Here is a 57671-nt window from a genome sequence, read left to right on the forward strand (position 1 = left end):
GCAAGGCCAACACATTGCCCTGATGGAAGTCGTCGTGGCAGAGCACGGGGCCGTCGCCTCCATCCAGGAGATCGAAGCTACCTTCAGCCAGATGCTGCAGGCGACGTGCGAGATCGGGCCCGCCGCCCAGATTGCGGAAGCGGCGGAACACGTCTTCGAACGCCGATGTCATATAGTCGGCATTCGCGGATACCGGTCTGTCGATCCCGCCGCCGCGAAGATAGCCATAGGCGGGCATCGGCACTGCGTGAATGCGCCTCAGCAGTTCTCCCATCTGGCGATAGGCCTGTTCGATATCCGGCTCTGCCATCCAGTAGCGCAGCGACCGGCCGGGCAGCAGTGTCAGTAAAGCGTAGCGCAACGGCAGGATGCCTCGTGTCTCGTCGACATGCAGCCACCTGGGAACGGGAGGCATCAGATCCTTGAGCCAGCCTGCGACGAGCTCTTCTTTCGACGGTCCCCATTCGGGCTCGTCCGGATAGATTTTGAGGACCAGCGGTTCACGCTCGAAGCCAACAAGATCGATCCTGTAGACCTCGGTGCTGCCGCCCTCCAGGCGGGCGAAACCGCTGGCGACAAGGGCAGGGTCGAGGCTTTGGACAAGCCGCTGAACAGTTTCCTTCTCAAGCTCCAGGGTCGGTCGTCTCTGTGGCGCCATGTCTTGCGACCCTAAACCCTGCCGGAATTCACTGACCCACGCGAATGGAATTAGAGTGCTTTGACCTTTCCGGCCCGTCAATCGCATTTTCTGGAAATGAGGCAGCGAACGGGGCAAATTGCTGGACGCCGGGGATATGTCCGAGAGATCTCGGCGCCCCGCTTGCCTTCGACGGTCATGCGCGAGTTCGCATGGTGGGGCTGCCAATTGGCTGGCTGAGCCCTCGCATTTGCCCTACGAATATGCGAGCCATTTGGAACGATATCGCCATTGCCTCTGGAAGGCATTGGCGCAGGCGAATACCTCATAGGCATCCCAGCGCGGGCTGGCGATACAAGAGACTGATACCCATATAGGCGTCAGCGAAGCGCAGCTGACGATTTCCGTCCACCTCGCGCATTTGGAAAGGACATCTCTATGACAACAGAACGTGCGGTACTTGCTGGCGGCTGCTTCTGGGGAATGCAGGACCTTGTTCGCCGGTTGCCTGGCGTCGTTTCAACGCGTGTCGGTTACTCGGGCGGCGAAGTGCCCAACGCCACCTACCGCAATCACGGCAATCACGCCGAAGCGATCGAGATCATCTTCGATCCGCAGAAGACGAGCTATCGCGATATCCTGGAGTTCTTCTTCCAGATTCATGATCCGTCGACCCGTAATCGGCAGGGCAATGATATCGGTGCGAGCTATCGATCGGCAATCTTTTATACGGATGAAAACCAGCGGCGGACGGCTGAAGATACGATCGCCGATGTGGATGCTTCCGGCCTCTGGCCAGGCAAGGTCGTGACGGAAGTCGTTCCCGTCAGCGATTTCTGGGAAGCCGAACCGGAGCATCAGGATTATCTCGAGCGCATTCCGAATGGCTATACATGCCATTTTGCCCGCCCCGGCTGGAAATTGCCGGCGCGGCAGGCAAACGTCGCTTAAGCTCGCTCTTCAGTTCGTCAAATTGACCCGATCTAATGAGCGGTGGCCTCTCGGCCGCCGCTTTTCTTTTTAAACCGTTCGATCCGAGCTAGGCAGCCGCACCACAGGCCCGCCGGAGATCGTGCATTTATCCGCCGAAAACCTGCCCGGCAATCGTTCGCCGCTCGCCTATGCGCAGACGCAATCGCTGGCGCCGCAGCGGCTTCGCGATTGAGACCACGCAAGCGTCTGGACTGAGGGGCTTTTCTGCTCTTCGAAGCCTGATGGAAGATAGGACATTACCCGCTCGTCTCGGTCCGATACCGCATGCCGAGTTGAAAGCCGCTGCAACCCGCCTCTAGCTGGAGGGGGCGCGTGTCCAGTGCGGACGGGTCGACGTCGTCGATTGCCGCCGGCAAAGTGACTAGACATCCCAACGTCAGGAGTTTAGTAGGTGCCCCGCTAACCGGTCGCAGCCCACCCGGTTCAACAAAACAAGGGATCCCAAAGATGAAAACACTCGTCGTCTGCTCAGGCGGACTCGACTCCATTTCGCTTGCCTACAAGATGGGGGCGAACCGCAAACTTATTGGCCTCATCTCCTTCGACTACGGTCAACGGCACGTCAAAGAGCTGGAATTCGCAGCTCTCTGCGCGCGAAGGCTCGACGTGCCACACGACATCATAGACATATCGAACGTGGGCAAGCACCTGACGGGCTCGGCCCTCACGGACGATGTCAAGGTTCCTGACGGCCACTACGCCGAGGAGACGATGAAGGCGACGGTCGTGCCGAACCGCAACGCCATCATGCTGTCGATCGCGTTCGGGCTCGCTGCTGCCCGTCGCGCAGACGCCGTAGCAATTGCAGTCCATGGCGGGGATCACTTCATCTACCCCGACTGCCGGCCCGGGTTCATTTCGGCATTCGAGGCGATGCAACACCATGCCCTTGAGGGATATGCCGACGTCAGGCTGATCGCTCCCTATGTGAACGCGACGAAGGCCGATATTGTCGCTGATGGTGCGAAGCACCTGACGCCTTTTGAAGAGACATGGTCTTGTTACAAAGGCGGTGATCTCCATTGCGGCAGATGCGGAACATGTGTCGAACGCCGCGAAGCCTTCCATCTCGCCGGCGTCGAGGATCCGACCGTTTATGACGATCCGGATTTCTGGATCACTGCGACGGGTGGGTTCAAGGCAGAAGAGGCAAAGTGATGTACCGGATCACCAAGCAGTTCCATTTCTCCGCTTCGCATCAGCTGTCCCACCTTCCTGATGACCATCAATGCGCGCGTCTGCACGGCCATAACTACATCGTCGAGGTCGAGCTTGCGGCCTCCGAATTGAACGAGGATGGCTTTGTCCGCGATTATCACGAGCTTTCCCCGCTCAAGCGATACATCGATGAGACCTTCGATCATCGGCACCTCAACGATGCGTTGGGCCATGACCGAGTAACGTCCGAATGGCTCGCCAAGCATTTTTACGACTGGTGCAAGCAGCGCCTGCCGGAAACCTCTGCCGTCAGGGTGAGCGAGACACCGAAGACATGGGCGGAATATCGCCCATGACAGGCAGGGAGCAAAAGATCCGCATCAGCGAAATCTTCGGGCCGACGATCCAGGGGGAAGGGCCGCTCATGGGAGTTCCGACCGTTTTCGTCAGAACGGGCGGCTGCGACTATCGCTGCGAATGGTGCGATACCATGCATGCGGTCGACAGCGCCTTCCGCGACGAGTGGACGCCAATGTCGGTCGACGATATCTGGTCGAACGTGGAATCGCTCTCTCAAGGCTGTCCCCTGACGATTTCCCTGTCTGGTGGAAACCCGGCGATCCAGCCGCTCGGGCCGCTGATTGCTCGAGGAAAGCGCGATAGCTATCAATTCGCCTTGGAAACGCAGGGGTCAATTGCGCAGGATTGGTTTGCAGCGCTGGATCATTTGATCCTCAGTCCCAAACCACCGTCCAGCCGTATGGTGTTCAACCCTGACGAATTGAGGGACTGTGTGACGGCGGCTCGCAGTGGTCCGAGGATCGCAATGAAGATCGTCATCTTCGATGAAGACGACTATGCGTTTGCAAGGTCTGTCGCGAAAAACTTCAAAGAGCTTCCGATCTTCCTGCAACCCGGCAATCACACGCCGCCGGTGGGTGACGAGCCATCGATTGATGTCGAAGGAATTCTCAACCGCATGCGCTGGTTGGTCGACAGGGTCACCTCGGACCGGTGGTTCGATGCGCGCGTTCTTCCGCAGCTCCATGTCCTGCTCTGGGGAAACATGCGGGGTGTGTGATCACCTTTGAGGAAGGTCAAGGCCTGCCACGCAGGAGCAGGAGTGCCGATCTGACGCCGGTCCTCCCGAGGGGATCGTGACGCCCATTGGTACCTGCAGGCGCTCGGAGGCTTCGACCGGCTTCTCCGCGATCGGAAGCTTGAGCAGGCCCTTTTTTATTCTCTCATCCGGCGCCAAAGTCCGGGGCAAAGAGCTTATTTTAGGATTGCCTGCGGCATGGGGTAGCAGTCCGTAAGCTGCCGCTAAATTGACCTTATTGCTCCGCGATTTTGCTCGACCGGGTGCCGAAACTCTCGATGCATCCGGTATGGCGCATACCCCCGTGCGCCATACAAATCGGAGGAGGAAAACATGCACAGATTTGCTTCCCTGGCGGTCGCCGCGGCACTTGGGCTCGGCGCCTTCATTGCCGCATCAAGCGCCGATGCGATGACCATGCAGGACTGCAGTGCCAAATATAAAGCAGCGCAGGCAGCCAATAGTCTCAACGGCATGAAATGGAACGACTTCCGCAAGGCGCAATGCGGAGCCGATGCTGCTGCAGCAACGCCGGTAAAGCCCGGCGCAGCGACGCCCGCAAAGCCGGCTGCAACCGACGAGCCGACAACCGCCAATACGGAAAATGCCGCCGAGCCCGCGCCCACCAAGGTCGCGGTCCCGAAGGGCGTGGTCTTCCCGACCAAGGTTGATGCAAAATATGCGAGCGAGACGCCCGGCAAGGGCCGGATGCATACCTGTCTCGATCAGTACAATGCCGACAAGGCGAACAACAGCCTGAATGGCCTGACCTGGATCAAGAAAGGTGGCGGCTACTACAGCATCTGCAACAGCAAGCTCAAATCCTGAGATCTCGCAACGCATGGAGGGGCGCCGCGGCGATGTGGCGCCTCATCGCCATGCAAGGAGGATGTGATGAGCTTCTTCGACGATATCGGCAGCCTCCTCGGTAACGCCATCAACAGTCATCCGGGCGGCCTCAGCGGCTTGATGCCGGACGCCCTCACCGATTTCGGCGGGCTTGACGGCGTCGTCGCCAAATTGAACGAGGCCGGTCTCGGTCCACGCGTCAACTCCTGGCTCGGCCGTGGCGACAACATGCCGATCACCGCGGACGAGATCCGTTCTGCGCTGTCCAGCGAGTATCTTGGCAATATCGCCCAGCGGCTCGGCGTGCCGGCCGACCAGGTCGCCAATATCCTGGCGCAACACCTGCCCGCTGCCGTCGATCAGGCCAGCCCCAACGGCGCCTTGCAGACACCCTGACCGCCTGCTGCGGCCGGTGCAGGATTGCCTTTTGTTGTCAGCCGCCGATTGCGGCTGGAGTTTTATTGCGTGAGGGCCGCGAGGCCCAGCGAGATTGGCGTTCTCAGAGACCCAGGCCGACCGTCTCGGTGCGATGGACGCCTTTCGGCACGAAGGAAAAACAATCGGCAACGCCGAGGTAGTTCGCCGCCAGGTGGATGACGGAAAGCCACATCTCGGTTCCCTGCAGGCTCGGGACGGCTCCATCGGCGAACGGGAATCCCTGGCCGTCCTGCCATCGCTCCAAAGCTCTGAATATGATCTTGCGGGCGATATCCTCGCCGTCGCGTCGCCGATAGACGGTTTGCCTCGCGATAAGGAGGAGCGGGTGGATCGTGTCGAGCAGATTGCAGGCGGTATATTTCGCGCCGATAAAACCCTTGTGATTGCGGTAGTTCAGGACAACGGTTTCGAAGGACTTCTGCGCGTCCGGAAGTGGAATGCCGAACTGGGCGTAGGTGCCACGCGTCAACCGATAGAAGCCGTTGACGGGCTGCAGCCATCCTTCGGCCGCCGTCGGCTCGCCCCACAGGCCGGTCGTGCGACCGACGTTCCGTGTCAGCCAGTCGAACAAGGCGTGCCGCGGCTGCTCCACGTCGAAATACCTCGCGTTGAAGTACATCGCCGTGCCAATGGCGTCGACCACGCTGCCGGCGCTCCAGGCGGATGTTTTCCACGGCAGGCCTGCGAGCCACCGATCGAGCTCGTCGGCGTCGAGCTGGACGGCCCGGATGGCATGAGGTGGACGAGATCCGAGAACTTCAAGAGCGTAGCCGACGGATAGCACGTTATACAACGCCTTCGGGTCGTCCCTGAGCTTAGTCCCTGCCCGATGCGCATTCGGCTCCGGAAAGAGGCCGGTCTCGCCGTCCTGCAGGTTTTGGAGCCGCTCGACTGTCTGCGATCGATCCAGCCCTGGTGGCAATTCCCCGAAGCCTGCCGCGATCTCGATTGCGTCACACAGATGCCGCGCTGCGGGTCGCTGCACGCCATCCGCTTCCAGCGATTCATAGGCGTCGGCTGTCTTCCATCGCTTGAGGATATCACGCCATTGATCCTGCGCCTTGCTGCCGAGTTTTTGCAGGCAGTCTTCGACACTTCCGACGCCCGACGACCGAGGGGTCCCGCCCCTGAGGCGGATGACGCGTGCGGGCACGCCGCCCGCGATCGCCAGTGGCGGGATTTCTCCAGCCACGACCGCGCCGGCAGCAATCACCGCGCCGCTGCCGATGACGGCCCCATCCAGGACGACGGCATTGGCCCCGATCCAGACGTCGTCGCCGATCGTGATTCCGGCAGTCGTTACCTTCTGGCGATGGATCGGCACGGTGGGATCGTCGAAGCCATGGTTGAAGCCAACGATCGAGGCGTGCGATGCGATCCGAACGCCGTTGCCGCAGGTCACTCTACCCGAAATGCAGGCGTAGGGGTTGATGGTGCAATCGTCTCCCAGAGTGATATCGCCTCTGACAAGCGCGTGGCCGGCGATCCATGACCGCTCGCCCATATTCAGGCGATCGGTAAAGACGGCGGCATGCTCGGCGATGTAGGACGTGTCGGCGAGCTCGGCCCCGCAGGCCCTGCGAAGCTCTGCCTTGCGCGCAAGATGAGCCGGATGGCGCAGGTCGGAAGCGATATGCTCCCAAGGCAGGAACTGGAGCCTGCGAGCTTCTTCCCGGTCTTCCAGCGCCGCGTTCGGATTATTGGCCTGATCCATCTCTCGTCCTTGGGGCGGCTCAGCCGCCGAATATGCGCTTGCCTTCCGACATGAGCTGTTTGGCGGCGTCGGACGGCGTTATCTGCGCGAAGGCCAGGCTGTCGGCGGTCGCCGTCAGAACCTGCTGAGAAAACTCGGCCGCGCCGATCGGTATTGCCGGCGGATACGGCCCAACCCTCTCCTTCAACGAGACGATGTAATCAATCGTCTGCTTTGACACTTTGTCGCCGGTCGCCGCGACGTCGCCCTGGATCTTCGTATTGACAGGAACACCACGCTCGGTTCCGAGAGCATGTCCCGCATTTGCGTCGTTGACGAAGAAGTTGATGAACTTGGCTGCCGTCTCCGGCGACTTCGACCAGGGCGATATCGACCATAGCGTCGAGGGCCGGTAAAACAACCCCGAGCGACCTGCGGCGTCCTGTACCGGAAGAGAGCCGATGGTCATCTCGGATTTTGCGAGCGCGGTATAGCCCGCAAGCTGATTGGAATAGGCAAAGGCCATGACGGCATTGCCACTCGCCACGGGGTTGGTCTCGATATTTCCCTTGTCGAGAGCCTGGATGTCGGCGGTGACACAGCCGCCGGCCTTTACCATCTGATCCCAGTAGTCGAACCATTCAGCGGCGTCGGCCTCTTCGAAGCCGAGGTGGCCATCCTGCGTGAAGAGTGCCTTTCCGCGCTGTCGCAGCCAGACTTCGAATACGAAACTATACCGGGCGCCATTGCTCACCGCGAAGAGATTGCCGGAGCCGGAAGCTTTCTTGAAGTCCGTGCAGATCGTCTTGAACTGCTCCCATGTCGTCGACGCTGTGGGTGCCGGTACGCCGGCCTTTTCCAGCGCCGTCTTGCCGACCATCAGGGCAGCGGCGTTCAGGGACGTGGGAATGCCGGTCAGCTTGCCATCCACGGTGCCGAGATCCAACGCGCCGGGTGAGAAGTCCTGTGACTTGATAACGCTGTGGTGGAACTGAGTCAGGTCAAGAGTGGCGCCACGCCGGGAATAATCGGCGAAGGTCACAGGTTCCAGAGCGAAGACGTCGGGCACGTTGCGGCCGGCCACCATCGTGCTCAGCTTCACCCAATAGTCCGACGTTGCGACCTGACCGGTGAACGTCACGCCGGGGGCTGACGTTTCGAACTGCTTGATGACCTCGCCGGTCCGTTTTGCACGGTCGGGATTTCCCCACCAGAATACTCTCAGAGATTCCTCGGCGGCACGTGCGCCAGGAATGTCGATCAGCGCCGCGGCGATGGCGCTCGCCATAAACTCTCTACGTCTCAGCATCTTCCCCTCCCAGGTCAATGCCGCCCGCTTGATGCGGCGACAGGACAACGATAGACGAAAAAATGATGCTGGAAAGAAAAATTTCGTAATTAGCGAAAATTTCTACGCTGTATGGCAGCGCCGGACCGCCCGTGATAAATCTCGATCGAGGAGAACCCTGATGACACGCAGATCGAGAATCTCTGACATTGCCGAAGCCGCAGGCGTTTCCATCGCCTCGGTGTCAAAGGCTCTCAACAACAGGTCCGGGGTTGGAAACGAAAGCCGCGAACGCATCCTGGAAGCGGCCGCCCGTCTTGACTACAAGCACAAGACAGCCGATGTCGCCGACGCCTTTCCATCCGGTGTCGCGGTCGTGACGACGGCAGCCCTCTACCTGAACTCGCAGTTCTATGAAGGGGTCATTCAAGGGGCGCTGGACGCCGCCAAGGAAGCAGGCGTGCTGGCGAAGGTGCACCTGATGACACCTGATATTGAAACCGGCAGCGTCAATGTCGAAAGGCTGGTTGCCGACGACGGCGCCTGTCTGCTTCTTGTCGGCCTCGACCATCCGGTATTGATCGAACAGGTTGTCAGAAGTCATGCGCCTGCCGTCATCCTGAATGGGATCGATAGGACGATGCGTCTTTCCTGCGTTCTTCCCGATAACAGGTCCGCGGGTTGGCTGGCGACCACCCGGCTTCTGTCGGAAGGCCACACGGAGATCGTGCATGTCAGCCGGCTATTCCGGACCTCGCTCAAGGAACGATTCGACGGCTTCCGTGATGCGATGCAGGAGGCTGGAATCGCGATCGATCCTGATAGGCATCTGTTCGACCTTATGGCGGCCGGAGTCCTGGAGCCCGGCATGGTGAATGCCTTGACCGACGCGATGCAGAAAGGTCGCTACGCGAAGGCGACTGCTTTCGTCTGCAGCAACGATATCATGGCGCTCGGCGTGATCGACGCGCTTCGCGCGCGGGGCAGCAGCATTCCGCGCGACTACTCCGTCATCGGCATGGATGACATCTCCATCGCCCAGCACAGCAATCCGGCTTTGACGACATTGAGGATCGAACGCGAAGAGCTTGGTCGCGTCGGATGGGAGATGCTGAGGGAACGTGCGCTCAACAGCCAGGCGAGGGTGCGGCGTATTGGAATGGCCGTCAGGATCATCGAGCGCGGCACTGTCGGTCCTCCGCGGGATTATCTTCGTTCGCAGAAGTAGGTGTGGGTTATCTCGCGCTCCTATTAAGCCGTCATATCGCGCGCTGTGCCGTGCCAATCGCCAAGCTCGAATATGGCGTTATCGCCGACAGCGGAAGCTGGAAATAAGGCGGCCGAATAAGGAGGCATATCCGCTTTAACACCAGAGAACCATAGGGAGCAAATACCGCCTTGACGGCGAATAATCTTTGAGAAATGCTAAGATGTCAGACCAATTTTGAGGTCGGCTGCCTTAGACAAGAACTTGGGGAACCATGAAGGCAAATGGTAGCGACAGGCCGGTAATCCGGCCGCTTCCGGCGATGGACCGCGCGCGTCAGGTGACCGATGCGCTGGCACATTATGTCGAGGATGCCCGGCTTCAGGCGGGCGACCGCCTGCCGGCGGAGCGCGAGCTGATGGCCGCACTTGCCGTCGGGCGCTCCACCATTCGCGAGGCGATCCGGCATTTTCAGGCGCTCGGCGTCATTGAGACGCGCAAGGGTAGCGGAACCTACCTGCTGAAACCGGTTTCCAGAGATACGATTCATATGCCGCTGTCGTTCGAGACGCCGCATCTGCGCGATGTGTTGCTGCAGACGCTGGAGGTTCGCCGCGGTATCGAATGCGAGGCGGGCATGGTCGCGGCGAGGCGGCGCACGGCGAAGGACCTCATCGTCATCGAGGAAAAGCTCGATGAAATGGAACGGGTGCATATCGCCAAGGGCGCTTCCGGACCGGAGGATCTCGCTTTCCACCTCGCCGTCTACGACGCCACCCACAATCCCCTGTTCCGCCAGCTTCTCGAACAGATGCGCGAGACCTTCGAGCGTTTCTGGACGCATCCTTTCGACAGGCAGGATTTCGCCCGCCGGTCCTTCCCCTTTCACCGAACCCTTTTCAATGCCATCGCCGCCCAGGACACCGAGGCGGCGCGGCGTGAGACATTGAAAATCCTCGACGTGGTCGAGGAAGACATCAAGGAAATGTCCCGATGACTGACGGCCTCGAACCGTTCGACCTTGCTTCGCTGATCACCGCCCATGACGAAGGCAACTTCGCCGAAGCCGTCGTTCCGCCGATTTTCCAGACCTCGCTTTTCACCTTTTCCGACTATGACGACATGATCGCTTCCTATCGCGGCGAAAAGGTGCGGCCGATCTATACGCGCGGTCTCAACCCGACCGTGCGCATGTTCGAGGAGATGCTGGCAAAGCTCGAAGGCGCCGAGGATGCGCTGGGCTTTGCAAGCGGCATGGCGGCGATCTCGTCGACGGTGCTTAGCTTCGTGGAGCCAGGCGACCGCATCGTCGCCGTCAAGCATGTCTATCCCGATGCCTTCCGTCTGTTCGGTACGATCCTGAAGCGCATGAAGGTCGAGGTGACCTATGTCGATGGCCGCGACGAGGAGGCTGTGGCCAAGGCGCTGCCGGGCGCCAAGGTCTTCTATATGGAGAGCCCGACGAGTTGGGTGATGGAAGCCCATGACGTCGGCGCGCTGGCCGCGCTCGCAAGAAAGCATGGGATCGTCACCATGATCGACAACAGCTGGGCGAGCCCGTTCTTCCAGCGGCCGATAACGCTTGGCGTCGATCTCGTCATCCATTCAGCCTCCAAATATCTTGGCGGCCACAGCGATGTGGTTGCCGGTGTTGTTGCCGGCTCGAAGGAGATGATCGCCCGCATCAAGGCCGAATCCTATCCTTATCTCGGCGGCAAGCTGTCGCCCTTCGATGCCTGGCTGCTGATCCGCGGTTTGCGGACTTTGCCGTTGCGCATGCGGGCGCATGAGGCAGCGGCCACGACGATCGCGCAGCGCCTGCAGGCGCTCGACGTTGTCGAGCAGGTCTGTCATCCGGGCCTTACCAATCGCCTGCCCGCCGGCCTCAACGGTACGTCGGGCCTCTTCTCTTTCATATTCCGCGAAGGCATCGATATCAGAGCCTTCGCAGATCACCTCAAGCTTTTCAAACTGGGTGTAAGCTGGGGTGGACATGAAAGCCTGATCGTACCGGGCGAAGTTGTGCTGCAGCAGAAGGCACAGCCGAATTCGGCGCAAGCCTTCGGCATCAGCCCGCGATCTGTGCGCCTCCATATCGGCCTCGAAGGAACCGAGGCGCTGTGGAGGGATATCGAGGAGGCGATTTCCGTCGCCTCTTAACCGAAACCTCACAACAACTACGGAGGGGAACCAAAAATGAAAAAGCTTATCATCTCGACACTCTTCGCCACGATGATGGCGGGCACGGCTTTCGCGGACACGACGCTGAAGCTCGTCGAAGTCATCACCAGCCCCGAGCGCACCGAGACACTGAAGTCGATCGTCGGCAAGTTCGAAGCCGCCAATCCCGGCACCAAGGTCGACATCATCTCGCTACCCTGGAACGAAGCCTTCCAGAAATTCGCGACCATGGTCTCGGCCGGCGATGTGCCAGACGTCATGGAAATGCCCGATACGTGGCTGTCGCTCTATGCCAATAACGGCATGCTGGAAAGCCTGGAGCCCTATCTCGAGAAATGGGAACACACCAAGGAATTGACGCCGCGCGCGCTCGAGCTCGGCCGCGACGTCAAGAATACGGCGTACATGCTGCCCTACGGCTTCTATCTGCGTGCCATGTTCTACAACAAGAAGCTGCTTGCAGAAGCCGGCGTCAAAGAACCGCCGAAGACGATGGAGGATTTCACCAAGGCGTCCGAAGCCGTCTCCAAATTGTCTGGCAAATACGGCTACTGCATGCGCGGCGGTCCGGGCGGCCTGAACGGTTGGATGATCTTTGCGGCCTCCATGGCCGGCGACAACAAGTATTTCAAGGAAGACGGCACCTCGACGATGAACAGCGAAGGCTGGGCAAAGGGCATCGAGTGGATGGTCGATCTTTACAAGAAGGGCTATGCGCCGAAGGATAGCGTCAACTGGGGCTTCAACGAAGTCGTCGCCGGCTTCTATTCCGGTACTTGCGCCTTCCTCGACCAGGATCCGGATGCACTGATCGCCATTGCCGAGCGGATGAAGAAGGAAGATTTCGGCGTTATGCCGCTGCCGAAGGGTCCAGCCGGCAAATCTTACCCGACCATCGGCTACGGCGGCTGGTCGATGTTCACGACGAGCCAGAACAAGGATCTCTCCTGGAAGCTGATCGCCACCCTCGAAGGTCCAGAAGGCAACATCGAGTGGAACAAGAAGATTGGCGCTCTGCCGGCCTATACGGCAGCCGAGAAGGATCCCTTCTACGCCGGTGACCAGTTCAAGGGCTGGTTCGAGGAACTGGCCGACAAGGATACCGTCCCGACGGTCATGCCGACCTACCTGGAAGAATTTGCGTTCTTCAAGGATTCCCTGGCGATCAAGACCTCTCAGCAGGCGCTGCTGGGCGATATCTCCGCCAAGGATCTTGCCGATCAGTGGGCCGATTACCTCACCAAGGCTCAGCAGAAGTTCCTAGCCAAGAAGTAAGGCAAGATACTGAAACGGCGGCGGAAATCTTCCGCCGCCGTTCATCTAACGACAGACGGCGCCCTTAAGCGTCGCGAGGGAAAGCATCGGGTTAATGACCATCACCGCCCATACGCTCGAGTTACGCCACGACCGTCGGCCATGGCTGCGCCGCCTCGCCGACGCCTCGGAGCCTTATCTCTACAGTGCGCCGTCGCTGATCCTGATCATCGCGGTCATGCTGGTGCCGCTGGCGGTCGGCGTTTCTTATGCCTTCCGTGATATCCAGCTTCTCAATCCTTTCTCCGGCGGCTTCGTCGGGATAGAGCATTTCCGGGAGCTTTCCCAAGACAAGGCCTTTTATGGCGCGTTGCGGAACACGCTCTGGTGGACCGGTGCCTCGGTCGTCCTGCAATTCTTTTTCGGGCTGGTCCTTGCCCTGCTGCTGGACAAGCCTTTCTGGGGCAGGGGTGTCATCCAGGCGCTGGTGTTCCTGCCCTGGGCGGTGCCATCCTTTCTGGCCGGCTTGAACTGGGCCTGGCTCTTCAATCCGGTCATCGGGCCGATCCCGCACTGGCTTTTTGCTCTCGGACTGATGAGCGAGCCGGGCAATATCCTCTCTGATCCACAATATGCGATGTGGGGCCCGATCATCGCCAATGTCTGGTGGGGCATTCCATTCTTCGCCATTACGCTGCTGGCTGCGCTACAGGCAATTCCGCGCGATCTTTATGAGGCGGCCTCCATCGACGGTGCAGACTGGTTCCAGCGCTTCCGGTCGATTACCCTGCCGTTCCTGGCCCCGACCATCGCCATCACCGTCATGCTGCGGACCGTCTGGATCTCGAACTTCGCCGATCTGATCGTCGTCATGACCGGCGGCGGACCGGCGGATCGGACGCAGATCGTTGCGAGCTATATTTTCACCCAGGCCTTCAGGCGCCTCGATTTCGGTTATGCTTCGGCGATTGCGCTGGTGCTGCTGGTGCTGCTTCTGGCCTATTCCATGCTGATCATCCTGCTGCGGCAGAGCCTGCTTGCCAAGGATTGAGCCATGAGACGATCTATTCTTCCCATCATCGCGCACCGTCTGGCGATTCTCGTCTATGTCGTTTTCGCGCTCTTCCCGCTCTTCTGGCTCTTGAAGGTCTCGGTCACTCCGAACGACCTGCTCTACACGGAGGGCGTGCGCATGTGGCCGTCGCGGACCACGTGGGAACATTACAGCTTCGTGTTGGAGCACAGCGCCTTCCCGACCTTCTTCAAGAATAGCGTCATCGTCTCGGCTTCGACGGCGGTGGCGGTGACGATCTGCGCCTCTTTGTCAGGCTATGCGTTGTCACGCTTCAGCTTCCGGGCGAAATACTGGATCATCGCGCTGATGCTGCTTACCCAGATGTTTCCGCTGGTCATGCTGGTCGCGCCGATCTTCAAGATTCTGTCGCCGCTGCACCTGACGAACAGCCTGACTGGCCTCGTCATCGTCTACACCGCCTTCAACGTGCCTTTCGCGACCTTCCTGATGCAGTCCTTCTTCGACGGTATCCCGAAGGATCTCGAGGAGGCAGCGATGATCGATGGTGCCACCCAATTCACGGCCTTCCGGCAGATCATCCTGCCGCTGACGCTGCCGGGCATTGCGGCAACCCTCGGCTTCGTCTTCACTGCGGCCTGGAGCGAGCTGCTCTTTGCGCTGATGCTGATCAACGGCAATGATGCGGCGACCTTCCCCGTCGGCCTTCTCACTTTCGTTTCGAAATTCTCCGTGGATTTCGGGCAGATGATGGCGGCAGGCATCATGGCGCTCATTCCGGCCGGCCTCTTCTTCCTGCTCATCCAGCGTTATCTCGTTCAGGGCCTGACGGCCGGTGCGGTCAAGGGTTAGTCAAATGGCATCCATCGATATCAAGAATATCCAGAAGTCCTATGGTCATATGTCCGTGCTGCACGGCGTCGATCTGGAGATCAAGGACGGTGAATTCGTCGTCCTGGTCGGCCCGTCCGGCTGCGGCAAGTCCACGCTTCTGCGCATGATTGCCGGCCTCGAAGAGGTGACCGGCGGCGAAATCCGCATTGCCGGCAACCGCGTCAACGAACTGCATCCGAAAGACCGCGACATTGCCATGGTGTTTCAGTCCTATGCGCTCTATCCGCATATGAATGTCGCCGGCAATATGAGCTACAGCCTGAAGCTCAGGAAGACGGCGAAGGAAAAGATCGCCAGTGCCGTTGCGGGTGCAGCTTCCAAGCTCGGCCTCGATCCGCTGCTGGAGCGCCGCCCGAAGGCGCTGTCCGGCGGCCAGCGTCAGCGCGTCGCCATGGGCCGCGCCATTGTGCGCCAGCCGAAAGCCTTCCTGTTCGATGAGCCGCTGTCGAACCTCGACGCGCGCCTGCGCGAACAGATGCGCGCCGAAATCAAGAAACTGCATGGCGACCTCAAGGCAACCTCGATCTACGTGACCCACGATCAGATCGAGGCGATGACGCTGGCGGACCGGATCGTCGCCATGCATGGCGGGGTCGTGCAGCAGGTCGGCAGCCCCTTGGAGCTCTATGACCGCCCCGCCAATCTCTTCGTCGCGGGCTTCATCGGCTCGCCCGGCATGAACTTCCTCGAGGCGAGCTACGAGGCAGGCGGTGTGAAGCTGAAGGACGGCACGATCGTGCCCCTGGATAAAACGCTGTCCCTTTCGAACGGCGAAAAGGTCACGCTCGGCATTCGGCCGGAGCACGTCGTCATGACAAGTGACGGACCAGGAATTGCCGCCGATGTCGAACTCGTCGAGCCGACGGGCTTCGGCATCATCCTGCATCTTTCGCTGCATGGCCTGCCGTTCAAGATTTTTACGCTCGATCGTGAGGCGATGACTGCGGGGCCAAACGTCAACGTCGCTTTTCCGGCTAAGCACCTGCATGTGTTCAACGGCGAGGGCAATCGCGTCGATTGAGTTGCGGGAAGGCGACTGTCGCTGACAGCGATTACTGCAGGTGAAAAAGGCTTTCGTTGCAGAGCCTTCGGAGGCTATACCGTCAGAAGATGATCACGCTGGAGTGGATATTTTGACAGGCACCGTTCTCGACCGCTTTCTCCGCTATGTCGTTATCGACACCCAATCCGATCCCGCCTCATCGACGCAGCCGACCACCGAGAAACAGAAGGATCTCGGCAGGGTTCTGGTTGAGGAGCTCTTAGAGGTCGGCCTTTCGGATGCGCATCTCGACGAGCACGGCTATGTGTATGCGACCATTCCGGCCAATAGCAATAAGAGCGTCCCGGTCATCTGCTTCTGCTCGCATATGGATACTGCGCCTGACTTCACGGGCAGGAACGTCAAGCCGCAGATGGTGACGAATTATGCGGGCGGGGATATCCTGCTTCCCGGCGATCCAAGCCGGGTGATCCGCGTCTCCGAGCATCCCCAGCTGAAAAACCAGATCGGCAACGACATCATCACCACCGACGGCACGACCTTGCTCGGCGCCGACGACAAGGCGGGGCTGGCGGAAATCATGGCCGCAGCCCAGATCCTCATCGATAATCCCGACATCAAGCACGGAACGATCAAGATCCTCTTTACGCCGGACGAAGAGGTTGGCCGCGGCGTCAACAAGGTCGACCTGAAGAAGCTCGGCGCCGATTATGCCTATACGATGGATGGCGAGACCGCCGGCCATATCGAGGATGAGACCTTCTCGGCCGACAGCGTCGATATTGTCATCGCGGGCGTGGCGATCCATCCGGGTTTCGCCAAGGACCGAATGGAAAACGCCATCAAGATCGCTGGCGCCATCATCGACCGGCTGCCGAAGGATATTGCGCCGGAGACGACCGAGGGAAAGCAGGGCTTCATCCATCCGACCGGCGTCGCCGGCTCGATGGAAAAGTCTGCGATCAGCCTCATCATCCGCGACTTCACCGACGAAGGCCTTACCGAAAAGGAGGCCATGCTCGAAGCAATCGTCAAGGATGTGATGAAATCCTATCCGGGCTCGACCTATCGTTTCGATGTGAAGGAACAGTACCGCAATATGAAGGTCGTGCTCGACCGTCATCCTGAGATCGTCGAGAACGCCGTCGAGGCGGTGCGCCGGGCGGGTATGACGCCGGTGCGCGGAAGCATTCGCGGCGGTACGGACGGTTCGCGCCTTTCCTTCATGGGCCTGCCATGCCCGAACATCTTTGCCGGCGGCCACGCTTTCCACTCGCCGCTCGAATGGATCAGCCGCCAGGATATGGAAAAGGCTGTGAGGACGATCGTCGAGCTTGCGAAGGTCTGGGAAGAGCGCGCCTAGAGCAATTCCTACAAAAGTGCGTAGCGGTTTTGCGTTCGAAACTGTGCGAAAACAAAAGAATGGAGCATATCCGCAATTCGAAGAAAACGGATATGCTCAAGGCGCCTCAGACTTCCGGGATCAGCCGCCGTTTGCCGGAATGCTTGGTCGCAGCATCACGCTGTCGGAAGCGGGGCGGGGTGTCGGGATAGCGACCGGTACGCCGGGCGCCGGCTCGATCGAGGTCACCGGCTCAAGGATCGGCATCGGTTGCGTGCTCGCCGTGGCCGAGGGGTCCGGAGCTGGGATCGGAACCGGAACGGTTGACGGGATCAGCACATCGAACTGCGGCGGCAGCATGCTTTCACCCGGTACGTAGTTCATCGCGACTTCGTAAGAAGGCAGCGGCGGCGGCGTTTCGAGTGTGCCGTCTTCGTCGCGCTTCTCGTAGAAGGCATTGCCGCCAGCGACTGTCACATAGTGCATGTTGTTGTATGGGAATTTCAATCCCGCGGTGTGGAAGAACATCGCGTCCCCGACCGCCGGATGGCGCTCGCCGCTCAGGACCGCGTCGGCCGCGGTCGCAAGTTCGGGTTCGGCCTGCGGCTTCACTTCTCGCGTCATGACACCCGGCGCAAATTGCCGCTTCTGGGCGACGACGCCGCATATGGAGTCGGCATAGGCGCCTGAGGTCAGCCGGTTCATGACAACACTGCCAACGGCCAGATAGCCCGCCTCATCCGAATGCTCGGATTCAAAGTACATCGCGCGCTTCAGGCAATCACGATCCTTGGTGGTGTAGTTGAAACTGACTTTTGCCGGTTGAACGTGTTTCGGCTTGCTCTTGACCGACGTGGACGCCGGTTTCGGTGTTGTCGTGCAGCTCGCGGCTGCCAGTCCTACGAACAAAATCCCGACCAGGGATTTTCCAAAGGAAATATCCGCCCTCAACGCCAGGTGCCTCCTATTGGAATTAGTCCAGCCCTTTTCGATCTAAGCAAAAACGTTTTATCCGGCACGTGACAAAAATACAAACAACCGGAGATCACAAAATTCTCAATGGTTCTCGCCACATGCGATTCCGGCGAGAACCCGGATTGAACGAATATCAGCCTCGGAAGAGCTTCCAGCGTGTCGGCTTGAAGGCGACGCGCGACCGGTCGAGCCTGTCTGCTTCGCTCGGCGGAAGCTCGATTTCGATATGCGGGCGCTCCTTGCCGATGTCGAGTTCGATATGGCGGGTGCCTGCGACGCGCCGGCTGGCGACCGGCTGGCCGGCAATGCAGTTCTCGGCAGATTCACAGAGCCGGACATCGTGCGGGCGGAAGTAAAGTTGCGCAGCGCCATCAGTCTCGTTCTCGGCATTAAGGCCGAGCGAGCGGCCCTCGAAGTGGATATCGCCGCCGGCAACCTCCACCTGCAGGCAGTTCGACTGGCCGACGAAGCCGAAGACGAAGGGCGAATTGGGGCTGTCGTAGACCTGATCCGGCGTGCCGACCTGCTCGATCGCGCCCTGGCTCATGACGACGACGCGGTCGGCAAGCTCCATCGCCTCGTCCTGATCATGGGTGACGAAGACGGTGGTGTGGCCCGTGCGGTCATGGATTTCGCGTAGCCATTTGCGCAGGTCCTTGCGCACCTGCGCATCAAGCGCGCCGAAAGGCTCGTCGAGCAGCAGGACGTTCGGCTCCACCGCCATGGCGCGGGCTAGCGCCACACGCTGACGCTGGCCGCCGGAAAGCTGCGCCGGATAGCGCTTTTCAAGACCTGAGAGCTGCACGAGATCGAGCAGCTCCAGCGCCCGCTTACGGATTTCTGCCTTCGGCGGACGGCGCGACGCATTGCGCACCTTCAGGCCGAAGGAGACGTTGTCGAGTACTGTCATATGGCGGAAAAGCGCATAGTGCTGGAACACGAAGCCGATATTGCGTTGTTGCACAGTCTTCCTCGACGCATCTTCCTCGCCGAAGAAGATCTGGCCTTCGGTTGGGCTTTCAAGGCCGGCGATGAGGCGCAGAAGCGTAGTCTTGCCGGAGCCGGAGGGGCCGAGCAGTGCGATCAATTCACCGGAGCGGATATCGAGCGAGACATCGTGCAGCGCCGGAAAGCGGTCGAATTCCTTGCGTATGTTCTGGACGCGTACTTCCATTCTAATTCCTTCAGTGCCGCCGGCTGGCGGCGATTTCGGCGCTATAGCGCATTTCCAGCAGCGTCTTCAAAACAAGTGTGACAAGGGCAAGCAAGGCCAGAAGCGAAGCGACCGCAAAGGCCCCGGTGAAATTATACTCGTTGTAGAGGATTTCCACCTGCAACGGCATCGTGTTGGTCTGGCCGCGAATATGGCCCGATACAACCGATACGGCGCCGAACTCACCCATGGCGCGGGCATTGCAGAGCAGCACGCCGTAGAGAAGGCCCCATTTGATGTTTGGCAGCGTGACGTGCCAGAAGGCCTGCCACCCGCTGGCGCCGAGCGAAAGCGCTGCCTCCTCATCCTGGGTTCCCTGTTCCTGCATGAGCGGAATGAGCTCGCGCGCGACAAAGGGGAAGGTGACGAACATCGTGGCAAGGATCAGCCCCGGCGCCGCAAACAGGATCTTGATGTCGTTGGCGCTCAGCCACTGGCCGAGCCAGCTGTTGGCGCCGAAGAGCAGCACGAAGACGAGACCCGAGATCACAGGTGAAACCGAGAAAGGCAGGTCGATCAGCGTCGTCAGGAACGCTTTGCCCTTGAACTCGAATTTGGCAATCGCCCAGGCGGCTGCAAGGCCGAAGACGAGGTTCAGCGGCACGCTGATCCCGGCAACGATGAGTGTCAGGCGGATGGCGGAGAAGGTCTCGGCATCCTGAAGTGCGGTGAAAAACGCACCGGCGCCCTTGCGGAATGCCTCGACGAAAACGGCCGCCAGCGGCAGGAACAGGATCAGGAGAAGGAAGACGAGCGAGATGGCGACGAGCGCGATCCGGGCCATCTTGCTTTCTGTGATCGCCGAATGGAGCTTGTGCGGCTGGGCGGATGGTCCACTCCCGCTAGTGTCAGACGCCATAGCCGTACCTCCGCCTGCTCCAGCTCTGGATGAGGTTGATGACGAGCAGCAAGCTGAACGAGAGGATCAGCATGATCGCAGCAATGCCTGTCGCAGCCGCATAGTTGAACTCCTCGAGCTTGATGACGATCAACAGCGGGGCGATTTCCGATTTGAAGGGTAAGTTGCCGGCGATGAAAATGACCGAGCCATACTCGCCAACGGCGCGGGCAAAGGCGAGGGCAAAGCCCGTCAACGCCGCAGGCGCAAGGCCCGGCAGCAGCACGCGCGCGATTGTCTGAAAGCGGTTGGCACCAAGCGTGGCGGCAGCTTCCTCCACTTCTTTGTCGATCTCTTCCATGACCGGCTGGACCGTTCGCACGATGAAGGGCAGGCCGACGAAGATGAGGGCGACGACGATGCCGGCCGGTGTGAAGGCGATCTTGATGCCGAGCGGCGTCAGGAACTGCCCGACCCAGCCGTTCGGAGCGTAGAGGGTGGTCAGTGCGATGCCGGCGACGGCCGTCGGCAGAGCGAAGGGCAGGTCCACCATCGCGTCGATGATGCGCTTGCCGGGGAACCGGTAGCGCACCAGCACCCAGGCGAGGATGACGCCGAAGACGGCATTGATGCAGGCGGCGATGAAGGCGCAGCCGAAGCTGATGCGCAACGCACTCAGCGTTCGCTGGTCGAATGCGATGCCGAAGAACTTCTCCCAGCCGAGTGCGCTCGACCGCCAGGCAAGGCCGGACAGGGGGATCAGGACGATGAGGGTAAGCCAGATCAAGGTAAGGCCGAGCGCCAGTCCGAAACCCGGAATGACGCTCGGCCGCCTGAACCGCCACCGTGTGGGGTTATGTGCGCTCATAAGACCTATTATTGGGCAGGCTTGTAGATCTGGTCAAATACGCCGCCGTCGCCGAAGAATTTCGGCTGTGCATTCTTCCAGCCGCCGAAGTCGTCGATCGTGGCGAGCGTCAGCTTCGGGAAGCGGGCGATGTCGGCCGGGTCGGCTGCTTCCGGCTTGATCGGACGGTAATAGTGCTTTGCCGCGATCTTCTGGCCTTCATCCGAATAAAGGTAGTTCAGATAGGCTTCGGCGACCTTGCGGGTGCCCTTCTTGTCGACATTGCCATCGACGATTGCGACCGGTGGATCGGCACGGATCGAGAAGGCGGGGGTCACGATCTCGAACTGGTCGGGGCCGAGTTCTTCGAGCGAGAGATAGGCTTCGTTTTCCCAGGCGAGCAGGACATCGCCAAGGCCGCGCTGGACGAAGGTGGTTGTGGCACCGCGTGCGCCGGTATCGAGAACCGGAACGTGCTGCAGGAGCTTGGTCACATAGTCCTGTGCCTTGGCTTCGTCGCCGCCGTTCGCCTGCTTGGCCCATGCCCAGGCTGCAAGGAAGTTCCAGCGGGCGCCGCCCGAAGTCTTCGGGTTCGGCGTGATGACCTGCACGTCATCCTTGATCAGGTCGCCCCAATCCTTGATACCCTTCGGGTTACCCTTGCGCACGAGGAAGACGATCGTCGAGGTATAGGGCGTCGAATTATTGGGGAGCTTGGTCTTCCAGTCGGCCGGTATCTTGCCGGTCTTCTTGGCGATCGCGTCGATATCGCCTTCGAGCGCGAGCGTCACGACGTCGGCATCAAGGCCGTCGATGACCGAGCGCGCCTGAGCACCGGAACCGCCATGAGAGGCCTGGATCGTCACAGCTTCGCCGGTGTCAGTCTTCCACTTTGCAGCAAAGGCAGCGTTGAAATCCTTATACAATTCGCGCGTCGGATCATAGGATACGTTCAGAAGCGTCTGGTCGGCGAATGCGGGTGCGACGCTGCCGATCGCAAAGCTGCCTGCCATGACCGCGGCCGCGATGAGCCGGGTGAGCCTTAAAGTCTGCATGGGGAACCCTCCGTGGTGATGCGCTAAACTCTATCAACTAAGTCGTATAATGAAACGAAGATTGTTCCGGTTCCGGGGACCAATCTTAGAAAGCCATCCCATTTTCTGCGGGTGTTTGCGAATGGGACGTGCTGACAGTTGGCCGCGGCCAATTGAGGCGCCACGCCTCAGTCGTGATTTTTCTGCCACAGTTCGACCGCCAAAGTGACATTGGTGTGTCGATTTTTAGTCTTCTTTTGCAGCGCTGACGTTTTCGAGTGCCTACATGGACTTCCGGTCGTTGGGATTCGGCGACCGGATGGCAGGGGTGTCCTTGAAGCACTGCTTGCCTTTTTCAAACCGTAAAAGGTCTTTCTGATGTCTATTAAAACTATCCTTCTTGGCTCTGTTGCCGCCCTTGCAGCGGTTTCCGGAGCACATGCAGCCGACGCTATCGTCGCCGCCGAGCCGGAGCCCGTAGAATATGTTCGCGTTTGCGACGCCTACGGGACTGGCTACTTCTACATCCCAGGCACTGAAACCTGCCTGAAGATCGAAGGCTATATCCGTTTCCAGCTTAACGCCGGCCAAAACGTTGGCGGCAGCGTCGCTAACCCGAACGACTCCGATTGGGATGCCGTTACCCGCGGTCAGGTCACCTTCCAGACCAAGAACGACACCGAATACGGTACGCTCACCGGCGTTATCACGCTGCGTGTCAACGCGGACAACGCCACCAGACAGGACACCACGCTGGACGAAGGCTACATCGACATCGCCGGCTTCCGCGTTGGTAAGCAGTACAGCTGGTGGGATGACGACCTGAGCGGCGAGACGGACACGCTCTCGAGCAACGAGACGACCCACAACTCGATCCGCTATCAGTACGAGACCGACAACTTTGCAGCCGGTATCTCGCTCGACGAACTTGAAGAAGCCTACGACGAGAAGCCGGGCGAAGGTCCGAACAACTTCGGCGTTGCAGCCCAGGTTTCCTTCAAGAGCGGCGCATTCAGCGGTTACCTGCTCGGTGGTTACGATAGCGACAACGAGGAAGGCGCTATCCGCGCAATCCTGTATGCCGACATCGGCCCCGGCACGCTCGGCCTCGCTGGCATCTGGGCCAGCGGTGCTAACTACTACTATGAAGAGTCCGAATGGACGATCGCTGCCGAGTACAAGGTGAAGCTCACCGACAAGTGGGCCGTTACCCCGGCCTTCCAGTATTTCGACAAGATCGATCTCGATGCTGACGGCAAGGGCTTCAGCGGCGGCAGCGCTTACACGACTGGCGTCACCGTCGACTACCAGATCGCTGAAAATCTGCGCAGCAAGGTCAGCGTTCAGTATCACGACGAAGAAGACGGCGACGACGAAACCTTCGGTTTCCTGCGTCTCCAGCGCGACTTCTAATAAAAAGGGGCCGAAGCGGCCCCTTGTTCTCGATTTGCCTTCCCCCCGCTTCGGCGGGGAGAAGGTCGAAAGCGCGAAACGAATTTTTCCTTACACGCGCGAATCCGCGATGAAATCCGAATAGAATTCATCAACGCTTCTGGCCTTGCGCATGGCAGTCAAAACGCCTTCGGATTGAAGTCTGCGGGCGATGGCGGCAAGCACGTTCAGATATTCTCCGCGATTGTTTTCCCCGAAGAGCAGTACGAAGGCGATGTCCGTCGGGATATCGTCGATTGCATCGAAATCCAGCGGGTGGGCGAAGCGGATCAGCATGCCGCGCGGGCTCGTCACGCCGTCGATGGCCGCATGCGGAACGGCAATGCCGTTGCCGATGCCGGTAGAGCCGAGCTTCTCACGGGATTCGAGCGCCTTCAGGACGGTCTGGCCGTCAATGCCGAAGGCCTTGCCGGCCTTTTCGGAAATCGCCTGCAGCGCGCGCCATTTGGTCGCCACCGACAGGCCGATGAAGGTGTGCTCCGGCCGTATAATGTTGGAAAGGTTCATTTCATTCTCGATGCTGTTTTCGGCGGGGTCAGTCAGGCTCGCGGAGCCGATAGCCGACACCGGTCTCGGTGGTGATATAGTGTGGCTGGTCGGGAATCTGCTCGACCTTTTGCCGCAGCTGCCGCACATAGACTCGCAGATACTGCACGTCCGCCGCCGGACCCCATACCTGCTTCAGAAGAAACTGATGCGTCAGCACCTTGCCGGCATGCTGGGCGAGCACGCGCAGGATGTCGTATTCCTTCGGTGACAGCTTGATTTCCTTGCCGTCGACCTTGACGATACGCTTGACGAGATCGATCGACAGGCCGCCGGTCTGGAAGATCGCCTTTTCGCCCTGCTGCTGCAGGCGGTGACGAAGTGCGACGCGGATGCGGGCACCGAGCTCGTTGACGCCGAAGGGCTTCGTCACATAATCGTCGGCACCGGTTTCAAGCGCCTTGACGATGCCGGCTTCGTCTGTGCGACTAGAGAGGATGACGACGGGCATCGTGAGCCCGTCCTCGCGCCATTCCTGCAAAAGGTCATGGCCCGGAATATCGGGAAGACCGAGATCGAGCACGATGAGATCGGGCTGGTCATCCTTCACGGACTGGCGGGCAGCAGTCCCATTCGGCGCCTCGTGAACTTCATAGCCCTGCGCGGTGAGGCCGACGCGTAAGAGCTTGCGGATCGGGGGCTCGTCATCAACGACGAGAATCTTGACGGCTGAACCGGTCATTTGAGTTCATCCAGTTTGGGAATGTCATTCGGTTTGGGAAGGCGGATGGTGAAGACAGCCCCGGACCGGTCCGTCCGGTTGCCGGCGGTAATCGTCCCGCCCATCGCCTCGATGAAGCCCCGGCATATGGAGAGGCCAAGGCCGGTGCCAGCGCGTACCTGATCGCCCTTGCGCACACGGTAAAAGGTGTCGAAGACACGGGTAAGGTCTGCAGGGGGAATGCCCGGACCTTCGTCGGAGACCTGTACGACGACATTATCGGCATCCGCCCAGCCTTCGATGCGAATAACGGAACCCTCGGGTGCGTATTTCGCAGCATTGTCGAGCAGATTGAAGAGGACCTGTTCGAATAGGACGGGATCGACGCGGACCATGGGCAGGTCGGCGGGGATTGTCATTTGCGTCCTGTGATGGTCGAGGATCTTGGCAGCCCGGCGCAGCGCGGTGCCGGCGATGTCGCCGGCATAGTGCAGCGCATAGTTCGGCTCCATGGCGCCGGATTCGATCTTCGTCATGTCCAGCAGGTTGGCGATGAAGCGGTTGAGGCGCTCGGATTCATCGACGACGGTCGAGAGAAGGTCGGTGCGATCGTCGGCCGACATGGAATCGAAATAGTCGCGTAGCGTGCCGGACGCACCGAGGATCGCCGCAAGCGGCGTCTTCAGGTCATGGGAAATCGAGGTCAGCAGGGCTGAACGCAGGCGATCGGCCTCCGCAGCAAGCTTTGCGCGGTCGACATCGGCGACGAGCTGGACGCGCTCGATGGCAAGTGCCGCCTGGTCCGCCAGGGCGTCCAGAAGGCGTTGCTGCTCGGGCGTCAGTAGCGGGCCGTCGCGGCGGTCGCTGTCGAGACCGATAACGCCGACGGCGGTGCGGCCGGTGCGCAGCGGCACATAGAGGCGCTTGGCGCCGGGCAGGGTATCGGCGCCGCGCCCGGCGGCGTGATTGTGCTCCCAAGCCCAGCGGGCGGCGGCAATATCGGCATCATCGAGCGTATCGTCAGGCGGATAACCGGCCTTGACCGCGATGGAACCTTCTTCCGGAAGGAGCAGAACGACGCGCACCTTAAGCATGGAGGCGAGCTGAAAGGCCGTCGCCCAGAGGACGTCGTCCAGCGTACCGGTACCCGCGAGTTTCTTGGAAAAGAGATAGAGGTCTTCCGTCGTTCGGGCCCTCTGCCGGGCGGAAAACGCCTGCCGCTGCACCGTTGCAGTGAGATTGGAGGCGATAACGGCGACGCCGAGGAAGAAGAAGAGCGCCAGCACGCTTTCGGGGTCGCTGATCGTCAGCGTATAGCGTGGCGGCAGGAAAAAGAAATTGAAGGAAAGAGCGCTGACGATACAGGTATAGAGCGCCGGCCTCAGGCCATGGATGACCGCTGACGTCAGCACCGCCATCAGGAAAACGAGCGCGAGGTTGCGCACGTCGAGCACTTGATCGAGCACCACGCCGACAGCCAGCGCAATCGCGACATACGCTGTCGAGAGGATATAGGCCCTGAAATTCAGTGTGGGGACAGCAGGTGCTGCCTTGACGCCGCGCTGTGAGGGTGTGTCTTTCTCGCTTCCGGAAATGACATGAACGCTGATATCACCGGCCCGCCGGATCAGTTCGTCGGTCGTCGAACGATTCCACCACCCTTCGCGCCAAGTCGGCTTCTTCGGGGCGCCGATGACGATGTGGGTGACGTTGTTGGCGGTGGCGTGGCGCACCAGCTCTTCCGCCACTTCGCGACCGGGAATGGTGATTGCTTCACCGCCGAGCTGTTCGGCAAGCCGCAAGGTGGCCGCGATTGTGTCTCGCTGCGTTTCCGACAGATTGATGGAGCGGTTGGTCTCGATATAGACGGCGGCCCAGGGGCCGCGCAGGCGTGAGGCCATGCGCGAGGCATAGCGCACGAGCGAGGCAGAGCGGGGATGCTCGTCGATCGACACCAGCACCCGCTCGCCGGCGGCCCACGGGCCGGAAATCGCATGCGCCTGCATATGGGTCAGCAATTGGTCGTCGACGCGCTGGGCGGTCTTGCGCAGGGCGAGTTCGCGCAGAGCCGTCAAGTTGCCGGGTGTGAAATAGTTGGTCAGCGCCCGCTCGGCAGTCCTGGCCACATAGACCTTGCCGTCATGAAGGCGCTTGATCAGATCGTCGGGTGTCAGGTCGATGATCTCGATATCATCAGCCATGTCGATCACGGAATCCGGCACGGTCTCGCGCACGCGGATGCGGGTGATCTGCGAAACGACGTCGTTCAGGCTCTCCACATGCTGGATGTTCAGCGTCGAATAGACATCGATGCCACGGTCGAGCAGTTCCTTGACATCGAGATAGCGCTTCGGATGGCGGCTGCCCTCGGCATTGGTATGGGCGAGCTCGTCAACGAGCACGAGATCGGGCCTGCGGGCGAGAATGGTATCGAGATCCATCTCTTCGAGCGACTGCCCGCGATAGGGGACCTTCACACGCGGAACGATCTCGAAGCCGGCAAGCAGTGCTTCGGTCTCTTTGCGGCCGTGGGTTTCGACGACGCCGATCACCACATCGAGGCCGTCGGCCATCTTGGCATGGCCGGAAACCAGCATCTCATAGGTCTTGCCGACGCCGGGGGCTGCGCCCAGGAAGATTTTGAGGCGCCCGCGCGACTCCGCCCGGGCCTTTTCGAGAAGCGCATCGGGCGAAGGCCTGCCGGCCGGGTCGCGATTGTCGTCTGGCATGCGGTTCGGTCTTTCTTCACGAGCAAGCCCCGGTCCGCTTGTCGCGTTCCGGGGCTCTCAACCTTTACCGAGTCATAGAAGCATCAAGGCCCTGGTTCAACGCCAGAACATTGACGGTCGGCTCACCGAGCAGGCCGAGTTCGCGGCCCGTAACGGCTGCATCGACGAGTGCCTTGACCTTGGTTTCATCGATACCACGGGCCTTGGCGACGCGCGGTACCTGGAAGTAGGCAGCATCGGGCGAAATATGCGGATCGAGGCCGCTGCCCGAGGCGGTGACGAGGTCGGCGGGAACCTCGGCATTCGGGTTGGTCGCCTTCGCCGCCTCATAGTCGCCTTTCACGCGATCGATCAGCTTCTGGCTGGTCGGGCCGAGGTTGGAGCCCGAGGACGCAGCGGCATTATAGCCGTCACCCGCGGCGGACGGGCGGCCGTGGAAATACTTGTCGCTGGTAAAGGCCTGGCCGACCAGCGTGGAGCCGATGACCTTTCCGTCCTTTTCAATAAGGCTGCCATTTGCCTGGAAGGGGAAGATGGCCTGAGCGGCACCCGTCATGGCAAGCGGGTAGAGAAGGCCGGTGATGGCTGTGGTGGCAACGATCATGACGATTGCCGGACGAAGTTCTTTCAACATTGTTGTAACTCCTTAGGCGAGGCCGAGAGATGAGACGACCATATCGATCGCCTTGATGCCGATGAAGGGGACGATGATGCCGCCGAGACCGTAGATCAGCAGGTTGCGAGAGAGCAGCGCGCCGGCGCCGATCGGGCGGTAGCGCACACCCTTCAGTGACAGCGGGATCAGCGCGATGATGATCAGCGCGTTGAAGATGATCGCCGACAGGATGGCGCTCTGCGGCGTGGCGAGGCCCATGACATTGAGCACGCCAAGCTGCGGGTAGAAGGTCAGGAACATCGCCGGAATGATGGCAAAGTATTTGGCGATGTCGTTGGCGATCGAGAAGGTCGTCAGCGCGCCACGCGTCATCAACAACTGCTTGCCGATTTCGACGATTTCGATGAGCTTCGTCGGGTCGCTGTCGAGATCGACCATGTTGCCGGCTTCGCGGGCAGCGACCGTACCGGTGTTCATGGCGACGCCAACGTCGGCCTGTGCGAGAGCGGGAGCGTCATTCGTGCCGTCGCCGCACATGGCGACCAGCTTGCCCTTGGCCTGCTCTTCGCGGATGAGTTGCAGCTTGTTCTCTGGCGTTGCCTGGGCGAGGAAATCGTCCACACCCGCTTCGGCGGCGATGGCGGCTGCCGTCATCGGGTTGTCGCCGGTGATCATGACGGTGCGGATACCCATGCGGCGAAGCTCGTTGAAGCGCTCGCGGATGCCGCCCTTGACGATGTCCTTGAGCTGGATGACGCCAAGCAGTTTGCCGTCGCGGGCAACGGCAAGCGGCGTGCCGCCGGCTTTGGCGATCTCGTCAGCGATCGACTGCAGTTCACGGACGATTTCGGCGCCGTTCTTCGAGGAGGCATCGCCATTGACGTAGCTGAGAACCGCATCGACTGCGCCCTTGCGGATGGACGCGCCTTCAAGGTCGACGCCGCTCATGCGGGTCTGCGCGGTGAAAGGCACGAAGGTGGCCTTGAGGCTCGCCATATCGCGGCCACGGATCGCATATTTCTCCTTGGCGAGTACGACGATGGAGCGTCCTTCCGGCGTTTCGTCGGCGAGCGAAGCGAGCTGGGCCGCATCGGCGAGATCCTGTTCGGAAATGCCGCGAACCGGGCGGAAGCTGGTGGCCTGGCGGTTGCCAAGGGTGATCGTGCCGGTCTTGTCGAGCAGCAGTGTATCGACGTCACCGGCAGCTTCGACGGCGCGGCCGGACATGGCAAGCACGTTGAAGCGGACGAGGCGGTCCATGCCGGCGATACCGATCGCCGACAGCAGGGCGCCGATCGTGGTCGGGATCAGCGTGACGAAAAGGGCAACGAGCACGATGATCGGGATCGAGCCACCGGCATAGGACGCAAAGCTCGGGATCGTCGCCGTGGCGAGTACGAAGATCAGCGTCATGCCGGCGAGCAGGATGTTGAGCGCGATCTCGTTCGGGGTCTTTTGACGTTCCGCACCTTCGACGAGCGAGATCATGCGGTCGAGGAAGGTCGAGCCGGCCGCCGCCGTGATGCGCACGCGGATCCAGTCGGAAAGAACCTGCGTGCCACCAGTGACGGCCGAGCGATCACCGCCGGATTCACGGATAACAGGGGCGGATTCGCCGGTAATAGCCGCTTCGTTGACCGAGGCGACACCTTCAACGACTTCGCCATCGGAGGGGATGATGTCGCCGGCTTCGACGAGAACGAGATCGCCGACCTTTAGGCTCGTGCCCGGCACCATGCGGTAGCCACTGCCGTTATTGGCTGTCAGCAGCTTGGCCTGGGTTTCAGTGCGCGCCTTGCGCAGAGAGTCGGCCTGCGCTTTGCCGCGGCCTTCGGCGACGGCTTCGGCGAAGTTGGCGAAGAGCACGGTAAACCAGAGCCAGAGGTTGATCTGGAAGGAGAAGGCAAGATTGCCGTTGCCTGAGACGAGGTCGCGCAGGAACAGAACAGTGGTCAGTGCCGAGACCGTTGCCACGACGAACATGACCGGGTTCTTGGCGAGTGTGCGCGGGTTGAGCTTGGTGAAAGCGGCACCCACGGCCGGAATGAGGATGCGAGAATCCATGATGCTCGCGGATTTTGCCTGGCTCATAAGAGACTCCAGCTTTGAAACGAGGATGGCGAACCGGACAGCCGGTCAGCCCTGTAAAATTTTGACTGCGCAGATGATGACGAGCAGGCCTGCCATCATCACCAGGATGATGTCGGAGGCGCGCGGCATCCGCTGGGCTCCACGCCCCGGCAGACCGGGACGTGGATGGAAGGCTTTTCGGAGCCTGTGACGGATAATCATGACACCCACCTCAGAAGGTCTGGCCGGCGATCATGACCAGGTGCTCGACAACAGGACCGAGGGCCAGTGCCGGGAAGAAGGTGAGACCACCGACGATGAGGATCGTGCCGATGAGCAGGCCGACGAAGAGAGGGCCGTCCGTCGGGAAGGTGCCTGCCGAGGCCGGAACCGTCTTCTTCGTGACCAGCGAGCCGGCAATCGCAAGAGCCGGGATGATGACGAGGAAGCGGCCCATGAGCATGCCGAAACCGAGCGTGATGTTGTACCAGGGTGTGTTTCCGGTCAGGCCGCCGAAAGCCGAGCCGTTGTTGGCCGCAGCCGACGTATAGGCATAGAGGATTTCGGAGAAACCGTGCGGGCCGGCCGTGCCGATCGAGGCAACTGCCGAGGGCAGCACGCTTGCGATCGCGGTGAAGACCAGCATGGCGAGCGGCAGGCAGAGGATGGCAAGAACGGCCATCTTCATTTCCTTCGCCTCGATCTTCTTGCCTAGATATTCCGGCGTGCGGCCGACCATGAGGCCCGCCACGAAGACGGCGACGATGATGAAGAGCAGGATACCGTAGAAGCCGGCACCGACACCGCCGACGATGACTTCGCCGAGCTGCATGTTGATGAGCGGGATCAGGCCGCCGAGCGCGGTGAAGCTGCCATGCATGGCATTGACCGCTCCGCAGGAGGCCGCCGTGGTGATGACCGCAAACAGTGAGGACAAGGTGATGCCGAAGCGGACTTCCTTGCCCTCCATGTTGCCGCCCTGCAGGCCGAAGGCATGCATCAGCGGGTTGCCGGCAGCTTCCGCCCAGTAGGTGATGCCGACGCCGACGATGAAGAGGATGCCCATTGTGGCGAGGATTGCCCAGCCCTGGCGCTGGTTGCCGACCATGCGTCCGAAGACGTTGGTGAGCGCCGCACCGATCGCGAAGATCGATACCATCTGGATGAGGTTGGAAATCGCGTCCGGGTTTTCGAACGGATGGGCGGAGTTGGTGTTGAAGAAGCCACCGCCATTGGTGCCGAGCATCTTGATGGCAAGCTGCGAGGCGACGGGCCCGACGGCGATCGTCTGCTTGGCGCCTTCCAGCGTCGTGGCATCGACGTAGGGGCCAAGTGTCTGCGGCACGCCGAGCCAGACATAGGCGAGCGTCAGCACGATGCAGATCGGCAGCAGGATATAGAGCGTCGCGCGGATCATATCGACCCAGAAATTGCCGATCGCCTTGCCCGATGCGCGCGAGAAGGCGCGGATGAAGGCAACGGCAATCGCCATGCCGGTCGCAGCCGACACGAAATTCTGAACCGTGAGGCCCATCATCTGCGTCAGGTAGGACATCGTGCTTTCGCCACCGTAATTCTGCCAGTTGGTGTTGGAGACGAAGCTGGTAGCGGTGTTGAAGGAAAGCTCCGGTCCGACCGCGGTCATGCCGGCCGGGTTATAGGGCAGAACGCCCTGCAGGCGCATAAGCGCGTAAAGCACGATGACGCCGAGCAGATTGAACATCAGCATGGCGAAGGCATAGGAGGTCCAGTGCTGATCTTCGCGCTCGCTGGTGCCGGCAACGGCGTAAAGCCCCCGTTCGATCGGAACGAGGACCGGTGAGAGGAATGTGCGCTCGCCACTGAAGACACGCGTCATGTAACCGCCGAGCGGTTTGACGAGCACAAGGACGATCCCGCAATAAAGCAGGATCTGAAGCCATCCGTTGAGGGTCATGGGAGGAAACTTTCAGTACCCGGCTGCTTCGATCAGAAGCGCCGGCTCTTTCAGAAACGTTCTGGGCGGATGAGGGCGTAGGTGAGGTAGACGGTGAGAAACACGGTCACGGCACCGCTCAAGATATAATCGAGGGTCATTGGTGTCTCCTTCAAAGCCTGTCGCAGGCGCGCGTATAGGCAAAGCATAGTCCGAAGAATACGACTGCAGTGCCGAGTAGAATTATATCCATCATCGATCTTGACTCCGGTTTGTTATTCTTGGAGTCAGACAAGACAAAGGGCGCCATCCTGGCGGGGCGGCACCTTTTATGCTTTCTGGCGTGGAGATGATCTTTGCGATCTCTCGGACATTAATATGCGGCCGAAGTGCATAAAGGTTCGAGATTGGGCAGGAGGCATCAATATAAAAATCTTATAAATGCCTTATGCGCTCGAAGCCGGAACTGGGGCGCCATCGGCAGGTCGATATAAACAAAAAGCCGTGCCTCGAGGGCACGGCGCGATATCGAACAGCGCAATGTTGGAAGGTTCAAGGATCGACCTTGAACTGGTAGTGGCCTTCGGCGCTATGACCGTCCATCGAGAGGACACGCCAGTTGAGCGTGTAGAGGCCGGGTGCCATCGAAGGATCGAGCGGGATCTTGAAGACGGATCCTTCGGGGCCGGAGAGGAATGGCTTGCCCGTGGGCAATGCCGTGCCCTGCGCGTCGAGCAGGATGGCTGTCGAGCGCGTAAGATCGACTGGCCCGGTAAAGGTGAGTTCGAGGTTCGCCGGCACCAGCTGTTCTTCCTGCTGTGGCGGCGGAAGCGATGCTTCCTCGATCGCCGCAGAAGCCTCGTTTGCGGCAAAGAGGAGCAATGCGAATAGGCAGAATGACACAATCGATTTCATGACGGTCTTCCTTGGATTGCCGATCCGCATGGTGCCGGGAGCGTCATGCCCCGTCACGCCATGCCGGCGCATGCCTAATAACGCTGCTGGGGCCGATTTCGATCCCGCATCCTTGCAATAACCCGCACCGGCTGAAGCAGCGGCTGTGGCTGGCGCCCTTGTCGGAGTGCTGCGACAGCTTCATCGACCAGGTTTCGCCAAAATTCGCGGAGCCGTCTTGTTATCTGCGAGTTGGAAGCTGAATTCCTGGCGACATTGTCGTTGTCGTGCTTCATTGCTTTCTCCTTCCACTTTGCCGTGATCCTTGAACAGAAATATAGTCCTCGGCGAGTTCTGGCGAAATCATACAGACGTCTAGGGAGCGCCTATCTTTCGGGTGATAAGCGTGTGAGCATTTCGTCATATATTGAGCAAAAGCCTCCTGGATATGATTGAATTGCTGGGCGTTGCGGTCTTATAGTCGGCCGCAAGGGCATCCCATGAATCGCGGGAGCCATAGGGAAGGAAACCGATCATGACCAAAGTCCGTGCGCTGGTACTGGAGCGCCAGCATGAGCTTGCGCTTCGCGATATCGATCTGCCTCTGGAGACGGGACCCGGGCAGGTGAAGATCAAGATCCATACCGTGGGCGTCTGCGGCTCTGATGTGCACTATTACACGCATGGCAAGATCGGCCCCTTCGTCGTCAACGAGCCTATGGTACTCGGCCATGAGGCGGCAGGCACGGTGGTCGAGGTCGGTGCCGGTGTGACGCATTTGAAGGTCGGCGACCGCGTCTGCATGGAACCCGGCATTCCCGATCCCAATTCCAAGGCGAGCCGGCTCGGCATGTACAACATCGATCCTGCTGTCGCCTTCTGGGCGACGCCGCCGATCCATGGCGTGCTGACGCCTGAGGTCGTGCATCCCGCCAACTATACGTTCAAGCTACCCGACAATGTCAGCTTTGCCGAAGGTGCGATGGTCGAGCCTTTTGCGGTCGGCATGCAGGCCGCGACCAAGGCGAAGATCGCACCCGGCGATACCGCCGTTGTTCTCGGCGCCGGTCCGATCGGCACGATGGTGGCGATTGCCGCCCTTGCCGGTGGTTGCGCCCGCGCGATTGTCGCCGACCTCGCCCAGCCGAAGCTCGATATCGCCGCCCAGTATCAGGGCGTTATCCCGGTCAATATCCGCGAGACGAACCTTGCCGAGGAAGTCAGCCGATTGACCGATGGCTGGGGGGCCGACGTGGTCTTCGAATGCTCCGGTTCGCCGAAGGCGTGGGAGACGATCATGGCCCTGCCGCGTCCGGGCGGCGTCATCGTTGTCGTCGGCCTTCCGGTCAATCCGATCGGCTTCGACGTCTCCACGGCTTCCACCAAGGAAATCCGCATCGAGACGGTGTTCCGCTATGCGCACCAGTACGAGCGCTCGATCGCGCTTCTGGGATCGGGCCGCGTTGATCTCAAGCCGCTGATCTCCGAGACCTTCACCTTCGAAAATTCGATCAAGGCTTTCGACCGCGCGGTCGAGGCGCGCCCTGATGACGTCAAGCTGCAGATCGTCATGGAGTAAGGTGCCCCTAGGGGTGCCTTGTGAACGGTTTCATCCTGTGGAGCAGCACCGCGGCCGCGATGACGGCCGCGGCTGCGAGTGCGATCAGAAGATGGTTGTGTAGCGGAAGGCGACCGAGCATCTGTTCTATCCCATGCCCGAAGGCATAGCCGAGTGCGGTGAAAATCTGGCCCCAGACCAGCGCTGCCAGAAGATTGATGACGAGGAACTTCTGCGTCGATATGCGCGTCGTGCCGATCACGATCGGGCTGATTGTTCGCAATCCCACCAGAAAGCGGAACACGAAGATGAAGCCCGTCGGGTATTTTTCGAGAAGCTGTGTTACCCGCGCCAGCGCCGGCGTTTCCATGAGGCGACGAACGAAGCTCCATTGGGCTGCGTAGCGACCGGCGAAGAACCACATCTGGTCGCCGGCAAAGGACCCTGCCGAAGCCGCCATTGAGGCGGCCCAATAGGTCAGAAGGCCGCGATGCGCGATGACGCCGCCGAGAAAGGCGGCTGTCTCACCCTCAAAGGCGGTGCCGAGAAAGATGGCCGGGAGGCCGTAATTCTCGATCATAAGCTCGATGGACATCTGGCCTGCCTCGTTACTGGTTGCGATGCCGAGCTAGCGCTGTACCGTTGTCGGATCAGACCGCCTTCAGGTCGCCGAGCAGCGTCGGAATCAATTCCGAGACGGTTGGATGGATCGGCATGGACCATTGCAGCACCGGATAGGTCGTGCCGGCGTTCATGGCATCGATGAAGCCGTGAATCGCCTCGTCACCCTCGATGCCGAGGATCGCGGCGCCGAGGATTTCCTTTGTTTCGGCATCGGCGATTACCTTCATGAAGCCCTTGGTTTCGCCGCGCTCGTTGGCACGGCCGACCCGGCTCATCGGGCGGGTCGAGACCAGGATCTTGCGGCCGGAGGCGCGGGCCTGCTTTTCCGTCATGCCGACGCGGCCGAGTGGCGGGTCGATGTAAAGCGCATAGGCCGGAATACGGCTCGAAACCTTTCGGTCCCCGCCGTCGAGCAGGTTGGCGGCAGCTATTTCGAAGTCGTTGTAGGATGTATGGGTGAAAGCGCCGTGGCCGTTGCAATCACCAAGCGCCCAGATGCTGTCCACATTGGTGGCGAGCCGGTCGTCTACGGTGATGAAGCCGTGCTTGTCGGTGGCTACGCCCGCAACATCGAGGCCGAGATCGTCGGTATTCGGCGTGCGGCCGGTGGCGACAAGTACATGGCTTGCCTCGATCGTTTCGGAATCGACCGTGATGGTTGCACCGTTGGCACTCTTTGCGAAGCTGATGGTGTTGACGTCGGTATGGATTTTTATGCCCTCTGATCTGAGGATATCGGCGATCGCATCAGAAATATCCTCATCCTCTCTGGAGGCGAGCTTCGGGCCGCGCTCGATCACGGTCACGTCTGCTCCGAAGCGCCGATACATCTGCGCGAATTCCAGGCCGATATAACTGCCGCCGATGATGGCGAGATGCTTGGGCAGACTGTCGAGATGAATGATGCCGGTGCTGGTCAGGTAGTCGATGTCGGCAAGACCCGGCATGTCGGGGATCGTCGGCCGCGCGCCGACATTCAGAAAGATCTTCGGTGCGGTCAGCGTCTCGCCGTTGACGGCGACTTCCTTGGGAGACGTGAAGCGGGCATGGCCGTAGATGACGGTCATGGTTTTTATGCCGTCGAACCAGCCGCTCAGGCCGTTTCGCGCATTCATGGTAACCGTCTCGGCTCGCCCACGCACCGTCTTCATGTCGATTGCGATCTCGCCCGGTATCTGCACGCCGTACTCGGCCCCGCGCCGCGCCACCTGGGCGGCACGCGCACTTGCCACCAGCGTCTTCGTCGGCATGCAACCGGCATTGACACAGGTGCCGCCGAGGAACTTGCGTTCGATCAGCGCCACCTTCATACCTTTTTCCGCCATGCGGGCGGCCAGGAACGGGCCCGCTTGGCCGGCGCCGATGAAGATCGCGTCGAAGGTCTTCATCAGACTGCTGCTACGATGATGATTGCACCGATGATGGCGACGGCGTCTTCGATCAGGGCCGCCGGGCGATCCTGGCCGAAGGAGGCTGCGAGCCTGCCGCGAACAGCAGCCCCGCCAAGCGTGCCGATGACAGCGCCGATAATGCCGGCGATCAGGCCACCGAAGAGCAGGCTGCTGGCTGCCCCGATCACGGCGCCGGAAAGCGCGCCCATGACGATGCGGGCGCCGAACTGGATCGGCACCTTGCGTGACGGCGTGGTGGGCAACTGGTCGGTAATGAGCTCAACGACAGCCAGTATGGTGAAGATCCAAGGTGTCCACTGGTAGCCCATGAAAGCAAGCGGCGTCTGAGAGAGATCGTACCAGCCGAGTGCGGCACCCCAGGCGACAGCGGCCGGTGCAGTCATGGCGCGAAGACCGGCAACGACACCGATCAGGAGTGCGAGCAGCAGAAACATAGGCAAATCCCCCTTGCACCGCCGGCCATTCTGCCGCGGTGAGGGGAGGTTTGCACATTGTTAACTCCGTTGCAATTCGCCTTGTGTGCGGCCGAATTAGTTGGAGAAGGAGGCAATGCCCGTGATCGCGCGGCCGAGAATGAGCGCATGAATGTCATGCGTTCCCTCATAGGTGTTGACCACCTCCAGATTGACGAGATGGCGGGCAACGCCGAACTCATCCGAAATGCCGTTGCCGCCCAGCATGTCGCGGGCTGCGCGGGCAATATCCAGCGCCTTGCCGCAGGAATTGCGCTTCAGGATGGAGGTCAGCTCGACCGGCGGATGGCCCTCTTCCTTCATGCGGCCGAGCCGCAAACATCCTTGAAGCCCGAGCGAGATTTCCGTCGCCATGTCGGCAAGTTTCTTCTGGATGAGTTGGTTGGCGGCAAGCGGACGGCCGAACTGCTGGCGGTCGAGCGTATATTGCCGAGCCATGGCGTAGCAGGCCTCGGCAGCACCCAGCGCGCCCCACGCGATGCCGAAGCGGGCCGAGTTAAGGCATGTGAAAGGTCCCTTGAGGCCGGTGACGTCGGGCAGCAGGTTTTCTTCCGGCACGAAGACCTCGTCCATCACGACTTCGCCTGTTATCGAGGCGCGAAGCCCAACCTTGCCCTGGATCTTCGGCGCCGAGAGCCCCTTCCAGCCTTTTTCCAGGATGAAGCCGCGGATCAGCCCGTCCTCGGTTTTTGCCCAGACAACGAAGACATCGGCGATCGGTGCATTCGAAATCCAGGTCTTGGAGCCGGTCAGGCTATAGCCGCCATCGACCTTCCTTGCCCGCGTCGCCATGGAGCCCGGATCGGAGCCGTGATTGGGTTCCGTCAGGCCAAAGCAGCCGATCCATTCGCCGGTCGCAAGTTTTGGCAGATACTTCTTCTTCTGCTCCTCGGAGCCGAAAGCGTCGATCGGCACCATGACGAGGGAGGATTGCACGCTCATCATCGAGCGATAGCCGCTGTCGACGCGCTCAACCTCGCGCGCGATCAGACCATAGGCGACATAGCCGAGGCCGGCGCCGCCATATTTCGGATCGATCGTCGGGCCGAGAAGGCCGAGTTCGCCCATCTCGCGGAAGATCTCGGGATCGGTCTTCTCGTGACGAAAGGCTTCGAGAACGCGGGGCGCGAGCTTTTCCTGCGCGTATGCATGGGCGGTGTCCTGCACCATGCGCTCCTCGTCGGTCAGTTGCTCTACAAGCCGGAAGGGATCGGCCCAGTCGAAAACTTCGCGCGTATGCTGCATGTCCAGTCTCCTCACCACGGTTCAGGGCCCATTATTCAGGCATGCCTGATTTAAGGTCGCATAGACCCGCCGACTGGCGGCGTCAACACAAGCGACTATTGCACCAAAGATGCAGAAGTCGTCTTTTCAAATGCGGATCGTTACGCCAGTTTGCCGCCGATGGATTCCGGTCGGATGGATTCGGGCCAGACAGATTTTCGTGTGAGGAGGCAGACATGTCATCGAGTGATCTCTTTGTATCGGCCGAAGGGGCCGAATGGGTTAACCCTGAGCCGGGTGTGACGCGGCGCATCATGGCCTATTTGCCCGAGATGATGATGGTTGAAGTCGCCTTCGAGCCGGGCGCTGTGGGTGCGGCGCATTTCCATCCGCATATCCAGGCAAGTTATGTGGCCGAAGGCAGCTTCGAAGTCACGATCGACGGCCGCACCGAAGTGTTGAAGCAAGGCGGCAGCTTCATCGTTCCGCCCAATCTCGTACACGGCGTCAGGGCGCTGGAGAAGGGCCGACTGATCGACACCTTCACCCCGCACCGCGCCGAATTCCTGAAATAGTCAGGTCTCGGCCTTTGCTTTCCGTGTCGGGGCGGGCACGCCGATATAGGGCGGGATGAAACAGACATCCTCGCTGCGGACGGCTTCGCGCAGGAAGTCGATGACAGCGCGCACGCGCGGCGCCTGCTTGAGATCGCGATGGCAGGTGATCCAGTAGTGGCGCTTGAGGTCGATCTCGTCGGGCAGCACGCGCACCAGTTCAGGATAACGGCAGGCGAAAAAATAGGGCAGGATGCCAAGGCCGAGGCCATTTCTGGTGGCCGTTAGCTGCGCGAAGATGCTCGAACTCTGGAACTGCGGCTTGATGCGCGGATGTACGTCGCCGAGATAATCGAGGCCCGGCGCGAAGATCATTTCCTCGATATAGCTGATGAAGGGATGGTTCAGCAGGTCGTCGCGCGTCCTGATGGGGGCCGCGCGGGCAAGATAGTCGCGCGAGGCGTAGACCTGCAGATGATAGTCGGTCAGCTTTTCCGCAAAATAAGGGCCGCCCTTCGGCTCGTCGAGAACGACGGAAATATCTGCCTCCTTGCGCGAGAGAGACATGATCTGCTGGATGGTGACGAGTTCCAGCGCCAGATGCGGGTGACGGGCTGCAAATTGCGGCAACACCGTCGCAAAGAAGAAATTGGCAAAGCCTTCCGGGGCGCTGAGGCGTACGAGACCGCGTTGGCTTAGCGAACCGTCAGCGAGATCGGCTCGCAACCGTTCCGTTTCCTGTTCCATCTTTTCGGCGGTTTCGACAAAGCGCGCGCCCATGGCGGTCAGCACGTAGCCGCGCGGGTTCCGCTCGAAAAGCTTTACCTTCAACGCAAATTCCAGCCGGTCGATGCGGCGGGAGACGGTGGCATGGCTGGAGCGCAATTGCCGCGCTGCCGTCGAAAGCTGGCCTGTGCGGGCGACGGCTAGAAAAAACTGCAGATCGTCCCAAGTAAATTGCGAGGCATGGCTCATCGGCGTCGTCCAATCCGTCTACGTCTTTGGTCTAATGCCGTCCGACAAAGAGTGCCGCAACTGTCTGCACAGGGGCATTTTGAAGGGTTCTGTACAAAAATGAACAGATACTGTTTGGAATTAGATGTAAACCGCCAGTTGCCTCAAGGAGGGAATTCCGTGATCGTAAGGGCGGAGCGGCCGCTTTGAGGAGGGCGGGTCGCCAAATTTGAACAGATTCGCAATCTGGCCAATCTCTGGGAGGAGAGACAATGCGAAAGAATCTCATTGCGTCCGTTGCATTTTTGCTTGCTAGCAGTACAGCCGTACTCGCCCAGAGCGCGGCTGTTTCCGACGGCAAGGTCAAGATCGGTATTCTAAACGATCAGTCGGGCGTCTATGCCGATTTCGGCGGCAAGTCCTCGGTCGAGGCTGCCAAGATGGCTGTCGAGGATTTCGGCGGCAAAGTGCTCGATATGCCGGTCGAGATCGTCGATGCCGACCACCAGAACAAGCCCGATATCGCCTCTAATATTGCCCGCCAGTGGTATGACACCGAGCAGGTCGACGCCATCATGGAACTGACGACGTCTTCCGTAGCGCTTGCCGTGCAGGCCGTGGCCAAGGAAAAGAAGAAGATCGATATCGTTACCGGTGCGGCAACGACCGACCTCACCGGCAAGGCCTGCTCGCCCTACGGCTTTCACTGGGCCTATGACACCCATGCGCTCGCCGTCGGCACCGGCGGCGCGCTGGTCAAACAGGGCGGCGACAGCTGGTTCTTCCTGACTGCGGACTATGCCTTCGGCTACTCACTGGAACAGCAGACCACGGATTACGTGAAAGCGAGCGGCGGCACGGTTGTCGGTTCGGTACGCCATCCCCTGTCCACGCAGGACTTCTCATCCTTTCTGCTGCAGGCGCAATCATCAGGTGCCAAGGTGATCGGCCTTGCCAATGCCGGCCTCGATACGTCGAACGCCATCAAGCAGGCGGCCGAATTCGGCATCACCCAGGGCGGCCAGCATCTGGCGGCATTGCTCTTCACGCTCGCTGAAGTCCATGGTCTCGGCCTTGAGGCCGCTCAAGGGCTGACACTGACGGAAGGCTATTACTGGAACCGTGACGACGACAGCCGCGCATTCGCCAAGAAGTTCTTCGCCCGCACCGGCAAGATGCCGAACATGATCCACACCGGCACCTATTCGGCCGTTCTGCAATATCTGAAGGCGATCCAGAAGGCTGGCACGGACGAGACGGAAGCCGTCGCCAAACAGCTTCACGAAATGCCAGTCGATGACGTCTTCGGCCGTGGCGGCACGGTTGGCCCGAACGGCCGCATGATCCACGACATGTATCTGCTGCAGGTCAAGAAGCCCGCCGAAAGCAAGGAGCCGTGGGACTACTTCAACGTTCTCGCCACCATTCCCGGCAAGGAAGCCTATATCGACCCCGCCAAGAGCGGTTGCGATCTGGTGAAATAAGATATGGCGGTTTCCGCAATTGAAACACAGGCCAAGCCGCGGGTGGTGCTTTCCGCCCGCGGCCTGCGCCGCGATTTCGGCGGCTTCACGGCCGTCAAGAATGTCGATCTCGATGTGAATGATGCAAGCGTGCATGCACTGATCGGGCCGAATGGTGCCGGCAAGACGACGGTTTTCAACCTGCTCACCAAGTTTCTGCAGCCGACATCGGGCACGATCACGCTGATGGGTACGGATATCACCAGGACGCCGCCAGACCGGGTGGCGCGTATGGGGCTCGTTCGCTCCTTCCAGATATCAGCTGTCTTTCCGCATCTTTCCGTGCTTGATAATGTGCGGGTCGCCCTGCAGCGGCCGAACAATCTTTCCACGCAGTTCTGGCGGCCGCTTTCGGCGCTCGACAGACTCAACGACAGGGCCGAGCAGCTGCTTGCCAGCGTCGGTCTTTCCAAGGAGCGCGATCATATCGCCGCCGATCTCTCCTACGGGCGTAAACGGGTCCTTGAAATCGCAACCACGCTGGCGCTCGATCCGAAAGTGCTGCTGCTCGACGAGCCGATGGCTGGCATGGGGCAGGAGGATGTCGGTGTCGTCTCGGCCATCATTCGCGATGTCGCCCGCGACCGTGCGGTGCTGATGGTCGAACACAATCTCTCGGTCGTCGCCAATATCTGCCGGCATGTCACCGTGCTGCAGCGTGGCGAAATCCTCGCCGAGGGCGACTATGCGACCGTCAGCCAGGACGAGCGTGTGCGCCAGGCCTATATGGGCACGGAGGAGCACCACTGATGGCGCCGCTTCTCGAAGTCCAAGGGCTGAACGCCTGGTATGGCGAAAGCCATATCCTGCACGGCGTCGACATGACGGTCGGCGAGGGTGAGATGATCACCATTCTCGGCCGCAACGGCGTCGGAAAGACGACGACTTTGCGCACTATCACCGGCATCGTGCGTGCGCGAAAGGGCAAGATCAGCTTTGCCGGCACGGATATGATGCAGGTGCCGCTGCACAAGACGGCCCATAAGGGCATCGGTTTCGTGCCGGAAGAGCGCGGCATATTCTCGACCCTAACGGTCTCGGAGAACCTGCTCCTGCCACCGGTCGTGGCGCCGGGTGGCATGAGCCTCGATGAAATCTACGAGCTTTTTCCGAACCTTTATGAGCGGCGCGCGAGTTCCGGCACCAAGCTGTCGGGCGGCGAGCAGCAGATGCTGGCGATTGCCCGTATCCTGCGCACAGGCGTCCGCCTGTTGCTGCTGGACGAGCCGACAGAAGGCCTGGCGCCCGTGATCGTTCAGCGCATCGGCGAGGTACTGAAGGCATTGAAGGAACGCGGCATGACCATCGTTCTCGTCGAGCAGAACTTTCGCTTTGCGAGCCGTATTGCCGATCGCTTCTATCTGATGGATCATGGCCAGATGGTCTCGGAATTCCCGGTCGGTGAACTGCCGCAGCGCATGGATGTGCTGCACAAGGTTCTGGGAGTGTGATGCGATGACGATGATCTTCGGCATTCCCTTGCAGGCGCTGCTCGGCCAGCTGCTGATCGGCCTGATCAACGGGTCCTTCTATGCGCTGCTGAGCCTTGGTCTTGCGATCATTTTCGGTCTTCTGCGCGTCATCAATTTCGCGCATGGCGCCCAATATATGCTCGGCGCCTTCGTCGCCTATCTGCTGCTGAATTATCTCGGTATCGGCTATTGGCCGTCTTTGTTGCTGGCGCCTGTCATCGTTGGCCTTGCCGGCGCGGTTGTCGAACGGCTGTTCCTGCGCCGGCTCTACGATCTCGATCCGCTCTACGGTCTGCTCTTCACGTTCGGCCTGGCGCTCGCGGTCGAAGGCACGTTCCGTTATCTTTACGGTTCATCCGGTCAGCCCTATGCAACGCCACCGGCACTGGCCGGCGGAATGAACCTCGGCTTCATGTTCCTGCCGATCTATCGCGGATGGGTGGTGATCGTCTCGCTCGTCATCTGCATCGGGACGTGGCTTTTGATCGAAAAGACCAAGCTCGGCGCCTATCTGCGCTCGGCGACGGAAAATGCCACGCTGGTTCAGGTCTTCGGCGTCAACGTGCCGGTTTTGCTGACCTTCACCTATGCGCTCGGGGCCAGCCTCGCCGCCTTTGCCGGCGTGCTGGCGGCACCGATCTATCAGGTCTCGCCGCTAATGGGCTCGAATATGATCATCGTCGTCTTCGCCGTGGTCGTGGTCGGCGGCATGGGCTCGATCATGGGCGCCATCATCACCGGCTATGTGCTCGGCATCGCGGAGGGCCTGACCAAGGTCTTCTATCCGGAAGCGTCCAATATCGTCATCTTTGTCATCATGGCGATCGTGCTTCTCATCAGGCCCGCGGGCCTCTTCGGCCGGGATGCGTGATATGGCTGACATCACCGAAACCGTCCGAACGGAAAAGAGCCGCACCGCCCTTTCGGTGCAGACCGGGTTCCTGATTATCGGGCTCCTGCTTCTGCTGCTTGCGCCGTTTTTCTTCTACCCGATCTTCCTGATGAAGCTGCTCTGCTTCGCACTCTTTGCCTGCGCCTTCAATCTGCTGCTCGGCTATACGGGTCTGCTCTCGTTCGGACACGCGACCTTCTTCGGCGGGGCGGCCTATTTTACCGCCTATACGGTGAAGAGCTGGGGCTTTCCGCCGGAGTTCGGCATTCTTGTCGGCGTTGTCGGAGCAGCCTTTCTAGGTCTCGTCATGGGCTTCTTCGCGATCCGCCGACAGGGCATCTATTTCGCGATGATCACCCTGGCACTGTCGCAAATGTTCTTCTTCTTCTGCCTGCAGGCGAAATTTACCGAAGGTGAGGATGGCATCCAGTCCGTGCCGCGCGGCCATCTCTTCGGCTTTATTGATCTCAACAGCTCGACCAACATGTACTACTTCGTGCTGGCGGTGTTTCTGATTGGGCTTCTGATCATCTGGCGCTTCATCAATTCGCCCTTCGGCATGATCCTGAAATCGATCCGCGAAAACGAGCAACGGGCGATCTCGCTCGGCTATTCCGTGGCGCGCTACAAGCTTGGCGCCTTCGTGATGTCAGCAGCCCTTGCCGGGCTTGCCGGGTCGGTCAAGGCGCTGGTCTTCCAGTTTGCGACGCTGACGGATGTCGCTTGGCAGATGTCGGGCGAGGTGATCCTGATGACGCTGCTTGGCGGCATCGGCACGCTGATCGGCCCGGTCTTCGGCGCCGGGCTCGTCGTGACGCTGCAGAACTATCTCGCGACGTCGGAATTTCCGGTGACCATCATCACCGGCGTCGTCTTCATGATCTGCGTGCTGATCTTCCGCCGCGGTATCGTCGGTGAATTCTACGCCTCGCGGATCGGGCGTAAACTCGGTTTTGTCTATCGCCGCTGAACGGGCGGACCTCTTCTCCTGCAACGCGGGAAGATGTGCAGCGGCGCCGCGAAATCCCGCCTTCCCGCTCCGGGTAGGCGGGATGCAGCTCATTTCGGAGTGCATGATCCATGGATCGCTACGACTATATCATCATCGGGGCAGGCAGCGCCGGCTGCGTGCTCGCAAACCGACTGTCTGCCGACCGTAACAACAGCGTTCTCTTGCTGGAGGCGGGCGGCAACGACAACTACCACTGGATCCACATTCCAGTCGGCTATCTCTACTGCATCAACAATCCTCGGACCGACTGGTGTTTTACCACCGCACCAGAGGCCGGGCTGAACGGACGGGCGCTGAATTACCCGCGTGGCAAGGTGCTTGGCGGGTGCTCGTCGATCAACGGCATGATCTATATGCGCGGCCAGGCCCGCGACTACGATCTCTGGCGGCAGATGGGCTGCACCGGCTGGGGCTGGGACGACGTGCTGCCGTTTTTCCGGAAGTCGGAAGACCATTATCAGGGCGAGGACGAAATGCATGGCGCTGGCGGCGAATGGCGTGTGGAGAAAGCACGCGTGCGCTGGGACGTGCTCGATGCCTTCCAGAAGGCGGCCAAGGAAGCCGGTATTCCCGAAACGGCAGATTTCAACCGCGGCAGCAATGAAGGCTCCGGCTATTTTGACGTCAACCAGCGTTCCGGCATCCGCTGGAACGCAACCAAGGCCTTCCTCCGCCCAGCCATGAAACGCGGCAATCTGACAGTCATGACGAAGGCCCAAGTGCGGCGGTTGCTGGTTGAAGAGGGCGCCGTCGTCGGTGTCGAGTTTCAGCACCGCGGCACGGCCAAGCGAGCCTATGCCGCGAAGGAAACCGTGTTGTCGGCCGGCTCCATTGGCTCGCCGCATATTCTGGAACTGTCAGGTATCGGCCGGGGCGAAGTGTTGCAGCAGGCAGGCATCGATGTGCTGGCGGAGGTAAAAGGCATCGGCGAGAACCTGCAGGACCATCTGCAGCTTCGCCTCGCCTACAAGGTCACGGGTGTACCGACCCTCAACGAAAAGGCGTCGAAGCTGATCGGCAAGGCGGCGATCGGGCTCGAATATCTCGTGCGTCGCTCCGGCCCGATGGCGATGGCGCCGAGCCAACTCGGCATCTTTACCCGCTCCGGTCCTGATAAGGAGACGCCCGATCTGCAATATCATGTGCAGCCGGTCTCGTTGGACAAGTTTGGCGATCCCGTTCACACCTTTCCTGCGATCACGGCAAGTGTGTGCAATCTCAGGCCGGAAAGCCGCGGTTTCGTGCATGTCTCAAGTCCGGATTTTGCAGCTCAGCCGACGATTGCCCCAAAGTACCTCTCGACGCAGCGCGATCGCGACATAGCTGTTCGTTCAATAAAGCTGACACGCCGGATCGTGGCCCAGCCCTCTTTCGCCCGTTTCCGTCCGGAAGAGTTCAAGCCGGGACCGAGCTACCAGAACGAGGCGGAGCTGGAGAAAGCGGCAAGCGATATCGGCACAACGATTTTCCATCCCGTCGGAACCTGCAGCATGGGCATCGACAGGGATAGCGTCGTCGATCCGCGCCTGAGATTGCGCGCGCTCGCAAGACTGAGGATCGCGGACGCCTCTGTGATACCGGCGATCACGTCAGGCAACACCAATTCGCCGACGATCATGATCGCCGAAAAGGCGGCGGCCATGATCCTCGAGGACAACAGATAGGAGATGAGCATGGCAAGGATCGGATTTATCGGGCTTGGCAATATGGGCGGGCCGATGGCGGTCAATCTCGTCAAGGCCGGTCACGAAGTTCTCGGCTTCGATCTCGCCGCCCCCGTGCTGAAAGCGGCTGAGGAAAGCGGCGTGAAACCGGCCAGCCATGCCAGTCAGGCGGTCAAGGACGCTGAGATCCTCATCACCATGCTGCCGCAAGGCAAACACGTACTGACGGCCTGGACCGATATCCTGCGATCGGCTGCGCAGGGCACGCTTGTAATCGATTGCTCGACCATCGATGTGGAAAGCAGCCGCAAGGCGCATGAGATGGCGAAAGCCGCAGGCTGCCTGTCGCTCGATGCGCCGGTCTCAGGCGGCACGGGTGGGGCGAGCGCCGGAACGCTAACCTTCATGGCGGGCGGCTCCGAAGGAGCCTTCGCCAAGGCAAAGCCCGTTCTCGAGGCCATGGGCAAGAAGATCGTCCATTGCGGCGAGGCGGGTGCGGGGCAGGCAGCGAAAATCTGCAACAACATGATCCTCGGCATTTCCATGGTCGGTGTCTGCGAGGCCTTCGTGCTCGCCGAAAAACTCGGTCTCTCGCATCAGGCGCTTTTCGATGTCGCCTCCACCTCATCCGGCCAATGCTGGTCGATCAACACCTATTGCCCGGTGCCCGGACCGGTGCCGACCTCGCCTGCCAATAATGACTACAAGCCGGGTTTTGCCGCAGCCTTGATGCTGAAGGATCTGAAGCTCTCGCAGGAAGCGGCTCTTGCGAGCGGCGCATCCACACCACTTGGCGCGGAGGCCGCGCAGCTTTACGCGCTCTTCGATAAGCTCGGAAATGGCGGTAGGGATTTCTCCGCCATCATCGAGATGTTCCGCGAAAAGATGTAGGCAGCGTCTAGCGCTCCCAATAGGCGCCAATGCTCATCTTGTGCCGGTCATGGGTCCGCTCGGTCTTGAGGAAGTCGCGGATGCGCTTGGCCTCGGATCGCTCGCAGCCTGCCCAGACGAACGTGTCGGCATCGGCATCTGCCAGGGCATTCTTGATGGCGGTTTCGACGAGACCCATCGTGCCGGCGGGCGCGCCGTTGCGATGCATCCAGGTCAGATCGACAGTGCCGGCCGATGGCAGGGGCAGCTCTTCCGTCGGGCCATCGACTTCGAGGAAGATACGCAGCCGTGTTCCGGCGGGAACCTCGGCAGCCATGCGCGAGATAGCCGGTAAGGCTGTCTCGTCTCCGGCGAGGATCATCGATGTTGCATCGGGCACGCCGCCGCCGCCGGGACCAAGTGCCCCAGCGATATCACCGGGCTTCGCATTCAATGCCCATTCGGCACCCGGCATATTTTCGCCCTCATGCAGAACGAAGTCGATATCGATCTCGCCACGGTCCAGGTCGATGCTGCGGAACGTGTAGATGCGCACAGTCAGCGCATCCTCATCCTTCGCCCATTCGATGCGGCCGTCAGAACGCAGTTTCGGCCAGACGGGTGTGCGGCCCTTCGGTGGGATGAGCAGTCGGAAGTGCAGCCCACCGTGAGCAAAATGCCTGGCATCGTGACAGGCAACCGTCACCCGCCGCATATGCGGGCTGATGTTGCGGGAGCCGACCACGCGGATTTCACGCAGGTCGGGCAGGCGGTCCGCCTTCGGTGCGTCCGACCAGGTAAGCTCTAATGTTTCTTCGCCGGCGAACTGGAAGAGGTGCTCGGCAAGCACCGAGCGCACGTTCTGAAGTGCGCGTGCACTCTTGCAGGAGAGCTCGATTTCAAGCTTGGGACCGTCGTGGCGGATATCCGCCTTGCCGATCGTCATCTCCAGCGTCACCTGCTGGCCGTCACGCTTGACGGTGCTGTGTTCAGCGAAATGCGAGCAGATTTCATCGAGCATCCTGTTGGGATCGACAGTGATTGCGACGCCGGATGCGGTAAAGGGTGCAGCCATCATTGCTTGGTGTCCTTTCGCGAAAGCAGCCAGATGAGATAAGGCCCGCCGATCAGCGCCGCGAAGAGGCCGACCGGCACCTGATAGGGGTAGATGACGACGCGCGAGAGCCAGTCGGCCGTCATCAGCACGCCGGCGCCAAAGAGGACGCTAGCCGCAAGCTGGTGGCCTGGCCGGTGGAAACCGGCGAGACGCGCAAGATGGGGGGCGATAAGGCCAGTAAGGCTGAGTGGGCCGACGAGGAAGGAAGCGATCGCCGTCATCAGTGCGGCAAGCATCGCCAGCGTCAGCCGGCTTGTGCCGACGCGAAGGCCGAGCGCACGGCTGGAATTGCCACCAAGCGGCAGCATCGTCAGCCAGCGGCGGAGGAAGGGCAATGGGGCTACCAGCACGAGGAGCGAGATCATCGCCGTCGAGGCTTCAAAGCTGCCGGCGCGGTTGGTCGAACCGGAGAGCCAGGTGAGCAGGATGTAACCGCGCATGTCGCCCTGCGCGAGCACCATGGTGATGATCGCCATGGCGAAGGCGCCGATGCCGACGCCTGCCAGCAGCATGCGCTCCGGTGAAAACTGTGCGCGGGCCGAAATGGCAATCATGGCGCCGAAGGCGGTCAGTGCGCCGAGCGCCATGGCGAGCAGCATGATGACGGGTGACGGGAAGCCGAAGAGAAAGAGTGCGACCGTCAGCCCGGCGCCGGCACCGCTGCTGATGCCGAGCACTTCCGGGCTCGCAATCGGATTGCCGGTGACCCGCTGCATGATGAAACCGGCTGCCGCGAGCATGCCGCCGGCGCCGGCGGCGACGATCGTGCGGGGCAGGCGGAAGGCCAGGAGATTGGTGAAATCTGTTCCCGCTGCGAAATGCCAGCCGTCATCGGCCGGGCCGAGCGTGAGGAAGAGGACGAAAAGCAGGACGATGGCGACGGAAAGTGCAATGAGCGTGGCAAGCGGCTTCGAAAGCCTCTTGAGGGCCGCAGTCGATTGTGCGGTTACAGCAGAGACGGAATGGACGCGGGGCAACAGGAAAAGCAGCAGCGGCCCACCCAGCATGGCAGTTGCGGCGCCGGTCGGGGCAAGATCGGTGAAGCCTGGCCCGAGGATTTGTGTCAGGCAATCGGTCAGGAGTAACAGACCGGCACCCATCAGCGGGGCCGCGATCATCAGGCTTCCGGTGCTACGTGCGCCGAAGAGCCGGGCAATTGCCGGGGCGGCGAGACCGAGGAAGCCGATTACGCCGACCTCGGCCGTGACCGAGGCAGCGAGCCAGACGGCCAGCACTAGGATGGCAAAGCGCGCCGAATGCAACGCAAGGCCGAGGCTTCTGGCGCTCGTATCGTCTAGCGTCAGAATACCGAGCGGGCGCATCAGCAGCATGGCGGCAGCAAAACCGATCATAAGGCGGGGACCGAGCGAAAATAGGCCGTTCCAATCTTGCTGGCTGAGCGACCCGGCGCCCCAGATATAGATCGACATCGCATATTCGCCACGCGCCAGAATCAGTGTCACGCTGAGCGCGGCGGCAATCATGCTGACGATCATGCCGGAGAGCGCGACGGTCACCGGATCGAGCCGGCGCCGCCAGCTGAGTGCGAGCACGAGCGCAACGGCGCCGAGCCCGCCGCCGAAAGCGACGACCTCCCGAGAAAGGCCGATCAGCAGCGGCGAGAAACTGAGCGCCGCCGTCATCGCCAATTCCGCGCCGGAGGCAATGCCGAGCGTCGATGCATCGGCAATCGGATTGCGCAGCACACGCTGGAGCAGCATACCGGAAAGGCCGAGAGCGGCGCCTGCAATCAGTGCCAGCACCGCGCGGGGCAGAATGCTGTTCCAGAGGATCACGCCATCGAGTATTGCGGCCTGGGCAACATCGCCGGGCACCTGCGGACGCGTTGCGATCAACAATAGGAAGGCGGCTATGCAAAGCGCCGCAAACGCAATCGCCGAGAAGGGAATGCTGACGCCGCGTGCCGGTCGGGCGAGACTAACCATTCCATGCATGGCCAAGCCCCTCCCGAAGAAGATCGGCAAACCGCATGGCGGCCGGCAGCGCACCATAGGGATTGATGGAGCCGAGGATCAGCACGCGCTTCCCGCGCACTGCCGGTAGCGCATTCCAGAACGCGCTGGTGGAGAGGGTGGCGATCGCATCGGCCGGATGGGGCGGGATCATCACGATCCAGGCATCCGGCATCGAGGCCAGCGTCTCGATGCCGACAGGAGCGGCGGCCGAATAGCTTGTTGCACCTTGCCATGCGTTGGTGAGGCCGACCCGCTTCAGCACCTCACCGAACATGCTGTCGGAGCCGAAGACGCGAAAATGCCTGGCATCGCCAAGATTGATCGGGATCACGGGCCGGCCGTCGCCCGCCGCAAAACCAGTCTTGTAACGGTCGAGCTTGTCAGAAAGCTCTTCGGTGAGTTGCTTTGCGGCGGCAAGCTGCAGCCGCTCGCCGATGGCAATCGTCGCCCGCTCGGCCAGCGTGTAGGGGCTTTCGCCCGGTTTATAGATCGCATGGCTTTCGACAGGTGCGATCGGCTGCATCCGTGCATCCGCCCAGGCGTAAAAATTCGAGTTGAAGATCAACTCCGGGCGGGCAGATTGCAGCACTTCGAAATTCGGCGTTCCGCGCAGGCCGAGATCGGCAACGTCATCGGGTATGACAGGGGTTACCGCCACGTCGCGAAACTGCCGCAGCTCCGTTCCAGCAACGACATTGGCGCCGATCGCCAGCAAGGTTTCGAGGATCGCCCAGTCAAGGGTCGCGACGCGCAGGCTGTCGGCCGCCCGCAGCAGCGTGGGGGCCAACAGCGTGGCCGTCGCACCGGCCAGAAACTGCCTGCGGGAAAAATATGCCATGGCCTACAACAGATAGCTGACCGGCTCGTTGCGAACCGGATGCGGGAAGACACCCATGCCGACGCCGAAGATGGACTGCAGCTTGTCGGCCTGCATGATGTCGGCAGGCGTGCCCTCGGCAGTGATGCGGCCATGGTTGAGCGCGATGATGGCGTCGCAATAGCGTGCCGCGAGGTTGATGTCATGCAGGACGATGACGACGGTGAGCCCGCGCTCGTGGCTGAGTTCCTGCACCAGCGATAGCACGCTTGCCTGATGTGCAAGATCGAGCGCCGAGGTAGGCTCGTCGAGCAGCAGGCAGCGGGCGTTCTGGGCAAGCATCATGGCGATCCAGGCGCGCTGCCGCTCGCCACCGGACATACTGGCGACGAGACGATCGGCGAAATCCTCGAGCTCTGTGCGGACGATCGCTTCCTCGACCATGTCTCGATCGGCAGCGCTGAAGCGGCCGAGGGTGCCGTGCCAGGGGAAGCGGCCGAGTGCTACCAATTCACGCACGGTCATACCGTCGGTCGCCGGTGTAAACTGCGGCATGTAGGCGACATGGCGGGCGAAGGCGCGGCTGCCCCAATCGGCCGCCGCCTTGCCGTCGAAGGAGATCGAGCCGCTCTTCGGTGCTATCTGCCGGGCGATGCTCTTCAGGAGGGTGCTTTTGCCGGAGCCGTTCGGGCCGACAAGGCCATAGATGCGGCCTGTCTCAAGGGTCAGGTCGATGCCGTTGAGAATGGGCCTGCTGCCGATGGCATATTCGATCCCGGCGAGATTCAGGAAAGGCGTAGACACGAGAAAACTCCGGCTTTGCTGCTAAGGGTTGGGAGGGCAGAGCCCTCCCTTTATCGCAGCTTCCTGAAAAACTAAACTCTATTTGTCAACTTACCATTTCTTGCTGAGCTTGAAAGTGACGGTGCGCGCATCACCATAACCGCAGACTGTCAAGCCACCGCAGCTTTCGACGTAGTTCTTGTCGAAGAGGTTGGCGACGTTGAGCGAGGCGCGCCAATTCTCTTTCTCATAACGGATTGCCGCATCGACAAGGGTCGCGGCGGGTACCTTCGCCGTGTTGGCTTCATCTGCCCAGGACGTTCCCTGATGGCGCACGCCGGCGCCGAAGCTAAGGCCTTCCATGGCGCCTGTCGTGACCGTGTAATCGACCCAGAGTGAAGCGCTCACCTTCGGCACGATGTATGGCGACTTGCCGATCAATCGCGGATCGGCCTCGTTTTCAAGCACTTCCATATCGGTATAGTCGAGGCCGGCAATGACCTTCCAGTTATCGTTGACGTTGATCTTGCTTTCCAGTTCGAAGCCGCGCGAGCGTACCTTGCCGAGCTGGCTCTGGGCGAAGGTCGCCGGGTTGGTGACCGTGTTGTTGCGCTTGTCGATCTGGAAGACCGACGCTGTGATCGATCCGTCGAAGAAGGTCGGTTCGTATTTGACGCCGCCTTCGATCTGATAGCCCTCTTCCGGCTTCAGCGGGCCGGAGACGCTAGTGCCGATCAGCGGATTGAAGAAGGAAGCGACGCTGACATAGGGCGTCAGGCCATTCTCGAATTCATAGGCGAGGCCGGCGCGACCGCTCACGGCATTGTCGTCAGAACTATAAGACGTTCCGACGACCGCATCGGAATTGGTGTCGACATAGTCATAACGGCCATTGAGCGTCAGCAGCCAGCCATTACCGAAATGGATCTGGTCCTGCCCATAGAGACCAAGCTGCCTCTGCGTGACGGTCTGATTGATCTGCACGTCGTTGGCCGGCTGTGCCAAGCCATAAATCGGGTTGGTGGCGCTGATCGCCGTCGCAGCGATTGGCCAGGTCGGCCATTTCTGCAGGTTATCGAGCTTGTAATATTTGTAGTCCAGGCCGACGAGCATGTTGTGTGTGGCGCCGCCAAGCTCGGCCTCGCCTTCCAGCCGGTTGTCCATGCCAAAGGAATCGACGCCCGAGCGGCCTTCGAAGCCGATACGCGCCAAATTGTAATCCGGGCCTGTGGGAACACCGCCGACCCAGCCGTTGAGGTACGGACCGATCTCGTGTTTGTCGAGGCGGCCGTAACGCAGGTTCTGCGAGAACTTGATGCCGTTGTCGAATTCATGCTCGAATTCGTAGCCGATCATCTTCTGAACATAGCTGCCGTCGTCGATGTCGGGTTCGCCATAGAAGGCGTCGCGCGGGATCTTGCCGAAGGGCGCATCCTTGACTGTGCCGACATAGGGGAAGAAGCCATTGCCGGTATGGACTTGATCGAGGCCTGCAAGGTAGCCCCAGACAGTGAAGCTTGTTGAATCGTCAGGCGCAATTTTCAGCTGCGGCATGATGAAGCCGCGGAAATCATGCGAGAAATCCGAATAATTGTCACCACCGGCGACCTTGCCGGTGATGCGGTAGGTCATGGCGTCGCTGGAGCCGACCTTGTCGGATATGTCGAAGCCGGTGAAAGCATTGCCGTTGCTGTTGATACCGATATCCGTGTAGTAGAGCGGCTCGTCGAGCGGGCGCTTGCGCACGAGATTGATGATGCCGCCCGGGTTGGCGCCGCCGTAAAGCACCGAGGCCGGGCCTTTCAGCACGTCGACGCGCTCCAGCATGAAGGGATCGATCTGGAAACCGCCGAAGCCGTAGCTGAAGAGGTTGAGATTGTCGAAGAAGACGCCGGTCTGCGTGGCGTTGAAGCCGCGAATGTAGAACCAGTCTGTGTCGGGGTCATTGCCATAGGGCTGGGCGAGGACACCGGGCGTATAGAGCAGTGCTTCATCGATCTTGTTGGTGACGCCGCGATCGTCCATTTCCTGCTTGCCGATGACTGAGACGGACTGCGGGATCTCGTTGATCGGCGTATCGCCCTTGGAGCCGACAGACGAATTTTTCGCAACATAACCCTTGACCGGACCGGCCGCGCTGTCAGCGCCGCCCTGGATGACAATTGGCGCCAGCTGTGTCGGATTGGCATCCTGGGCAAAAGCCGAAGACGCCGCCATGATGCCGACGACGGCAGTCCCCGTCAGAAGATTTGCCCTCGAGATGAACCTCTTGGTCTGCGATCGCATGGAATACCCCACTCGTGCCGTGGCCCTGCTTGCCACGGTATGGCCTTGAATAAGTCGAGTGTTTAACTCAATTTTAATTGGCCGGATTGTCGCGATCGGGGGGAAATTGAACGTTCTTGGGCAATTTTCCGCACTGCACGCAAATGCCCGGATGTGTTGCAGCTACGCAATCTGCCCCTTTTTCCAGTTCGCCGGCGTCGTTCCGAGATGTTTGCGGAAGACACGGGTGAAATGCGCCTGATCGGCAAAGCCGGTTTCGACAGCTATGGTCGTCAGCGGATATTCGCTGACGACCAGCAGATGTTTTGCGCGCTCAAGGCGGGCATGGGTCTGGTATTGATGCGGCGCCACGCCGGTCGAAGCTTTGAAGGCATGGCTGAAATGCGATTGCGACAGGCCGGTGACTGCCGCGACTTCCTCAAGGCGAATATTGCGCCGGCAATTTTCCTCGATGAATTCGGTGGCGCGGCGCAATTGCCAGGAAGCGAGCTTGCTGCGCTTGCGTGGCTGCACCTTGGTGAGTTTCAGCACATCGATGATGAGAGCGAGCGCCAGGCCGTCGCCGTAGAGGTCATGCAGCGGCTGCGGATTGATGCATTCGGCGGCAATCAACTGGGCGAGCGACAGAAGCCGCTCGTCTGAAAACAGGAGCTGGGCACTCGCAAGGCGCTGCGGATCGAGATCATCGCCGAGCCTTCGGTTGATGGTCTCAACATCGAAATGGATGTCGAGATGGCGCAGAGAATGCACGTCCACCAGATCGGCCCAGACTTCCATATCGGCAGGTACGTAGGAAATCGGACGCTTCTCAGTGTCCTGCACCGTGCCATGGGCACGCGGCGAGAGCTTCACCCGCGAATTGCCCGGCCCGCGTTTTTCGAGGAGGATGAAAAGCCGCGGGTCGCGCGATACATAGTAGCCACCACTGTGGGCGGCGCAGTCGACGTCCCAGACATCGGCCACGATGCCGTTCCACACCCGGCGATTGACGCCTCTAGTAACGGAAAAGCCGTGAATCTTGTTCTGCATGCGCGGTTGAAACGTCATTCCCACTTCCGCCTCCGGCGAGACGCCGGAATAAACCTTCGTAATAAACTCAAGTTTAATACAGGAGGCGGAGCGGGATGACAATCACCCAGTTTGTGCGGGCGGAACTGCCGATATCAGACGACGGAGAAGGTCAGTCGTGCGGTATCCCCGAAGCGGATATCGATCTCGCCGGGTTCGCTAAGTTCGATTGCGCCGCTCAGCGTGCCGGTGGTGACGAGCGCGCCTGATGTCAGCGAGCCTTCCGGCCTCAGCGGATCATTGACATAGTCCACCAGCCAGGAGACGACGTCGCCCTTCGGATGCTTTCCGAAGCCATCATAGATCGTTTTGCCGCCATGGGTGACCTTCACCGGCGTGCTTGCAGCGGTATCGATGAAGCTCTTTGCAATGGACGGGCCGAGCACGTAACCGCTATTGCCGAGGCGGTCTGCGAGGAAGAGGAGGAAGGAGACGGCGCCGCTTTCCTTGACCGCGCTGACGAGCAGTTCGGCGCCGAGATAGACGGCGGACACTGCATCGAGCACGTCGGCGCGGCTGTAGGGCGCGCCCCTGCGATAGGGCAGGTCCTTGCCGAAACGCACGGCGATCTCTGTTTCGAACTTCAGGCCCGGATACCAGGCGATGGTGGCACCCGAGACGGCTTCGGCATAGGGATGGAGAGGTGCTGTGACCGGCTGTCCGTCGGGCGAGGCCGTGACCTTCCAGGCGTTGCTTGCAACCCCTTCTTCAGCTTTCAGGAAGTTCTGTGCGTCCATCGCCTGATGCAGATCGTTCGGCAGCCGAAAGGCGCTCGTCGGCTCCTGCTTTCCGGCCTGGCGCAGGCCGTGGAGCTTGGCGGCCAAAGCGCGCGGGTCGAATGATTCAGTCATGCTGTCTCCTCCATCAAATCGAGAGGTGCCACAGTAGCGGCGCAGCCGGCACGGACAAGGGCAGTCTTGGAAAGACTGTTATTCCATCGCGACGTACCAGCGCTCCCGATAGGCGGGAAGACCTGGAATTGCCAAGGGCGCGAAATGCTTTTCCACCCCGGACACCGGCCGGATGCCGGCGAGAAGCGCTGCGCCCTGGCTGGTGCCGGTCGAGCCCGGCAGGGCCATCGTGTCGCGGCCGGTCAACGCGGAAAGCAGCGACAGATAGGTCTCGTTCAGCGCGAAAGGGCCTTCGACAATAATAGGGCCTTTGGCACCGATCAGGCCGAGGCAGGCTTCCGTCATCAGCGCCAGATAAAGACAGGCGGCGGCATATCGCTCTTCGCGACTTGCGCCTTCGGCGCCGAGCCAGCGACTGACCTTGCCGGGGAAGGGGCCGGAACCGGGCGCCACATTCGGCAGCAGCATAGTGCCCTTGACCACGACATCCTCGATGACGGCCTTTGCCGCGGCATCGTCTACCTGGCCGATCTCGGCTGAGAGCATCTCGAATTCGCGTCCGCCCATGAAGCGTGAGGACGGTACGGCGCGGCCATAGGCATCGACATTGGCAAGGGCATCACGCCTGGCATCGAGATGGTCGAGGTCGCCGCCGACGCCGAAATTGATGACCCAGGTGCCGGTCGAAACGACCGCGAACGGCGCTGCGCGGCCGACAAGATGCGGCAAGAGCGAAGCATTGGAATCATGGATGCCGCAATAGACAGGTACCGAAATGCCGATTTCCTCAGCGATCCCGGGCAGGACGGGACCGAGTGCATCGAAGGCCGAGCGGATCGGCGCCATCCGGTCACGAATGGCGAGCGTGTCGACCAGCGAGGAATAGGCGCCGGTTCTCGGGTTCCAGAGATCCGTATGGCAACCGAGCGATGTCGCTTCGTTTGCCACGACACCGGTCAGGCGCGCCGACCAGTATTGCGCATAGGTGAGAATATCAGCGACTTCCACGAATTCCACGGGAAAGGTGGTCTTCTGGTAGTGAAGCTGGGCGCCGATATTCAGCCCCATCGACAGCCGCGGCGAGTAGGTCTCGTCGAAGGAAGGGCGAAGCACATCATAGGCGTCGCGGATATCCTGCGGATATTCGTGTTCATAGTCGATGACAGGCATCGCCAGCTTGCCATCTGCATCGAGCAGGGCGGCGGCTGCACCATGCGTGGTGATCGAGATCGCGTCGAAACCCGGTTCGTTGGCAAACGTCTTCAGCGCTGCAAGCGCGAAACTCCAGAGCGCCTCGATATCATAGTGTGGATAGAGGCCGTCGCGGATGACGGTGTTAGGTTGCTTGCGGACGGCGATTTCTGCGCCCGTCGCGCTGTCGAGCACGACGACCTTGGCATTCGTCTTGCCGATATCGAGAACGGCGATGCGGCGATAGTCACTCATGGCATATGGAAGAGAGTTACGAGGCTGCTTTGGACGGGCGAATTATCCGGATTGGTTTCCATGATGTCGCCCATATGCGCCCACCACTTCTTCATGACCGGATGCTCGGGCAGGCTCGCCATCGTGTGGTCCTTCGGCCGCGTCAACACACCGAAAAGCGTGTTGGTCTCGCGATCGAGATGGATGGAATAATCGCTGGCGCCTGATTTGTGCAGGAGATCGACCAGTTCCGGCCA

At 60.6% G+C, this 57671-nt stretch carries 54 protein-coding genes (2 of these 54 running past the window's edge); 24 read left to right on the top strand and 30 right to left on the bottom strand.

The genetic code is table 11. The features are described 5' to 3' along the window. Positions 1–658, bottom strand: partial view of a phosphotransferase family protein gene (locus tag AC1DUP_RS14180; protein WP_477832939.1) — the 5' portion only. 314 nt of this gene lie to the left of the window's left edge; 658 of the gene's 972 nt are visible here — the first part of the coding sequence; the start codon lies at positions 656–658; the stop codon falls past the left edge of the window. A gap of 417 nt (positions 659–1075) precedes the next feature. On the opposite strand from AC1DUP_RS14180, the gene msrA reads away from it, so the two are divergent. The 6 genes from msrA (at position 1076) to AC1DUP_RS14210 (ending at position 5132) form a co-directional block, all read left to right on the top strand. Continuing rightward, positions 1076–1588, top strand: a complete 513-nt coding sequence (gene msrA / locus AC1DUP_RS14185; protein WP_477832940.1) for a peptide-methionine (S)-S-oxide reductase MsrA — start codon at positions 1076–1078, stop codon at positions 1586–1588. A 489-nt stretch (positions 1589–2077) separates the two neighbouring features. Next, complete coding sequence (queC, locus tag AC1DUP_RS14190; RefSeq protein WP_477832941.1) at positions 2078–2788, top strand: 7-cyano-7-deazaguanine synthase QueC; 711 nt, start codon at positions 2078–2080, stop codon at positions 2786–2788. After that, a complete protein-coding gene (gene queD / locus AC1DUP_RS14195; protein ID WP_477832942.1) occupies positions 2788–3144 on the top strand; it encodes a 6-carboxytetrahydropterin synthase QueD in 357 nt (118 codons plus the stop codon). Before queC ends, queD begins: the two co-directional genes overlap by 1 nt. Further along, positions 3123–3869: a 7-carboxy-7-deazaguanine synthase QueE gene (gene queE / locus AC1DUP_RS14200; protein WP_477832943.1), complete on the top strand. Its 747-nt coding sequence runs from the start codon at positions 3123–3125 to the stop codon at positions 3867–3869. The genes queD and queE overlap by 22 nt, the downstream gene beginning before the upstream one ends. A gap of 351 nt (positions 3870–4220) precedes the next feature. Then, positions 4221–4715 carry a hypothetical protein gene (locus AC1DUP_RS14205; RefSeq protein ID WP_115036921.1) on the top strand — a complete coding sequence of 165 codons (495 nt, stop codon included), beginning with the start codon at positions 4221–4223 and terminating at the stop codon, positions 4713–4715. 66 nt (positions 4716–4781) lie between these two features. Next, positions 4782–5132: a YidB family protein gene (locus AC1DUP_RS14210; RefSeq protein WP_477832944.1), complete on the top strand. Its 351-nt coding sequence runs from the start codon at positions 4782–4784 to the stop codon at positions 5130–5132. A gap of 103 nt (positions 5133–5235) precedes the next feature. Here the strand turns inward: AC1DUP_RS14210 and AC1DUP_RS14215 are convergent, their stop codons facing one another. Both AC1DUP_RS14215 and AC1DUP_RS14220 read right to left on the bottom strand, forming a co-directional pair. Then, positions 5236–6888, bottom strand: coding sequence for an acyltransferase (locus AC1DUP_RS14215; RefSeq protein WP_477832945.1), 1653 nt, complete (start codon positions 6886–6888; stop codon positions 5236–5238). Positions 6889–6907: 19 nt separating this feature from the next. Continuing rightward, positions 6908–8176, bottom strand: a complete 1269-nt coding sequence (locus tag AC1DUP_RS14220) for an ABC transporter substrate-binding protein (protein ID WP_477832946.1) — start codon at positions 8174–8176, stop codon at positions 6908–6910. Between the two features lie 160 nt (positions 8177–8336). On the opposite strand from AC1DUP_RS14220, the gene AC1DUP_RS14225 reads away from it, so the two are divergent. The 8 genes from AC1DUP_RS14225 (at position 8337) to pepT (ending at position 17090) form a co-directional block, all read left to right on the top strand. Beyond that, on the top strand, positions 8337–9383 hold the full coding sequence (locus AC1DUP_RS14225; RefSeq protein ID WP_477832947.1) for a LacI family DNA-binding transcriptional regulator: 1047 nt from the start codon (positions 8337–8339) through the stop codon (positions 9381–9383). Between the two features lie 253 nt (positions 9384–9636). Further along, positions 9637–10359, top strand: coding sequence for a FadR/GntR family transcriptional regulator (locus AC1DUP_RS14230; protein ID WP_113296804.1), 723 nt, complete (start codon positions 9637–9639; stop codon positions 10357–10359). Continuing rightward, positions 10356–11522, top strand: coding sequence for a PLP-dependent transferase (locus tag AC1DUP_RS14235; protein WP_115036930.1), 1167 nt, complete (start codon positions 10356–10358; stop codon positions 11520–11522). Before AC1DUP_RS14230 ends, AC1DUP_RS14235 begins: the two co-directional genes overlap by 4 nt. Positions 11523–11558: 36 nt before the next feature. Continuing rightward, the gene (locus AC1DUP_RS14240) at positions 11559–12818 is read left to right on the top strand and encodes an ABC transporter substrate-binding protein (RefSeq protein ID WP_113296802.1); all 1260 of its coding nucleotides are present in this window, start codon (positions 11559–11561) and stop codon (positions 12816–12818) included. A 94-nt stretch (positions 12819–12912) separates the two neighbouring features. Continuing rightward, entirely contained in the window at positions 12913–13848 is a 936-nt protein-coding gene (locus AC1DUP_RS14245; protein ID WP_113508237.1) for a carbohydrate ABC transporter permease, read from the top strand. Between the two features lie 3 nt (positions 13849–13851). Beyond that, positions 13852–14682 carry a carbohydrate ABC transporter permease gene (locus AC1DUP_RS14250; protein ID WP_113296800.1) on the top strand — a complete coding sequence of 277 codons (831 nt, stop codon included), beginning with the start codon at positions 13852–13854 and terminating at the stop codon, positions 14680–14682. A gap of 4 nt (positions 14683–14686) precedes the next feature. After that, positions 14687–15745 carry an ABC transporter ATP-binding protein gene (locus AC1DUP_RS14255; RefSeq protein WP_477832948.1) on the top strand — a complete coding sequence of 353 codons (1059 nt, stop codon included), beginning with the start codon at positions 14687–14689 and terminating at the stop codon, positions 15743–15745. 112 nt (positions 15746–15857) lie between these two features. Continuing rightward, entirely contained in the window at positions 15858–17090 is a 1233-nt protein-coding gene (pepT, locus tag AC1DUP_RS14260) for a peptidase T (RefSeq protein WP_113307880.1), read from the top strand. A gap of 120 nt (positions 17091–17210) precedes the next feature. On the opposite strand, the gene AC1DUP_RS14265 is transcribed toward pepT, so the two are convergent. The 5 genes from AC1DUP_RS14265 to AC1DUP_RS14285 form a co-directional block, all read right to left on the bottom strand. Continuing rightward, complete coding sequence (locus AC1DUP_RS14265) at positions 17211–18020, bottom strand: cell wall hydrolase (protein WP_113296797.1); 810 nt, start codon at positions 18018–18020, stop codon at positions 17211–17213. Positions 18021–18177: 157 nt separating this feature from the next. Further along, on the bottom strand, positions 18178–19218 hold the full coding sequence (locus AC1DUP_RS14270) for a sulfate/molybdate ABC transporter ATP-binding protein (protein ID WP_113296796.1): 1041 nt from the start codon (positions 19216–19218) through the stop codon (positions 18178–18180). Positions 19219–19228: 10 nt separating this feature from the next. Beyond that, positions 19229–20116, bottom strand: a complete 888-nt coding sequence (gene cysW / locus AC1DUP_RS14275; RefSeq protein WP_113296795.1) for a sulfate ABC transporter permease subunit CysW — start codon at positions 20114–20116, stop codon at positions 19229–19231. Beyond that, positions 20106–20963 carry a sulfate ABC transporter permease subunit CysT gene (gene cysT, locus AC1DUP_RS14280; protein ID WP_113296794.1) on the bottom strand — a complete coding sequence of 286 codons (858 nt, stop codon included), beginning with the start codon at positions 20961–20963 and terminating at the stop codon, positions 20106–20108. The genes cysW and cysT overlap by 11 nt, the downstream gene beginning before the upstream one ends. A gap of 8 nt (positions 20964–20971) precedes the next feature. Next, positions 20972–21997 (bottom strand): sulfate ABC transporter substrate-binding protein, encoded by a 1026-nt coding sequence (locus tag AC1DUP_RS14285; RefSeq protein WP_113296793.1) that lies wholly within the window; start codon positions 21995–21997, stop codon positions 20972–20974. A 357-nt stretch (positions 21998–22354) separates the two neighbouring features. Between AC1DUP_RS14285 and AC1DUP_RS14290 the strand changes: the two genes are divergently transcribed. Continuing rightward, on the top strand, positions 22355–23389 hold the full coding sequence (locus AC1DUP_RS14290; protein WP_113307876.1) for a porin: 1035 nt from the start codon (positions 22355–22357) through the stop codon (positions 23387–23389). A 90-nt stretch (positions 23390–23479) separates the two neighbouring features. On the opposite strand, the gene AC1DUP_RS14295 is transcribed toward AC1DUP_RS14290, so the two are convergent. From AC1DUP_RS14295 to AC1DUP_RS14330, 8 genes are all read right to left on the bottom strand, one after another. Then, positions 23480–23935, bottom strand: coding sequence for a PTS sugar transporter subunit IIA (locus AC1DUP_RS14295; protein WP_113301810.1), 456 nt, complete (start codon positions 23933–23935; stop codon positions 23480–23482). Between the two features lie 28 nt (positions 23936–23963). After that, positions 23964–24656 (bottom strand): response regulator transcription factor, encoded by a 693-nt coding sequence (locus AC1DUP_RS14300; protein WP_113307875.1) that lies wholly within the window; start codon positions 24654–24656, stop codon positions 23964–23966. Next, positions 24653–27364, bottom strand: coding sequence for a DUF4118 domain-containing protein (locus tag AC1DUP_RS14305; protein ID WP_477832949.1), 2712 nt, complete (start codon positions 27362–27364; stop codon positions 24653–24655). The genes AC1DUP_RS14300 and AC1DUP_RS14305 overlap by 4 nt, the downstream gene beginning before the upstream one ends. Before the next feature lie 64 nt (positions 27365–27428). Beyond that, on the bottom strand, positions 27429–27998 hold the full coding sequence (gene kdpC, locus AC1DUP_RS14310; protein WP_477832950.1) for a potassium-transporting ATPase subunit KdpC: 570 nt from the start codon (positions 27996–27998) through the stop codon (positions 27429–27431). A gap of 12 nt (positions 27999–28010) precedes the next feature. Further along, positions 28011–30071, bottom strand: coding sequence for a potassium-transporting ATPase subunit KdpB (kdpB, locus tag AC1DUP_RS14315; protein ID WP_113307873.1), 2061 nt, complete (start codon positions 30069–30071; stop codon positions 28011–28013). A 211-nt stretch (positions 30072–30282) separates the two neighbouring features. Then, complete coding sequence (gene kdpA, locus AC1DUP_RS14320; RefSeq protein WP_113301805.1) at positions 30283–31986, bottom strand: potassium-transporting ATPase subunit KdpA; 1704 nt, start codon at positions 31984–31986, stop codon at positions 30283–30285. 50 nt (positions 31987–32036) lie between these two features. Then, positions 32037–32126: a K(+)-transporting ATPase subunit F gene (locus AC1DUP_RS14325; protein WP_016556800.1), complete on the bottom strand. Its 90-nt coding sequence runs from the start codon at positions 32124–32126 to the stop codon at positions 32037–32039. Between the two features lie 391 nt (positions 32127–32517). Then, a complete protein-coding gene (locus AC1DUP_RS14330; protein WP_477832951.1) occupies positions 32518–32880 on the bottom strand; it encodes a copper resistance CopC family protein in 363 nt (120 codons plus the stop codon). A gap of 514 nt (positions 32881–33394) precedes the next feature. Between AC1DUP_RS14330 and AC1DUP_RS14335 the strand changes: the two genes are divergently transcribed. Next, complete coding sequence (locus AC1DUP_RS14335; RefSeq protein ID WP_115036943.1) at positions 33395–34438, top strand: NAD(P)-dependent alcohol dehydrogenase; 1044 nt, start codon at positions 33395–33397, stop codon at positions 34436–34438. 7 nt (positions 34439–34445) lie between these two features. Here the strand turns inward: AC1DUP_RS14335 and AC1DUP_RS14340 are convergent, their stop codons facing one another. The 4 genes from AC1DUP_RS14340 to AC1DUP_RS14355 form a co-directional block, all read right to left on the bottom strand. Then, a complete protein-coding gene (locus AC1DUP_RS14340; RefSeq protein ID WP_113301802.1) occupies positions 34446–35012 on the bottom strand; it encodes a DedA family protein in 567 nt (188 codons plus the stop codon). 55 nt (positions 35013–35067) lie between these two features. Then, entirely contained in the window at positions 35068–36429 is a 1362-nt protein-coding gene (locus AC1DUP_RS14345) for an FAD-containing oxidoreductase (protein ID WP_477832952.1), read from the bottom strand. Further along, positions 36429–36887 carry a DUF4126 family protein gene (locus AC1DUP_RS14350; RefSeq protein WP_477832953.1) on the bottom strand — a complete coding sequence of 153 codons (459 nt, stop codon included), beginning with the start codon at positions 36885–36887 and terminating at the stop codon, positions 36429–36431. The genes AC1DUP_RS14345 and AC1DUP_RS14350 overlap by 1 nt, the downstream gene beginning before the upstream one ends. A gap of 96 nt (positions 36888–36983) precedes the next feature. Further along, entirely contained in the window at positions 36984–38171 is a 1188-nt protein-coding gene (locus AC1DUP_RS14355; protein WP_113301799.1) for an acyl-CoA dehydrogenase, read from the bottom strand. A 215-nt stretch (positions 38172–38386) separates the two neighbouring features. On the opposite strand from AC1DUP_RS14355, the gene AC1DUP_RS14360 reads away from it, so the two are divergent. Beyond that, on the top strand, positions 38387–38725 hold the full coding sequence (locus tag AC1DUP_RS14360; RefSeq protein WP_477832954.1) for a cupin domain-containing protein: 339 nt from the start codon (positions 38387–38389) through the stop codon (positions 38723–38725). On the opposite strand, the gene AC1DUP_RS14365 is transcribed toward AC1DUP_RS14360, so the two are convergent. Continuing rightward, on the bottom strand, positions 38726–39679 hold the full coding sequence (locus tag AC1DUP_RS14365; RefSeq protein WP_113301797.1) for a LysR family transcriptional regulator: 954 nt from the start codon (positions 39677–39679) through the stop codon (positions 38726–38728). Positions 39680–39930: 251 nt separating this feature from the next. Here AC1DUP_RS14365 and AC1DUP_RS14370 point away from each other — a divergent pair, with 251 nt between their 5' ends. The 7 genes from AC1DUP_RS14370 (at position 39931) to mmsB (ending at position 47112) form a co-directional block, all read left to right on the top strand. Further along, a complete protein-coding gene (locus AC1DUP_RS14370) occupies positions 39931–41142 on the top strand; it encodes an ABC transporter substrate-binding protein (protein WP_113307869.1) in 1212 nt (403 codons plus the stop codon). A gap of 3 nt (positions 41143–41145) precedes the next feature. Further along, positions 41146–41931: an ABC transporter ATP-binding protein gene (locus AC1DUP_RS14375; RefSeq protein ID WP_477832955.1), complete on the top strand. Its 786-nt coding sequence runs from the start codon at positions 41146–41148 to the stop codon at positions 41929–41931. Beyond that, a complete protein-coding gene (locus tag AC1DUP_RS14380; RefSeq protein WP_113508246.1) occupies positions 41931–42632 on the top strand; it encodes an ABC transporter ATP-binding protein in 702 nt (233 codons plus the stop codon). Before AC1DUP_RS14375 ends, AC1DUP_RS14380 begins: the two co-directional genes overlap by 1 nt. 4 nt (positions 42633–42636) lie before the next feature. Then, complete coding sequence (locus tag AC1DUP_RS14385) at positions 42637–43524, top strand: branched-chain amino acid ABC transporter permease (RefSeq protein WP_113301793.1); 888 nt, start codon at positions 42637–42639, stop codon at positions 43522–43524. 1 nt (position 43525) lies between these two features. Then, complete coding sequence (locus AC1DUP_RS14390) at positions 43526–44515, top strand: branched-chain amino acid ABC transporter permease (RefSeq protein WP_113508247.1); 990 nt, start codon at positions 43526–43528, stop codon at positions 44513–44515. A 110-nt stretch (positions 44516–44625) separates the two neighbouring features. Beyond that, a complete protein-coding gene (locus AC1DUP_RS14395; protein ID WP_477832956.1) occupies positions 44626–46221 on the top strand; it encodes a GMC family oxidoreductase in 1596 nt (531 codons plus the stop codon). A gap of 9 nt (positions 46222–46230) precedes the next feature. Continuing rightward, positions 46231–47112 (top strand): 3-hydroxyisobutyrate dehydrogenase, encoded by an 882-nt coding sequence (gene mmsB / locus AC1DUP_RS14400; protein ID WP_477832957.1) that lies wholly within the window; start codon positions 46231–46233, stop codon positions 47110–47112. A gap of 7 nt (positions 47113–47119) precedes the next feature. Here the strand turns inward: mmsB and AC1DUP_RS14405 are convergent, their stop codons facing one another. From AC1DUP_RS14405 to rhaM, 9 genes are all read right to left on the bottom strand, one after another. Further along, positions 47120–48169, bottom strand: coding sequence for a DUF2218 domain-containing protein (locus AC1DUP_RS14405; protein ID WP_477832958.1), 1050 nt, complete (start codon positions 48167–48169; stop codon positions 47120–47122). Further along, positions 48166–50163, bottom strand: coding sequence for a Fe(3+)-hydroxamate ABC transporter permease FhuB (gene fhuB, locus AC1DUP_RS14410; protein WP_477832959.1), 1998 nt, complete (start codon positions 50161–50163; stop codon positions 48166–48168). Before fhuB ends, AC1DUP_RS14405 begins: the two co-directional genes overlap by 4 nt. Beyond that, positions 50147–51022 carry an ABC transporter substrate-binding protein gene (locus AC1DUP_RS14415; RefSeq protein ID WP_477832960.1) on the bottom strand — a complete coding sequence of 292 codons (876 nt, stop codon included), beginning with the start codon at positions 51020–51022 and terminating at the stop codon, positions 50147–50149. The genes fhuB and AC1DUP_RS14415 overlap by 17 nt, the downstream gene beginning before the upstream one ends. A gap of 3 nt (positions 51023–51025) precedes the next feature. Then, a complete protein-coding gene (locus AC1DUP_RS14420) occupies positions 51026–51805 on the bottom strand; it encodes an ABC transporter ATP-binding protein (RefSeq protein ID WP_477832961.1) in 780 nt (259 codons plus the stop codon). A 90-nt stretch (positions 51806–51895) separates the two neighbouring features. Then, the gene (locus tag AC1DUP_RS14425; protein ID WP_477832962.1) at positions 51896–54070 is read right to left on the bottom strand and encodes a TonB-dependent siderophore receptor; all 2175 of its coding nucleotides are present in this window, start codon (positions 54068–54070) and stop codon (positions 51896–51898) included. Between the two features lie 162 nt (positions 54071–54232). Continuing rightward, on the bottom strand, positions 54233–55117 hold the full coding sequence (locus tag AC1DUP_RS14430) for a helix-turn-helix domain-containing protein (RefSeq protein WP_477832963.1): 885 nt from the start codon (positions 55115–55117) through the stop codon (positions 54233–54235). Positions 55118–55233: 116 nt separating this feature from the next. Then, positions 55234–55989: a fumarylacetoacetate hydrolase family protein gene (locus AC1DUP_RS14435; RefSeq protein ID WP_115036964.1), complete on the bottom strand. Its 756-nt coding sequence runs from the start codon at positions 55987–55989 to the stop codon at positions 55234–55236. A 78-nt stretch (positions 55990–56067) separates the two neighbouring features. Then, a complete protein-coding gene (locus AC1DUP_RS14440; protein WP_477832964.1) occupies positions 56068–57435 on the bottom strand; it encodes an FGGY-family carbohydrate kinase in 1368 nt (455 codons plus the stop codon). Then, positions 57432–57671: the 3' portion of an L-rhamnose mutarotase gene (rhaM, locus tag AC1DUP_RS14445; protein ID WP_113307856.1), read on the bottom strand. It continues 81 nt past the right edge of the window; only the last 240 of its 321 coding nucleotides appear in the window; its start codon lies beyond the right edge, outside the window — the gene reads right to left on this strand; the stop codon is at positions 57432–57434. Before rhaM ends, AC1DUP_RS14440 begins: the two co-directional genes overlap by 4 nt.

Source organism: Rhizobium sp. 01L419, from assembly GCF_056400025.1.

Coding starts and splice junctions, on each gene's coding strand:
- msrA (WP_477832940.1), top strand. CDS start 1,076: ATGACAACAGAACGTGCGGTACTTGCTGGCGGCTGCTTCTGGGGAATG.
- queC (WP_477832941.1), top strand. CDS start 2,078: ATGAAAACACTCGTCGTCTGCTCAGGCGGACTCGACTCCATTTCGCTT.
- queD (WP_477832942.1), top strand. CDS start 2,788: ATGTACCGGATCACCAAGCAGTTCCATTTCTCCGCTTCGCATCAGCTG.
- queE (WP_477832943.1), top strand. CDS start 3,123: ATGGGCGGAATATCGCCCATGACAGGCAGGGAGCAAAAGATCCGCATC.
- AC1DUP_RS14205 (WP_115036921.1), top strand. CDS start 4,221: ATGCACAGATTTGCTTCCCTGGCGGTCGCCGCGGCACTTGGGCTCGGC.
- AC1DUP_RS14210 (WP_477832944.1), top strand. CDS start 4,782: ATGAGCTTCTTCGACGATATCGGCAGCCTCCTCGGTAACGCCATCAAC.
- AC1DUP_RS14215 (WP_477832945.1), bottom strand. CDS start 6,888: ATGGATCAGGCCAATAATCCGAACGCGGCGCTGGAAGACCGGGAAGAA.
- AC1DUP_RS14220 (WP_477832946.1), bottom strand. CDS start 8,176: ATGCTGAGACGTAGAGAGTTTATGGCGAGCGCCATCGCCGCGGCGCTG.
- AC1DUP_RS14225 (WP_477832947.1), top strand. CDS start 8,337: ATGACACGCAGATCGAGAATCTCTGACATTGCCGAAGCCGCAGGCGTT.
- AC1DUP_RS14230 (WP_113296804.1), top strand. CDS start 9,637: ATGAAGGCAAATGGTAGCGACAGGCCGGTAATCCGGCCGCTTCCGGCG.
- AC1DUP_RS14235 (WP_115036930.1), top strand. CDS start 10,356: ATGACTGACGGCCTCGAACCGTTCGACCTTGCTTCGCTGATCACCGCC.
- AC1DUP_RS14240 (WP_113296802.1), top strand. CDS start 11,559: ATGAAAAAGCTTATCATCTCGACACTCTTCGCCACGATGATGGCGGGC.
- AC1DUP_RS14245 (WP_113508237.1), top strand. CDS start 12,913: ATGACCATCACCGCCCATACGCTCGAGTTACGCCACGACCGTCGGCCA.
- AC1DUP_RS14250 (WP_113296800.1), top strand. CDS start 13,852: ATGAGACGATCTATTCTTCCCATCATCGCGCACCGTCTGGCGATTCTC.
- AC1DUP_RS14255 (WP_477832948.1), top strand. CDS start 14,687: ATGGCATCCATCGATATCAAGAATATCCAGAAGTCCTATGGTCATATG.
- AC1DUP_RS14270 (WP_113296796.1), bottom strand. CDS start 19,218: ATGGAAGTACGCGTCCAGAACATACGCAAGGAATTCGACCGCTTTCCG.
- cysW (WP_113296795.1), bottom strand. CDS start 20,116: ATGGCGTCTGACACTAGCGGGAGTGGACCATCCGCCCAGCCGCACAAG.
- cysT (WP_113296794.1), bottom strand. CDS start 20,963: ATGAGCGCACATAACCCCACACGGTGGCGGTTCAGGCGGCCGAGCGTC.
- AC1DUP_RS14285 (WP_113296793.1), bottom strand. CDS start 21,997: ATGCAGACTTTAAGGCTCACCCGGCTCATCGCGGCCGCGGTCATGGCA.
- AC1DUP_RS14290 (WP_113307876.1), top strand. CDS start 22,355: ATGTCTATTAAAACTATCCTTCTTGGCTCTGTTGCCGCCCTTGCAGCG.
- AC1DUP_RS14295 (WP_113301810.1), bottom strand. CDS start 23,935: ATGAACCTTTCCAACATTATACGGCCGGAGCACACCTTCATCGGCCTG.
- AC1DUP_RS14300 (WP_113307875.1), bottom strand. CDS start 24,656: ATGACCGGTTCAGCCGTCAAGATTCTCGTCGTTGATGACGAGCCCCCG.
- AC1DUP_RS14305 (WP_477832949.1), bottom strand. CDS start 27,364: ATGCCAGACGACAATCGCGACCCGGCCGGCAGGCCTTCGCCCGATGCG.
- kdpC (WP_477832950.1), bottom strand. CDS start 27,998: ATGTTGAAAGAACTTCGTCCGGCAATCGTCATGATCGTTGCCACCACA.
- kdpB (WP_113307873.1), bottom strand. CDS start 30,071: ATGAGCCAGGCAAAATCCGCGAGCATCATGGATTCTCGCATCCTCATT.
- kdpA (WP_113301805.1), bottom strand. CDS start 31,986: ATGACCCTCAACGGATGGCTTCAGATCCTGCTTTATTGCGGGATCGTC.
- AC1DUP_RS14325 (WP_016556800.1), bottom strand. CDS start 32,126: ATGACCCTCGATTATATCTTGAGCGGTGCCGTGACCGTGTTTCTCACC.
- AC1DUP_RS14330 (WP_477832951.1), bottom strand. CDS start 32,880: ATGAAATCGATTGTGTCATTCTGCCTATTCGCATTGCTCCTCTTTGCC.
- AC1DUP_RS14335 (WP_115036943.1), top strand. CDS start 33,395: ATGACCAAAGTCCGTGCGCTGGTACTGGAGCGCCAGCATGAGCTTGCG.
- AC1DUP_RS14340 (WP_113301802.1), bottom strand. CDS start 35,012: ATGTCCATCGAGCTTATGATCGAGAATTACGGCCTCCCGGCCATCTTT.
- AC1DUP_RS14345 (WP_477832952.1), bottom strand. CDS start 36,429: ATGAAGACCTTCGACGCGATCTTCATCGGCGCCGGCCAAGCGGGCCCG.
- AC1DUP_RS14350 (WP_477832953.1), bottom strand. CDS start 36,887: ATGTTTCTGCTGCTCGCACTCCTGATCGGTGTCGTTGCCGGTCTTCGC.
- AC1DUP_RS14355 (WP_113301799.1), bottom strand. CDS start 38,171: ATGCAGCATACGCGCGAAGTTTTCGACTGGGCCGATCCCTTCCGGCTT.
- AC1DUP_RS14360 (WP_477832954.1), top strand. CDS start 38,387: ATGTCATCGAGTGATCTCTTTGTATCGGCCGAAGGGGCCGAATGGGTT.
- AC1DUP_RS14365 (WP_113301797.1), bottom strand. CDS start 39,679: ATGAGCCATGCCTCGCAATTTACTTGGGACGATCTGCAGTTTTTTCTA.
- AC1DUP_RS14370 (WP_113307869.1), top strand. CDS start 39,931: ATGCGAAAGAATCTCATTGCGTCCGTTGCATTTTTGCTTGCTAGCAGT.
- AC1DUP_RS14375 (WP_477832955.1), top strand. CDS start 41,146: ATGGCGGTTTCCGCAATTGAAACACAGGCCAAGCCGCGGGTGGTGCTT.
- AC1DUP_RS14380 (WP_113508246.1), top strand. CDS start 41,931: ATGGCGCCGCTTCTCGAAGTCCAAGGGCTGAACGCCTGGTATGGCGAA.
- AC1DUP_RS14385 (WP_113301793.1), top strand. CDS start 42,637: ATGACGATGATCTTCGGCATTCCCTTGCAGGCGCTGCTCGGCCAGCTG.
- AC1DUP_RS14390 (WP_113508247.1), top strand. CDS start 43,526: ATGGCTGACATCACCGAAACCGTCCGAACGGAAAAGAGCCGCACCGCC.
- AC1DUP_RS14395 (WP_477832956.1), top strand. CDS start 44,626: ATGGATCGCTACGACTATATCATCATCGGGGCAGGCAGCGCCGGCTGC.
- mmsB (WP_477832957.1), top strand. CDS start 46,231: ATGGCAAGGATCGGATTTATCGGGCTTGGCAATATGGGCGGGCCGATG.
- AC1DUP_RS14405 (WP_477832958.1), bottom strand. CDS start 48,169: ATGATGGCTGCACCCTTTACCGCATCCGGCGTCGCAATCACTGTCGAT.
- fhuB (WP_477832959.1), bottom strand. CDS start 50,163: ATGCATGGAATGGTTAGTCTCGCCCGACCGGCACGCGGCGTCAGCATT.
- AC1DUP_RS14415 (WP_477832960.1), bottom strand. CDS start 51,022: ATGGCATATTTTTCCCGCAGGCAGTTTCTGGCCGGTGCGACGGCCACG.
- AC1DUP_RS14425 (WP_477832962.1), bottom strand. CDS start 54,070: ATGCGATCGCAGACCAAGAGGTTCATCTCGAGGGCAAATCTTCTGACG.
- AC1DUP_RS14430 (WP_477832963.1), bottom strand. CDS start 55,117: ATGACGTTTCAACCGCGCATGCAGAACAAGATTCACGGCTTTTCCGTT.
- AC1DUP_RS14435 (WP_115036964.1), bottom strand. CDS start 55,989: ATGACTGAATCATTCGACCCGCGCGCTTTGGCCGCCAAGCTCCACGGC.
- AC1DUP_RS14440 (WP_477832964.1), bottom strand. CDS start 57,435: ATGAGTGACTATCGCCGCATCGCCGTTCTCGATATCGGCAAGACGAAT.